The organism is Kitasatospora sp. NPDC056181 (genome assembly GCF_042266225.1).
In the GTDB taxonomy this organism is placed as follows: Bacteria; Actinomycetota; Actinomycetes; order Streptomycetales; family Streptomycetaceae; genus Kitasatospora.
On the sequence record NZ_JBHJUK010000013.1, the window covers coordinates 54,108 to 105,322 of the forward strand.

Genomic DNA, 51,215 nt, shown 5'->3' on the forward strand with positions numbered 1-51,215 from the left:
GGTTGTTTTTTTTTTAACAGACCCCGGCGGGGCCGGGGGGGGGGCCCGGGGGGGGGGGGGGCGCCCGGGGCCCCGGGCCGCGGGGGGGCGGCCGGGGACGCCCGGAGGGGAGGTGGAGCCGGTCAGCCGATGCCGAGCTCGTTGTCGAGGAAGTCGAACAGCTCGTCGTCGGTGGCCTCGTCGAACCGCTGGGCCGTCCCGTCCCCGTCGGGCTGCTGCTCCGTCCACCGGCGCAGCAGGCCCTTGAGCCGGGCGGTGACGGCGGCATGGTCCTCGTCCGGACCGGCCTGCGCCAGCGCGACCTCCAGCAGTTCGAGCTGCGCGTCCAGCGACTTGGGGGCGGCGTCGGCCGGGGCCAGCGCGGCGCCCAGGTGCTGGACCAGGGTGGCCGGCGTGGGGAAGTCGAACACCAGGGTGGTCGGCAGCCGCAGGCCGGTGGCCTTGTTCAGCAGGTTGCGCAGCTCGACCGCGGCGAGCGAGTCGAAGCCCATGTCCTTGAACGCCCGGTCCGGGTCCACCGAGTCGGCGGACGCGTGGCCCAGCACCCCGGCGACGTGCTCGCGCACCAGCGCCGAGATCTGGCGGGCCCGGTCGGCCTCGGAGAGCTCGGCCAGCCGTGCGGCGAAGCCCCGGTCGGGGGCGGCCACCGCGGCGGCGGCCCGCCGGTTGCGGCGGCGCGTCGGGGCCCGGCCCATGCCGCGCAGGGCGGTGGGCAGGTCGTCGGTCCGGTTGGCGAGGGTCGCGAAGTCCAGCCGGATCGGGACCAGGACCGGGTCGCCGGAGGCGATCGCCGCGTCGAACAGGCGCAGCGCGTCCTCGGTCTCCAGGGGCGGCATGCCCAGCCGGTTCATCCGCTGGAGGTCGGCGTCGCCCATCTGGCCGGCCATGCCGTCCGTGGACGCCCACAGCCCCCAGGCCAGTGACACGGCGGGCAGTCCGGCCGCCCGCCGGTGCTCGGCGAGCGCGTCCAGGAAGACGTTCGCCGTGGCGTAGTTGGCCTGCCCGCCGCCGACCAGCAGCCCGGCCGAGGAGGAGAACAGGACGAACGCGCTCAGCCCGAGGTCCCGGGTCAGCTCGTGCAGGTGCCACGCGGCGTCGGCCTTCGGCCGCAGCACCCCGTCGAACCGCTCGGGGGTCTGGGTGCCGATCGTCCCGTTGTCCGCGATGCCCGCGGTGTGGACGACCCCGCTGAGCGGCGGCCGGCCGGCCGGGGCCGCGGCGAGCACCGCCGCCAGGGCGTCCCGGTCCGAGACGTCGCAGGCCTCGATGGCGACGGTCTCGGCGCCCGCCTCGGTCAGGGCCGCCCGTAGCTCCTCCGCGCCGGGGGCGGCGGCGCCGCGCCGGCTGAGCAGCAGCAGGTGCCGCACCCCGTGCCGCACCACGAGGTGACGGGCCACCAGGGCGCCGAGCCCGCCGGTGCCGCCGGTGACCAGCACCGTGCCGTCGGGCCCGAAGATGCCGGTCCCGGCGTCCTCGGCCGGCACCGGGGTGCGTCCGAGCCGCGGCAGCAGGACCGCCCCGGCCCGCACGGCCGCCTCGGGCTCGCCCGACTCGACGGCGGACCGCAGCGCGGCCAGCGTGCCGCGCCGGCCGTCCCAGTCGATGAGCGTCAGCCGGTCCGGGCTCTCCGCCTGGACGGACCGGACCAGGCCCCAGACCGGCCCGGTCACCACGTCCACCGCGGTGTCGCCCGCGCTCACCGCGCCCGAGGTCACCACGACCAGGCGGGAGGAGGTGAAGCGCTCCTCGGCCAGCCAGGCCTGCACCTCGGCCAGGACCCGCCCGGCCACGGCCCGCAGCTCGGCCGGCACGTCCCCGGCCTCGGCGGCCGGGTCGGGCAGGCAGGGCAGCAGCACCACGTCCGGGACGGGCGCGCCGTCCTCGACGGCGGCGGCCAGCGCGGCCACCGACGGGTAGCCGGTGGCGGCCCGCCCGGCCACCGCCGCCCAGGCGTCGCCGACCTGGCCGGCGACCGCCCAGTTCTGCACGGCGCCGGTGGCGGGGGTGCCGAACACGGCCGACTGCCAGCCCAGCCGGAAGAGGTTCTCCACGTTCTCGGCCTGGGCGACGCGCAGCTGCTCGTCCGAGATCGGCGGCGCGAGCAGGTGGTGCACCGCGGCGATCGGGGCACCGGTCGCGTCGGCGATGTCGACCTGGGCGGTGTCCGGGCCGTTGGAGTCGCAGCGCACCCGGATCGTGGTGACCCCGGGGGCGAACAGCCGGATGCCGTGCCAGGAGAACGGCAGCCGGGGCACGCTCGGACCGCCCGGCTCGATGAACAGCGAGGCGTGGAACGAGGCGTCCAGCAGCGCCGGGTGGAGCCCGAACACCTCGCCGTCCGCACGGGACTGGCGCGGCAGGGTGATCTCGGCGAAGACCTCCCGGCCGTTGCGCATCCAGGCGCGCCGCAGCCCCTGGAAGACCGGTCCGTAGCCGTAGCCCCGGCCGACCAGGCCCTCGTAGGCGCCCTCGACGGGCACCTCCTCGGCGCCCTCCGGCGGCCAGGCCGTCAGGTCGTAGAGCTCGCCCTCCTCGACCTCGTCCCCGACGATGCCCTCGGCGTGCCGGGTCCACGCGGAGTCGGGCCCGGCGTCCTCGGACTGCGAGTACACCGACAGCGTGTGCTTGCCGGCCTCGTCCGACCCGCCGATGACCACCCGGACCCGCATCCCGCCGCGCTCCGGGATCACCAGCGGCGCGCCGATCGTCAGCTCCTCGACCACCCCGCGGCCGACCTCCTGGGCACCCCGCAGGGCCATCTCCACGAAGGCCGAGCCGGGCAGCAGGACGGTGCCGAACACCGCGTGGTCGGCCAGCCAGGGGTGGCTGTCCAGTCCGAGCCGGCCGGTGAGCACCACGCCGTCGGAGTCCGGGAGTTCGACCACGGCGCTGAGCAGCGGGTGCGTGGTCGCCGCCAGACCGTGGGCCGCCGCGTCCCCGGCGGTCGCGGGGCCGGCGTCGAGCCAGAAGCGCTCGTGCTGGAAGGCGTAGGTGGGCAGGTCGACGCGGCGGGCGCCGGTGCCGGTGAAAAGCGCCGTCCAGTCGACGTCCGCGCCGGCCTCGAACACGCCTGCCAGGGCGGCCAGCAGGGCCGGGACCTCGTCGCGGCCCTTGCGCAGGGCGGGCACGAGCAGGGCGTCGTCGGGCTCGGTCAGGGAGCCCAGCGCCATGCCGGTGAGGATTCCGTCCGGGCCCAGCTCCAGGAAGCGGGTCACGCCGGCCTCTTCGAGGGCGCGGACGCCGTCGGCGAAACGCACCGCCTGGCGGACGTGACGCACCCAGTACTCCGGGTCGCGCAGCTCCTCCCCGGCCGCGATCCGGCCGGTCACGTTGGAGACGACCGCCAGCCTGGGCTCGGCGAAGGACAGACCGGTGACGACCGCCCGGAACTCCTCCAGCATCGGCTCCATCAACGGCGAGTGGAACGCGTGCGAGACGGTCAGCTGCACGGAGGCGATGCCGCGCTCCGTGAGCTGCGCGACCACCTCGCCGACCGCCTTCTCGGCGCCCGAAATCACCACGGAGGCGGGGCCGTTGACGGCTGCGATGCCCGCCTCGGCCTCGTGGCCCTTCAGCAGCGGCAGCACGTCGGCCTCGGAGGCGCGGACGGCGACCATCACACCGCCGGCCGGCAGCGCCTGCATCAGCCGGCCACGCGCCGCCACCAACTTGCACGCGTCGGCCAGCGACAGCACCCCGGCCACGTGCGCGGCCGCGATCTCACCGACCGAGTGCCCGGCCAGGAAGTCCGCCCGCACCCCCAGCGACTCCACCAGGCGGTACAGCGCCACCTCGACGGCGAACAGCGCCGACTGCGTGTACACCGTGTCGTCCAGCGACCCGCCGTCACCGGCGATCACCCCGCGCAGCGAAACACCCAACTCGGCGTCCAGCAGCCCGCACACCTCGTCCAGCGCGGACGCGAACACCGGGAACGCCGACGCCAACCCTGCGCCCATCCCCACCCGCTGGCTGCCCTGCCCGGTGAACAGGAACGCCGTCCTGCCCTCGGAGCGCCCGGTGCCGACCTCGGCGCCGTCACGCGCGGCGAGCTTCTCCAGCCCCACCATCAGCTCGGTCCGGTTGCCGCCGAGGACGACGGCCCGCCGGTCGAGGACGGCGCGCGAGGAGGCCAGCGAGAAGCCGAGATCGAGCGGCGACTCGTCGGTGCCGGCCGCGAACTCCCGCAGCCGTCCGGCCTGTTCCCGCAGCGCGGCCTCCGTCCGGCCCGACACCACCCACGGCACCGGCACACCGGCCGGCCAGCCCGTACCCGGCTCCTCGACGACGTCCTCCGCCGCCGGGGCCTCCTCCAGGATCACGTGGGCGTTGGTGCCGGAGATGCCGAACGAGGAGACGCCGGCCCGGCGAAGCCCGCCGTCCGCCTTCTCCCAGGCCCGGGCCTCGGCCAGCAGCTCGACGTCGCCCGCCGTCCAGTCCACGTGCGAGGACGGCGCGTCCACGTGCAGGGTCTTCGGCAGCACGCCGTGGCGCATCGCCTGGACCATCTTGATGATCCCGGCGACGCCGGCCGCGGCCTGGGTGTGACCGAGGTTCGACTTCACCGAGCCCAGCCAGAGCGGGCTGCCCTCGGGACGGTCCTGGCCGTACGTGGCGAGCAGCGCCTGCGCCTCGATCGGGTCGCCCAGTGTGGTGCCCGTGCCGTGCGCCTCGACGGCGTCCACGTCCGCGGTGGACAGGCCCGCGTTGGCCAGCGCTGCCCGGATCACCCGCTGCTGCGACGGGCCGTTCGGCGCCGTCAGGCCGTTGCTCGCACCGTCCTGGTTCACCGCCGAACCCCGCACCACGGCCAGCACCTCGTGCCCGAGCCGGCGCGCGTCCGACAGCCGCTCGACGAGCAGCATGCCGACGCCCTCGCCCCAACCGGTGCCGTCCGCGGCCTCCGCGAACGCCTTGATCCGGCCGTCCGGGGCCAGCCCGCGCTGCTGGCTGAACTCCACGAAGGTCTCGGGCGTGGGCATCACGGTGACGCCGCCCGCGAGGGCCATCGTGCACTCGCCCTTGCGCAGCGCCTGGATCGCCCAGTGCAGCGCGACCAGCGAGGAGGAGCACGCGGTGTCGACGGAGACCGCCGGACCCTCCAGGCCCAGGCTGTAGGCGACCCGGCCGGAGACGACACTGCCGGTGTTGCCGTTGCCGATGTAGCCCTGGAGCTCGTCGGGGATGGTGCTGAGGCGCGAGGCGTAGTCGTGGTACATCACGCCGGCGAAGACACCGGTCTGGCTGCCCTTGAGCGAGGACGGGTCGATGCCGGCCCGCTCGATCGCCTCCCAGGAGACCTCCAGCAGCAGTCGCTGCTGCGGGTCGGTGGCCAGTGCCTCGCGCGGGCCCATGCTGAAGAACTCGGCGTCGAAGTCGGCCGCGTCGTGCAGGAAGCCGCCGGTCTTCGCGTAGGTGTGGCCGGGCTTGCCGGGCTCGGGGTCGTAGATGCCCTGGGTGTCCCACCCGCGGTCGGACGGGAAGCCGGTGACGCCGTCCGCGCCCGCGTCGACCAGCCGCCAGAGGTCGTCGGGCGAACGGACGTCCCCCGGGAAGCGGCAGCTCATCCCGACGATCGCAATCGGCTCATTCTCCCGGCGCTCGTTCTCGCGCAGGCGCCGTCGAGCTTCACGAAGATCGGCTGTCGCTCGCTTGAGGTAGTCGAGAAGCTTCTCCTCGTTGTCCACCCAACGTCTCCTCACTGGTCCGGCCAGGAATTCGCGTGCTGGAAATGTCGATTCGGCTTGCGGCGCCGGAATCGGGACATGACGAATAACACCCAGCGGCGCATATATTCGTACGCTACGCAGGCGGCCCCTGGCCCGCCCACCCCTAACCCGCCCCTACCCGCCCCTATGGCGGGGGACTTCCGGGGCCGCGCGAACCGGGCCGACCACTGTGGATTCCCAAGTCCCTTGCCGCGCACGGGTGACGCCAATAGCCTGCAACGGAAGACGGTCACCGGGACCGCCGGCCGCAGCGTAATTCACAGCTCGGCTTCTCGGGAACACCCGACCCCAGGAAAGGACGCAGGAATCATGGGAGAGGCAGCGGGAGTGGCCAGTCCGTGGATTCGCAGGTTCCACCCGTCGGCCGACGCCCCCGTTCGGCTGGCCTGTTTTCCGCACGCAGGCGGTTCGGCCTCGTTCTATTTCCCGCTGTCACAGGCACTGGCGCCGGCCGTCGACGTGATCACCCTGCAGTACCCGGGCCGCCAGGACCGGCGCCACGAACCCGGCATCGGCGACCTGCACGATCTGGCCGACGTCCTGGTGGACGAGCTCCGCCCGTGGACTGACCTGCCGCTGGTCCTCTTCGGGCACAGCATGGGCGCCTCGCTGGCCTTCGAGGTCGGCCGCCGGCTGGAGCGGGAGGGGATCACCCCCGTCGCCCTGGTCGCCTCCGGCCGCCGCGCGCCGTCCCGGCACCGCGACGAGTACGTGCACCAGCGTGACGACGAGGGCCTGGTGCGGGAGTTGAAGGAGCTCAGCGGCACGGAACCGGGGGTGCTCGGGGACGAGGAACTGCTCCGGATGATCCTCCCGGCGATCCGCAGCGACTACCGGGCCGCGGAGACCTACAAGTACCGCCCGGGCTCCGACCTGAGCTGCCCGGTCCACGCCCTGGTCGGGAACAAGGACCCGAAGGTCACCGTGGACGAGAGCCGTTCCTGGGCCGACCACACCACCGGGCCGTTCGAGCTGACCGTCTTCGACGGCGGCCACTTCTTCCTCGCCCCGCACGCCGCCGAGGTCAACCGCATCCTCGCCGATCGTGCCCGCGCCCACGTGCGCAGCACGGCCGGCGCCTGACGGCGGCCCGCCCTCCCGGCCGCTTCCCCCGCGCCGGGACGGGCACCGCTCTCCGTGCCGGGGCCGCCACCGTCAGGCGGCCACCGGCACGGCCCTCCCCCTCACGCCTCCCGCTCCGCCAGACCGTTCGGCCCCAGGGCGCCGTCCCGGCCGTCGAGCAGCTCGTCCGGCTCCCGCCGCAGCTGGAGGCCTTCCAGGAGTTCGTCCCGCCGGCTCACCTGGAGCTTGCGGTAGATCCTGGTGAGGTGCTGCTCCACCGTGCTCACGGTGATGTAGAGCTTGCGGGCGATCTCCCGGTTGCTGTGGCCGACGGCGGCCAGCGTGGCGACCCGGCGCTCGGCGTCGCTCAGCGCGGTGGACCCCGCGTCCTTGACGCCCTCCGGCTCCTCCTTCTCCGCCGCGAAGTTCTCGCCCGGCAGGTCCCCGAGGAGCTGCGGCGGCACGGCGTCGACGTGGCAGAGCTTGGCCTCCTGGACGGCGCGCCGCCCGGTGGCCCGGGCCCGGCCGAAGTCGCCGAGGCGGTGGTAGGCCGAGCTCAGGTCGGCGAGCGCCCGGACCAGTTCGAGCCGGTTGCCGGAGCTCTGGAGCAGCTCGACCGCCTTCTTCAGGAGCCTCGGCCGCTGGCTGATGTCCTCGGCGGCGGCCTTGACCCGCAGCGAGGTGCCGCGGATCGCCGCCCCCTGGGCGTCGGGCAGTTCGAGCTGGCGCTCGATCAGTTCACGGGCCACCTCGGGGCGGGCCAGCCGCAGGTAGGCCTCGGCGAGGTCGCTGCGCCAGGGCAGCAGCGACGGCACGTCGGCCTTCCACTGCTGCATCTTCTCCCCGCAGGTCTGGAAGTCGCTGAGCGCGGCGAGCGCCCGGTCGACCGCGAGGTGGTGGTGGCCGCGGGCCCTGAGGTAGAGCATCCCGAAGGCGGTGTCGAACATGGCGTCGGGGACGAGCTGGTTGAGCAGCTCCGCCGCCTTCTCGTGACGGTTCAGCGCCGTGTTGACCATGACCAGCGTGGAGACCGGCAGCCCGATGAGGACGCCCCAGCCCTTGGGCTGGAGCCGGCCGAACGCCGCCTCGGCCTTCGCCTCGGCGATCGCCAGGTCCCCCTGCCGGAAGGCGATCTCGGCCCGGACGCTGCCGAGCACGGCCTGCCAGGTGTTGGCCCGGCGGCGCACCGCCTCGTCGATCAGCCCGTCGCACCAGACGGTGGCGAGGTCGGGGCGCCCGGCGAACTGCAGCGCGAGCAGCGCGAAGGCGATGATCTCCAGGGTGCTGTCGCTGAGCAGGCAGCTCTGCAGGATGTACTCGGCGCTGACGACGGCCGCGTCGGACGACTCCTGCTGGAGCACGTCGGTGAGGGTCGAGGTGGCGCGCGACCAGGGGTTGCCGAAGGAGCCGCCGACCTCGGGGCCGCCGGTGACCTCGGTCCGCTCCTCCATCGGGCTGCCCTGCGAGGGGCCGCACATCGCCATGAAGATGAGGCTGAGCTCGGCGGCGAGCTGGGCGTCGTCCAGGTCGCCGACGGCGCTGAGGGTCTGGAACACCTCGCCCGCGCCCTCGATGTCGCCCTGCCAGAGCAGGTACCTGATCACGTTGACGGCGTCGCGCCCGGTGAGGAAGCCGGCCCGCACCGCGCTGCGGAGCGTGTCGAGGTGCGGGAGGATCGTCGCCGGGTTGATCCGCCAGGCGGCCCGGGCGAGCATCGCCGTGATGGCGAGCCGCTCGTCGTCGTTGACGCAGGCCTCCAGGGCGAGTTCGAGGCAGGCCGTGGCGTGTTCGGCGTCGTTGCCGGCGAGGGCCTGGGCGGCGGCGTCCCGCAGGACCTCCATCGCCCAGCGGCCGGAGGCGCGGTCGGCGGCGAGCAGGTGCCGGGCGATCTCCGCCGTGGTGGAGCCCAGCTTGTGGAGCAGTTCGGCGCAGAGCGCGTGGAGCTGGGAGCGGTCCTCCGCCTCCAGGCTGCCGAGCACGGCCGCGGCCACCGGGGCGGGGAAACCCGAAGGGCCGAGCAGTCCCGCGCTGCCGAGGATGTCCAGCATCTCGGCGGCGCGCTCCGGCATCACCCCGAGCAGCCGGGCGATCAGCGCCGGCGACGCGTGGACGCCCAGCACCGCCTGGCCCTGGGCCACTTCGAGGAGCGCGGGCTCCCAGCGGTGCAGGATGGCGCGGACGGCCTGGTCGAAGCCGTAGCCGGGCGGGCCGTCCCGGAAGCCGTCGTCCTCCAGCTCGTCCTGGCGCTCGCGGCACTCCTCGACCAGCGCACCGGCCAGCATCGGGTTGCCGCCGCTCAGCCCGTAGACCCAGCCGGCGACGCGGTCCGCGGTCTCCCGGCCCAGCCAGTGGGCGGCGAGTTCGCGGACACCGTCCCGGGAGAGCGGGTCGAGGCGGATGCGGTGGTGCGGCTGCCTGGTCGTCTCGGCGTGGAAGAACGGACGGGTGGGCCTGGGCCGCGACCACTCGTTCAGCACCAGCAGGACGCGGGCGGAGTGGATGCGGCGCCGGAGGTAGAGCACGACCTGGAGGGAGGCCGCGTCGACGAAGTGGACGTCGTCGATGCCGATGACCACCGGACGGTCGGCGGCCAGCTCCAGGATCAGCGCGCACAACTCGCGCGTCCCCGGGACCGGGCGGCGGTTCAGGTCGTCCGCCTGGTCGTCGGCACCGGTGGGCCTGCCCGCCAGCTGGAGCAGGTCGGCCGCCCGGTCGGCCACCTCGTCGGGCAGCGACGGGTCCTGGAGGAGCTGGCTCATCGCGCCCATCGGGAGGGCCTGTTCCGCCTTGGCACCGGTCGCCCGCAGAACCAGGGCGCCGCGGTCGGCGGCGCGGTCCGCGAATTCGTTCAGCAGCTCGGTCTTCCCGCTGCCGAGCGCCCCGCTGACCAACGCCACCGTCCCGTTGCCCTCGGCGCATTCGGCGAGAAGGGTGTCCAGGGTGTCCAGGGCTTTTAAGCGATCGGCCAGAAACATTGCTTTCCCCCTAAGCGAATCAAGCATTCCCCGCAGGTTTACGGCCAGGAGCACGGCATGGCGCAACGCACCCGCCAAGCCCACCCGGTCACCGCCCCACCGGGCCGCTCCCGGCAGGCATCACCTGAAACCCACTCCCCCGCCACGCTCAGTGATTGTTTCTACACCGATCAGCGGGGGGATGCCGTGACCCGCATCACAAACCGGCCTAGACCATAACGCGTCCCTGACGAGGGATCGGCTCGGCCCGCCGGCGGGCCGCCGGCCCCCATTGGCCGCCATCCCCCCACGGGCCCGGTGCTGGGCCGGCCGGTACCGCGGCGCTCCGCCGACGCCTTGGTCCGGGTCACTGTCGCGTCCGGCACGCCGGACGTCGCTCTGCTCTTCTGTTCTTCCGACACTTCCGACGCCACCGGTGCGAGTGCGCCGGTGGTCCCGTTCCCCCCGCCCGCCACCACCCGGGCCACCCGGAACCGGGCGGCGGGAGGAATGACGGGGCCGACGCCCGCGCGCCGGAACCGGGGACGGGCATCCGGGGCTGGACAGTCACCGGAAACCGGCAACTGCGCTGCGTCGCCATCAGATTGCCTCCCGCCGCGACGCCCTGGCAAGTCGTGCCGGACCGGAAGCGCCGAGGGTCCCGGCCCGACGTCCGGCGGTATGTCCGGATTGGCCACCGGATGCCCCGAGCCGCGAACGCCCCGGGCTCCGCACCCGCAACGGGAACGCACCGACGGGCCCCAGGGGGCCCTAGGGGTGCCGGCGCGGGCCCGCGCCGCCGCACCGCCCGCCCGGCGCCACCCGTTCCGGCCCGCCGCCACCGGCGGACGGGCATGCCGGTGGGTCGGATTCCGGACTACTCACCGTCAGCGATTCGGCCATTGCCGACTCCGCTTCCGCAACACCGGGCCGGCCGGGAACACCGCCGCCCGCGGGCCCGTTTCCCCCGTCGACCGGCCGTCCTCACCGACGGCCCTCCCGTCCGCCCCCTCGCGCCCTCGTCCCCTCGCTCCCGCAACGGAACCCCTCGTGCCGACAGACTCCTCCTGCCGACGGAAAGCGCGGTCCGCCCGCCGCCGCCGGGCACCCCGACCACCGTCCGACACGGGGTCGGACCCCGGTACGGCCACCGGGGGACGGCGCCGTGCCCCCCGCACCGGACGTACCGGCCGCGCCGGCCGCTGTCAGGCGCCCACGCCCGCCTTCACGATCTGTCCGCCGTCGACCTTGAGCTGGAGCCCGGTGACGTAACGGGACTCGTCGGAGAGCAGGTAGACGACCGCGTGCGAGACGTCGGACGGCTCCACGCAGCCGACCGGCAGCGCGGTGAGGCTCTCGTACACCGGGACGGCGTCCTCCGGGCCCGGCGCGTCGAGGTCCGGGCGGAACACCTGGTGCATCCGCTCGTTCAGGATCATCGGCGTGGACACCAGGGACGAGTGCACCGCGTTGATCCGGCGGCCCGACGGACCGAGCTGCACGGCGAGCGTGTGCACGTAGTCCACCAGACAGCGCTTGGCGAACATGTAGCCCGCCATCCCCGGGCCGCCCGGGTTCTCGCCCTGCCCGGGCAGCAGCCCCGCCACCGAGCCGATCACGACCACCGAGCCGCCGGCGCCGAGGTGCGGCAGCGCCGCGTGCACCGTGTTGAGCGCCCCGGACAGGTCGATGTCCACGCTCTCCGTGAAGGCGTCCACCCCGCGGTCGGCGCCGATCGCGATGATGCCCGCGTTGGCGACCACGGCGTCCAGCCGGCCGAGCTGCGCCACGCCGTCGGCGAACGCCGCCCGGACCGCGGCACCGTCACGCACGTCGGCCCGGCGGGCGAAGGCCCGGCGGCCCGCCTTCTCCACCAGCCGGACCGTCTCCGCCAGGTCCTCCGGCGTCGCACCCGGATAGCCGGTGGCCGCCACGTCCGCGCAGAGGTCGACGGCGATCACGTCGGCGCCCTCCTCGGCGCAGCGCACCGCGTGACTGCGACCCTGCCCCCGGGCCGCCCCCGTGATGGCAACCACCTTGTCCTGCAAGCGACTCACGCCGACTCCTCCGCTTCGCGATCCCCCCGTTCCGCGAGCCTAGGCAGGGCCCCCCGGCCCCCCAACCCCTATTCGCGGGCGGCGCCGACAGTGGGGTCCTCCCTACCCCGAATAGGGGCGTTAACGGGATTACGGCAGCTCCGCCGGATGAGCAGACTGGCGTTCATGACGTTCGAAGCCCTGGTCACGCCAGCGTCGCCCGTGCCGGACACCCGGGAGACGGGCAGCGATTTCGCCGCCCTGTCCCGCCGGATCTCGGAGGCCGGCCTGCTGGACCGGCGACCGCTCTACTACACGGTGCGGTTCACGCTGGTGGGCCTCTCCCTCGTGGGTGGCGTCGCCGCGGTGGTCGCCCTCGGCGACTCCTGGGCGCAGCTGCTGGTCGCCGCGGCCATGTCCGTGGTCTTCGGCCAGATCGCCCTGGTGGCCCACGACCTGGCGCACAAGCAGGTCTTCACTTCCCGCCGGGCGAGCGAGGGCTGGGGCATCTTCGTCGCCGACCTCCTGCTGGGCATGAGCTACGGCTGGTGGATGAACAAGCACAACCGCCACCACGCCAACCCCAACCACGAGGAGAAGGACCCGGACGTCTCGCCCGACATCCTGGTCTGGTCGAAGCGCCAGGCCAGCGCCGCCAAGGGGCTCCCCAGGTTCGTCGGAAAGCACCAGTCCCGGCTGTTCTTCCCGCTGCTCATGCTGGAAGGCCCCAACCTCAGCTTCAACAGCTTCCGCGCCCTCAACAAGCCGACCATGAAGCGCCCCGTCGTCGAGGGCACCCTGCTCGTCGCCCACTTCGTGCTCTACCTGGGCGGGCTCTTCCTGCTCCTGCCGCCGGGCCTCGCCGTCGCCTTCATCGTCGTCCACCAGGCCCTGTTCGGCCTCTACCTCGGCAGCGTCTTCGCCCCCAACCACAAGGGCATGACGATGGTCACCAGTGAGGACCAGCTCGACTTCCTCCGCCGCCAGGTGCTGACCTCCCGCAACGTGACGGGCGGCGCGTTCATCGACGCCCTCATGGGCGGGCTCAACTACCAGATCGAGCACCACCTCTTCCCCAGCATGCCGACCCCCGCCCTCCGCAAGGCGCAGCTCATCACCGAGCAGTACTGCGCCGAACTCGGAGTCTCCTACCACCAGACCGGGCTCATCGCGTCCCACCGGGAGGCGCTGCGCCACATGCGCGCCATCGGCGAGCCCATCCGGCTGGAGTTCTGACCGGGGCGACACACAGAGACTCCGGCCCGGTGCCTCCGCTCATCATCCCCCGTATGAACGAAGGCGCCGGGCCGGTAACAACCCGCCCGCTCCCCCCGGACACCCCCGACCGGCCCCCTCCCCCCGGCCCCTCCCCCGCCCCCCGCACGACTTCCCCGAAGCACGAAGCCGCCGGCGCAACGCCGCCGCGCGGCCGCAGCACGGCAACGAACACGGAGAACACCGCAACGACGTTCCCAGCGATGGGCCATCGGTCAGGAGGCCGTCATGACGTCACCACACCCCCCGGCCCTGCCCGAGGACGCGTTCGTCTGGGACGCCCTCATCGGTTCCGGATTCGCCGACGCCCTCCAGGAGGGCCTCGCCCGCGCCGCCCACCGCACCCGCCTCCAGGACTTCGCCACCGATCCGCCCGCCCCCGGCGGAGGTGACGCCGGACACCGGCTCCGCGCCCGTCTCCCGGCTCCCGCCGACCAGCCCGCGCTGCGCAAGCCCCGCTCCGCAGCCGCCCGCCGGCACCACTGAACCGCCGGCCCCCTGAACCCCCACGGCCCTCTGCGGCCCCGGCCTTCCCCCCGTGAGGCCCGGGCTGCGGGGGGTCGTGGGCTGCCCCGTCAGCTCCCGGCCCCATGGAGCCCCTCCCCCGGCCCCTCCCGTGCTCGTCCCCCGTGCTCGTCCCGGAATCCTGCCCCGGGACCTCTCCCGAAGTCCTGTCCCGGAGGTCTCAGAGGTTGAGGTGGGCGAGCACCGCCAGCACCCGCCGGTTGTCGTCGCCCGACTGCGCCAGCCCCAGCTTCCCGAAGATGTTGTTGGTGTGCTTGCTCACGGACTTCTCCGTGATGCAGAGCTGCCGCGCCACCGCGGCGTTGCTGCGCCCCTCCGCCATCAGCGCCAGCACCTCCCGCTCCCGCGTGGTGAGGGACTGCATCGACCCCTTCGCCGAGCTCCGCTCCAGCAGCTGGGAGATGACCGAGGTGTCCATCGCCGTCCCGCCCGCGGCCACCCGCCGCACCGCGTCGACGAACTCGCTCACCTCGAAGACCCGGTCCTTGAGCAGGTACCCGATGCCGCCCCGGTGGTCGGTGAGCAGCTCCTTGGCGTAGAGGTGCTCCACGTGCTGCGACAGGACCAGCACCGGCAGCCCGGGCAGCTCCCGGCGGGCCTCGGCCACCGCCTGCAGGCCCTCGTCCGTGAAGGTCGGCGGCAGCCGCACGTCGACCACCGCCACGTCGGGACGGTGCTCCAGCAGGGCCTGCAACAGGCCGGGGCCGTTGTCCACGGCCGCGACCACCTCGAAGTCGTTGAGGGTGAGCAGTTGGGTGATCCCCTCCCGCAGCAGCGCCAGGTCCTCGGCGATCACAACACGCATGGCAACTCCATCGTCACTGTGGTGGGGCCCCCCACCGGGCTCTCCAGGTCGAGCGTCCCGTCGAAGGGGGCGAGACGCCGGCGCAGGCCGTGCAGCCCACCGCCCTCGCGGACGGTCGCGCCCCCGCCCCCGTCGTCGCCGACGACCAGCCGCAGCCGGCCCTCGACGTAGCCGAGCCGCACCCACGCCGAGGTGGCGGCACTGTGCTTCGCCACGTTGGCGAGCGCCTCGGCGAGCGCGAAGTAGCCGGCCGACTCGACCGGCGGCTCCGGCCGCGCGGGGAGGTCGATGTCGACCCGGACGGGAATGGGCAGGTCGAGGGCGAGCGCCCGGACGGCGCCGTCGAGGCCGCGCTCGGCCAGCACCGGCGGGTGGATGCCGCGGACGAGGTTGCGCAGGTCGGCCAGGGCCTGGGCGCTGGCCTCGCGGGCGTCGCCCAGCAACCGGTACGCGGTGTCGGGGTTCTTGCGGAACATCTGCTCCGCCAGCCCGAGTTTGAGCCCGATCGCGACCAGCCGGGCCTGGGCGCCGTCGTGCAGGTCGCGCTCGATCCGCCGCAGCTCGGCGGCCTGGGCGTCCACCGCCGCGGACCGGGTCTCGGTCAGCTCCGCCACCCGGCGGGAGAGATAGGCCTTGGCCGTCGGGGAGAGCAGCTTCTGGGTGATCCGGGTGTGCACCCTCAACAGGCGTCCCGCGCACCAGAACCCCAGGTACATGATCCCCAGGCCCTGGAAGAACGAGAGCACCGCCGTCGTGGTGCTGTGCACGGGCCAGATCAGCCCGTAGCCGTAGGTGGGGTCCATCAGCGGCCAGAACAGCGGGGTGGCCACCACCCCGTGGAGCCCGTAGATCATCAGCCAGCCGGGCAGCAGCCCGAAGAGCAGCCCGACCGGGGCGTCGATCAGGAGCCAGAGCAGGTCCCGCCAGGTCGACAGGTCGGTCAGCAGCAGCCGGCAGTACCGCACGCTGCTGGGCACGTCCAGCGGTTCGAAGTCCTCCCCCTCCTGCGGCCGGTAGGGGCTGGGTATGTCCACCCCCCACCAGGAGCTGAGGAGCCGCCGGTGCAGGTCGGCCACGCCCCGGACGGCGAACAGCGCTATCGGCAGGGTGAGGACGCCGACGCCCAGCGGGAGCGCCAGGATCGAGACCACCGAGAGCGCGAGCATCGGGACGGCCCCAAGCTGGGAGAGCACGGCGACCGCCACACCGCGCCGTGCGGAGACCAGGGCCGCGCACAACCAGGGAACGAGTTCGGAGCGCAGCCACGACCGTCGGGCACTGCTCACGGGCACATCGGCTCCCCGCCCCCGTCTCGTCGGTGCACGTCTCCTGCTACGCAGCGTACTTGAGCCGAGGCGTTCCGGATGGGGGAGGGGGAGTTTTCTCCACCTTGAGAAGTGGGGTTTCACCGGTTCTCCCCGGGCGTCCCGACGACAAGACTCGTCGTCATGAGCACTGAGTCCGCGACGATGCCGGATGCCCCCGACCTCCGGCGGAACGCGCCCCGGTCCGAAACCGGCGGCAGCGATTTCGCCCAGCTGAGCCGCCGCATAGCCGCCGAGGGACTGCTCGACCGGCGCCCGGTCTACTACACCGTGCGCTTCGGCCTCGTCCTGACCGCGTTCTTCGCCGGTTGGTGGGCCCTGTTCGCCCTCGGCGACACCTGGCTGCAGCTGCTCCTCGCCGCCGCGATGTCCCTCGTGTTCGCCCAGATCGGTCTCGTCTCGCACGACCTGGCCCACCGCCAGGTGTTCAACCAGCGGCTCCACAGCGAGATCGGCGGCCGGATCGCCGCCAACCTCCTGATGGGGATGAGCTACGGCTGGTGGATGAACAAGCACACCCGCCACCACGCCAACCCCAACCACGAGGAGCGCGACCCGGACGTCGCCCCCGACATCGTGGTCTGGTCCAAGCGGCAGGCCAGCCAGGCGAGCGGGGTCGCCAGGTTCATCGGCCGGCGGCAGGCGTACCTCTTCTTCCCGCTGCTCCTGCTGGAGGGCATGAACCTCAGCTACAACAGCTTCCGCGCCCTCAACAAGCCGACCATGAAGCGCCCCGTCATCGAGGGCACCCTGCTCGTCGCCCACTTCGCGGCCTACTTCGGGCTCGTCTTCGCCGCCCTCCCGGCCGGCAAGGCGCTCGCCTTCATCGGCGTCCACCAGGCGCTGCTCGGCGTCTGCCTCGGCTGCGTCTTCGCCCCCAACCACAAGGGCATGCTGATGGTGACGCCCGAGATGAAGCTCGACTTCCTCCGCCGCCAGGTGCTGACCTCCCGGAACGTGCGGGGCGGCGTGCTCATCGACGTCCTCATGGGCGGGCTCAACTACCAGATCGAGCACCACCTCTTCCCCAACATGCCGACCCCCGCGCTCGGCCGCGCAGCGCAGATCACCAAGGAGTTCTGCGAGGAGAAGGACATCCCGTACTACGAGACCGGCATCGTCCGCTCGTACCGCGAGATCCTCACCCACCTGCACCGCACCGGCGAGCCCATCCGCGCCGCCGGCTGACAGACTCCCGGTGCGCGACCCGCCCCCGTGGTCGCGCGCCGGGCCCCCCGCCGATGCCCGAGCGGGAAGCGCAGAAGGCCCGGCCGGATCCCCCCGGCCGGGCCTTCCGGCGTGCCGGACGTTGCCCGAACACGACATGGGCCCGAACACGACAGCACCCCGGCCGGAGAACCCGGCCGGGGTGCTGCGTCACGAACCGAGGGGGCGTGGCCCCCTCATCCCTTGTGGGCCGCCAGGGGCTCGAACCCTGAACCTACGGATTAAAAGATCAAGTCGGATCGTGATCCAGCCGGTTGCGACCGGTTACTTGGTGTTATCCCGGCAGGTTGGCGTGCCGTGTAATCGCCCTGGGTCCGGCTTCAAGTGGATGCTGTCGCAGAGTCCGCTCACGCATCGCTCACGCATCGCTCACGCATTTGACCCAGCCGAACCGCCCGCCCGGCCCACTATTGCATCAGCATGACCCCTTGCCAGCTGAATTGAGTGGCGCTGCCGCCAGTTGGCAAAGGTGTGGGCTGTACGCCGTGGAGTCGACATGGGGTATCGAAGGCTGGCAGCCGCGGTCGCACAGCGGCCAACCAAGTAGTCACCCTGGCCAACACAGCCAAGTGGGCACGTCCATCCTTTCCCTTACCAGGGCCGCCATGGACGTGCCCTTCTCCGCTGCGATCCGCTCAGCTGCTATCGCGCGGACACCGCCGTCGGCGCGGTCGGCACCGCCGGCGTGGCTGTGCTCTGGCCGAAGCCCGGCGCGAGCAGCACGGCCAAAGCAGCCGCGACCGCCGCGCCGCACCCGATCGACGCGGTGAGGTCACCTTGACCGTAGCGGCAGGCCGACCGGCCGGTGGACTTGTAGACCAGGACGCCCACCACGAATCCAACGCCGATGATCAGGGCGGCCAGCGGCGCGATCTCGATTACCACGGAACACTCCTACCTATCGCCGGAACACGGCACCACGGTGGCGCCGCTCGGCATGACGCCATAGGACCAGGGACGGCCGCAGCGGGCCCACTCAGGAACCTTGCGAGGTTCTAGAATCGCTCCCATGCCACGGACGACGAGCCCTGCAATGCGGGAGCTGATGGAGCGCACCGGAGCGACCCAGACGCAGATCGAACGGTGGCAGCAGCACGGGTACTTGCCGCGCTTCCCCCGGTCGTACGCCGGCGGTGGCGGTAGCATGTCGGTGCTTACCGCCGAGATCATCGAGCGCGCCCAACTTCTGGCGGACTACGCGCGGCCCGGAGCGTTGGACCACAAGCCGATCTCGCTCATCGCCAGCCTGGCCGAGCCCGATGTCGGTCTCCTACGCGAAGCCGTGGTTGGGCATCTGACGGCAGCCCACCAGCGCCTCGGGATGGACGTCACCACGACCGTGCCAGCCGAGGCATCGGCCAGCCGCCTCGGCGCGGCGGACCGGCTTGGTGGAAGCTCGTCCCGGTTCGCCGAGCTGCTGGCGCTCAGCCACCGTGACAGCGATCAGGAAGTCGACTCTGGTGACGTCGAGGCTGTCGTGGACGAGCTCATTGAGGGCTTGAAGGTGCGAGGGCCCGGCATGGCTAGAGGTGTCCCTATCACACAGCTGTCCCCAACGAGACCGAGCAGCTGCGAGCTCTGATTCGTGATCAAGTACTGACCGCCCCGACGTACAGGCGGCAGTGCGAACTGGTACTGACAGCACCTCCGGACCAACTAATTCGGGCGTGCCGCGTGATTCCGACAAGCCGTCGACTTCAGGCCACCGCCCGGGCCTCTGCGCAGATCGCCCTCATGAGGCACGCCGGCACCCTGACCGACGACACGTTCAAGGGGTGGCACGACCTCGGCATGTCCTACGCGGACTCCCAGCGGATGATCGCCCATCCGATGTGGGTCTCCTGGGGGTACCGGATCGTGAACGGGGCAATGCAAGATGTCGCGGACGGCGAAGAGATCGCGCTCGGCCTCCACCGGCCGGCGCTCCTCGACCAGCGGGAGGCGTACATGAACTTCCTCGCCTCGCTGGTCCCCGTGCAGGCTCTCCACCGACTGGCCTTTTACCAGTCACAGCCAGGTGACCAGCGGACGATCATCTGATCGTCCGCTGGTCACCTGGGCTTCGCCTACTCCGCCTTGGCAACTGCGTCCCACGCGACCTTCAGAGCGAGCCGCCTGACCTCGCCGTGGGGCGGGTACATGGAGTCGGTCGTGATCCCCACGCTGGCCAGGCGGCCCAGCAGGTCCGTCTTCCAGCTGGCGTCGACCCGGATTGTCCAGCCGGTAGCTGGCCAGTGGGTGTTCGCCTTGCTGGTGGTGCTCTTCAGGAAGTTGACTCCCAGCGTAGAGATATCCGGGAAGTCCTCTGCCGGGCGGTTCAGACCGTCCACCATGTAGGACCGACCACCGTACCGCTTATTGAGTCCGCCGACGAGGAAGCGGCCGCGCTGGGCGTGCATCCGCGGGTCCAGGGGGGCCTGGTCGACGAGCGCGACGCGCTCCGTCCACTCGCTCTTGGTCTTCGTCTTGCCGTACGCGGCCCCTTGCCAGGGCAGCACAGTCTCTGCCGGGGCCTGGCCATCATGGGCGGCGAAGTTCTCCATGTCCATCGGCTTGCCCTCGGCGCAGTGCAGGTGGATGGCGAAGAGGCGCCCGTCTACGCCGTGCTCTTGGTCGACGGCGAAGAAGAGGGCTTCGAGCGGGGCGGTGGAGACGTCGATCAGGCGAGTGGGGATTCCGTGGTGCTGGAGGACGGCGAGGAGTTCGCCGTCGGTCATTAGCCGGCCGAGGCCCTGTTCGCGCATGGAGTCGAGGATCGCCTGTTCGGCTCGCGCGATCGTCTGCTCGTCGACCCTGACCGTGTTGCCGGTCATCGGGTCGGTGCGGCCCTTACAGATCCGGTACAGGCTCGACGACAAGCCGTACTCGACGTTCGGCTGCCCGCGGAAGAAGAGGTCCTCTCCGGGGTGCAGTGTCCAGGCGGATGAGGTGAATCCCTTTGCCCCGCCGTCCGATACCCATTTCCACAGTGCGTCTGCGGAGTTGATCCCTAGCCGGGAATTGCAGTCGTGCTCTCCGAAGAACTGTCCCGCCACCGTTGCCATGGTGCACGACGCTACCGCTGGCGGAGCTGCTCGCGGAGCGGTTCCGGCGGATCGAGAGCCCCAACTTCCGCTTGACCGCTGCCTCATCCACGCCGCCCGTGCCCTGACTCCGTCCGACGTCCCGTGACACCTACCGGATACTAGCGCCGCCCACCCCCAAGCAGCGGCGCGATGCCAGGGGTACCCGAGTGCTGCCGGGCAACCCCTGGCAAGGTCTTGCCGTTCTTGGGGAACCCAGTGTCGTTAACAGCCCCCACCTCTGGGCGCACCGCCCACGCGGCCGGCCGCGCCATGCGGAGCCGCACGTTCTCGACCGGCCAAGTCTGTTGGCCTCGGGGCCTTCCAATCTGTCTTCTACGGCAGCTGGCGCGTCTTATGGCGCTTCGGTCGCTTCTCGACAGGAACCAAACCTCGGCGGACCTTCATCAGATGCTCGTCTTTCGTGTTCTCACGCACTGCGAGACGACTCAGAATTCGATGCTGTGTTTCTGGAGTCCAGAACACTTCGAGACGCTCCCGAGCGCGGGTGATAGCGGTGTAGAAGATACTGTGGGAGATGCTTTCCTCGTTGGCATCCGTGATAACAACCTTGACCGACTTGTACTCAACGCCCTGTGCTTTGTGGATCGATACGGCGTAAGCGATCTGAAACGGCACCATGGTGGTGACCGAGTCGTCGTCATCGTCACTGTTGCCGCGTTCGAATACATCGAACTGGACCGTCGAGCCTTCCACCCAACGCAGGCCCGAGAAAATCGCGTCGGATTCACTGAAATCCCGCTCGATGGTCACATCAAAAGTGATGCGGCCGGGCACGCGATCGATCTTGACGATCCTGCCTTTAAGGTTATTGAAGATGACCGGGCTGAATCGATCTGATTCGTTGAAAAGTACGGGATCGCCAACCTTATACGTAGACTCCCCCCAGGCCACAGCTGGATTGGGGTTACCAGCCTGCAGGAACCGATTAACATTGTTGATCCCGTATAGGCCATCATAGTTAAGGCAAAGCACGATCTCATCGTCGCTTCGACGCCGAAATAGCGAGTCTCCCAGAATCGTCGAGTAGCCATTCTTGGAGAGAGACTCTTCGATGCGGTCGTCCAGGTTCCGAACCCTGTCCCACAGCGTGAGAAGACTCTGGTCGGTCGTCCTGAAGGGCTGTGTGAGTTCGAAGACGGACTCGCTTGGGATGTATGACCGGATGATGCTGAACCAGTTGCCAAATTCGATCGACTCGATCTGATAGACATCGCCAACAAGAACGAGCAGATCGAAGGATGTCTTCTCAAGTACATCGAGCAGGCTTGCATTGCTTACCGTGCTGCACTCGTCGATTACCAACACGTCGTACTTTGCTCCGAATGACGTACCGCTACGCACATGCTTGTTGATCGTGCTGAACTCGACGTTCGGCGCTTGCACTCGCCTCTTCAGGTTATCGACGGCCGGATTGGTATGCGCCAAGAAAAGCTTCCGTGCACCAGCAAAGTAGTTTGCGATGTGGTTCACCATCGTCGACTTTCCCGTACCGGCTGCGCCGTAAACGAGGGCGACCTTCGAGTGCTCAAACAATTCCGTCAGCGCATCAGCCTTCAAAGGGTCATCGATGGCACCTGGGTTCGCACCAATCCATGCCTGCACATTACTGCTGTGTTGGGAGACGCCACTGGCAGAGATATTTCGGAGTCTGTTGATGATCGAGACTGTATCGTCCTCGTACCCGACAACGAACACGTGCCCATTTTCATGAGCCAGCTTCCGCCGCGCGTGCCGTTCAGTGGGTGGCAGCATCCGATTATGGCGCGCGATCAGCTCATCGACGTCACCAAGGTCCTCCAACTCGCTTGTCGGCGTATAGATCACACCGTGCTGCTCGACATTGCTCCTGACTCGTCTGGCCAGCAGCTCATGAGGCCGGGTCCTCGCGTCCAGACTCTCGGCAAGGTCCCCAAAGGGCGGATTGTGTCCGCGCGGTGATGTACAGAACGGCATCGTGTCGAAGGGCCTGCAACTCCAGGAAACGCGAAGCCCGGAGAGGAAAGAACACCCGGCGGCATCGAACTGTGCCTTGATTACACGATTGTTCATCCGCAGCATGAGGTACCGCAGCAGACGAGAACCTGGCTGGTCGTGGCGAATGAGTGACCGCGCGCGGTCTAGAACAGGAAAGATAACCGCATCTCGCTGGGCTCCGCTCAGCGCCCAAGAGCGGAACGCCCCGTATGCGGCGTCGGTCATATCCACAAGCTCAAGCAGACTTGACCGTGTTATCGTAAGATACTGCATCAGATTTCGGTACTCGGAATTCGACGCCCTGACCTTTCCATACGAGGCGTCGAAGAGGCGCGCGAAATTGTCGAACTCACACGGCCGGATTGACACCTCCCATGAGCGGATCAGCGTGATCGGCATTTTCTGTCCGAGGACCTCAATCTCGTCAGTCGCCAACTCTAGACTGGCTGCGTATTTATCGGTGACGTCGATGTCGGTAAAGCCAATAATTCGATCAAACTTACTCGTCCGGTTGTGGGCGAGGTAAAACGTCACCTCGTAATAGATGCGACCGGACACGAAGAAGGGGCGCGAGCTGTGAATGTAATATCGCTCGCGACGTGCATTTGAGCGCACCGCCGCTTGGGGCCGCTCGATGCGGGCGGCAATCTTCTCGTAGTAATCGCGCAACGAGGGATCGAGATCGACCGGAAACCGTTCGAGATTGTGCAGGATTTTGATTCCGAGGAGATCCTGTGCCAGGTCACGTGTACGGAGAAGATACTCGTAGTACTTCAGCATCAATCGCTCAGACGGATCGCGATCCAGCGTGTAGTGCGAGACGCTGGCCTGTAGCAAGCCGTGGAATCTGCTCAACAGTCTGAACTTGGCGATCCCCCTGACAGCATCCAAGGCCGGCCCGACCTGATTGTAGTGAAACTCAGTCGAGTGATCCTTGACGTGTGCCCAGACGGCAAGTCCCTCGACGAGATTCCGGAGCTGCCCCAGCACGTTCTGCGAGAGGAAGCCCCGGTCGCCTACTGGATTGGCGAGGTTCTGGCAGATCACGCTGTCGGCGCTCTTCACTTGCTGTTCTACTGATGCCATCGCTCTCGCTCTACTTCCCCGAAGGCTCGCATGTCACCTTCGATCGGGGCGAGAACGCCTGCTCACGCCCCGAACGCTGCCGAGGCGGACAGGGCAGCATCCACGAAGGCTCTCTGGCTGCTGCCGAACAACGGACCTGGCCCCGGTCTGCATTCCAGGTAACCATGTAACCATTCAAGTAGGCCACAAGCAGGCCTTTTTTCGAGATTGTCCGGCCTGCCGTGCCGGCTCCCGGCCTGTCCTACACGTTCCCTGGTGCACACGAAGCTGTGGCCGCCCCCTCCGGGAGCGGATCACGGGTCCTTCACTCCACTGGCGCGTAGCAGAGTCCGGTGCGATTCGGGTGGGCAGTCAGGCTACGGTCGGTAGCACTCCGCGTGACCAGTGGCCAAGCCAGAATGACCGGGCCGTCGGTGTCGCCGGTCAGTCCATCAAGAGTGACCGGGACACTGACCGGCTGGTCGGTGGTCACATCGGTCAGCCCGGTCATTTCGGCCGGCCCCCGGTCAGCATCGTCGGTCAGTTCGGCGTTCTGACCGATTGCCGGGTGGTACTGACCGGGCTGACCGGGGATCGCGGTCGCGGGCCAGCCCTGCCTCGGGCCTCCCGGTATGGGCTGCGGAGAAGTAGAGTCCATGGTGAAGCTCCTCGCTGGGGCGCGTGACGGGGTAGTCGGGCGCCGCCGGTTCGAAGGTTTTGACTGATCTGGGGTGGCTTCGTGGGCCCTCGGTGTTCGCAGCACGGGGGCCTTTCGCATGGCTGGGGACGAGCGGGTCCTCGTCGATGCCTGCCTCAACTTGCAGATGCTCTTGGATGGTTGCTGTTCAGTGGTCCCCGGCATTCGGCTCGCTGGGGGACCACGAAGGTATGTCCAGAGGACCGGAAGATCCACTCCATCCGGGCGAGTACGCCGATGGCAGACAGGCTTGTGGACCGGGCTCTCTCGACGTCAAGCTGCAACAGCCGCCACGCCTTCTGCATCTGGCTCCTCGATTCCGAGCAGGCGCAGGAGGTCCGCCGTGATGACGCGGTACTTCTTGCCCAGCCGGAGCACCCGGCACGGGTAGGCGTCACGGCGCCCGAGCTCGTAGCCCTTGCTGCGGCCCAGCCCGATGGCCCGGTTGGCCGTGTCCAGGTCGATGGCAGCCGGCAGGGCCAGTAGCTCAGCCCGACCCATTCCCGTCAGGGCGATCGACGTCATCTCAGTTCGCATAGGTATCTCCAAATTAGGCAGCAGAAAGAGGGGGGTTCGGCGCGTCCCCGAACCCAGTAACAGAGTGCACGAACCTAAAGTGTCGATATGACACACGACGACGTGGAACCGTGGGCAACCCAGATCACCAAGGCAGTAATCGCCGAGGTCCAGAAACTCAGAAAGGAGCTGGGCATGACCGCACGGGACCTCGCAGACGCCTGCGAGGAGCTCGGGCACCCGATCCCGCGCAACGTCATCGCCAACTGGGAGTCCGGGCGGCGGCTGACCCTCACCGTTCCCGAGGTCCTCGTCCTCGCGCAGGCCCTCGACACACCGCCGGCCGCCCTGGTCTTTCCACTCGCCGGGACCAGCAACGTCGCTTACCTCCCCTTCGAGAGCGCATCCCGCGCCGAGGCGTTCGCCTGGTTCACCGGCGATGGATCGATCGCCCTCCACGAAGACCTACAGCTCCTCCGGCATCACTCCTCTCGGGAGAGAAGGATTCGCGCAACGCACCGTGACGCCTGGCAGCTGCAATTCCTGCCCGGTCGGGAAGCGTGGCCGCCCGGATCCGACGAGAAGTTCGCGCAGCTGGTTGAAGCCGTCCGGTCGGATCTTCTCCCGCTCCGCGCCGAAATGCGTGAGTGGGAGGTCGCTCTACCCCCACTACCGAAACACCTCGCGTTCCTCGATGAGGAACTCGGTTCCATCAGCAGCACCCAGGAAGGACCGCTTTGAAGGGCTCCACGTACCACCGCTGTTACTGCCGCGACACCGAAACCGGCAAGCCCCTCGGCAAGGCCTGCCCGAAGCTCGGCAGCCGCAAGCACGGCTCCTACTCCATACGCCAGGAGCTGCCCAACCGGGCCGACGGCACTCGCCGCGCCTTCAATCGCGCCGGGTACGAGACCCACAAGGAGGCACAGGCCGACCTCGACCACGTCCGCTCCCTGCTCGCGCTCGCCAAGGACGAGCCGGAGGACCTCGCACTCATCGCTGGGCTGCTGGAGAAGGTCGCCGACGGCAAGTCGGCCCTGCCCGACATCGAGGAGACCCGCCGACGGCTGAGGAGCGGCGTCGACCTGGCGGGCCGGATCACCGTCGGTGAGTGGCTGGACAGTTGGCTGGAGAACAAGCGCGCCCGGAAGTCCACCGTCAGTCGGTACGAGGTCGACATCCGCCTTCACCTCAAGCCGCGCATCGGGCACCTCCGCCTCGACCGAATCCGGGTGAGCCACCTGGCCGAGATGTTCAACGGCATCTGTGAGACCAACGAGGAGATCCTGGAGGCGAACGCCCTTCGGCGCGCGGCAACGGACGAACTCCGGACGTCCTCCTGGAAGGGCGAGGAGAATCGCGCCCGCCGAGCGGCGCTGAAGGCCACCATCGACGAGCTGCCGCCGTTCAGGCGCGTCACCGGGCCGACCATGCGCCAGCACATCCGACGCACCCTTCGTGTCTCGCTCAACGACGCGATCGCCGATGGTCTCATTACCTTCAACCCGGCCTCCCACGTGAAGATCGACCCAGCGAGTAAGCCCAAGGCCCTCCTCTGGACGCCGGAGCGCGTCGCCGAGTGGCGCGAGACCGGCGGCAAGCCGTCGCCCGTCATGGTGTGGACACCTGCTCAGACCGGCGAGTTCCTCGACTTCGTGGCGGACCACCGCCTGTACGCGATGTGGCATCTCATGGCCTTCCGTGGTCCTCGCCGCGGCGAAGCCTGCGGCCTCGGCTGGTCGGAGACCAACCTTGTTGCCTCCTCCCTCACCGTCACCACCCAGCTCGTTCAGGACGGTTGGGACGTCGAGGAGTCCATGCCGAAGTCGGACGCGGGCTTCCGGGTCGTACCGCTCGACGAGCAGACCGTCCTCGCCCTCAGTGCCCACCGCGACCGCCAGCAGGCGGAGCGTGAACAGTGGGGATCGGCCTGGCAGGACACCGGCCGGGTATTCACCGACGAGGACGGCGGCTGGCTGCACCCGGGCAAGGTCACCGACATGTTCGAGCGGCTCGTGGCCCTCTCCGGCCTTCCGCCGATCCGCCTGCACGACCTCCGCCACGTCGCGGCGACGCTTCTCCTCGCGGCCGGCGCCGATCTCAAGGTGGTCCAGGAGTTGCTTGGCCACTCCTCCATCACCATCACGGCGGACATCGACGCCAGCGTCCTGCCCGAGCTGGCCTTCGCCCAGGCCGAGGCCGCCGCCGCGCTCGTCCCCCGGGCGAGGTCGCCGAAGGACGCCCAGTCCGCCACCTGACCAAGCACTGATCTGCCGTCCGCTCACGCACCGCTCACGCAGACGGCCCGCAAACGCAGCAGCACCCCAGCTACTCGAATTAGCCGGGGTGCTGCGTTGCAGGTCAGAGGCGGTGTGACCGCCACATTCCAGGTGGGCCGCCAGGGGCTCGAACCCTGAACCTACGGATTAAAAGTCCGCAGCTCTGCCAATTGAGCTAGCGGCCCGTGGCCCGCCCGTGCGGAACCGGCCACCGCGATCCTACCCGGTGTGACCCAGAGCTCCGCCAGTGGATTGCAGGGGCGCGCCGGGTCTCAGGAGGCCCGTTCGGCGGGCGGGCGGTAGTGCGCCGCGCGGACCCGGCGGAGCCAGGCCTCGGCGGGGCGCGGGTCGGGGGCGGCGGGGAGGACACCCGGGCGGGAGAAGCGCTCGACGGCTTCCGCGAGCAGGGGTTCGGCGGTGGCGGGGCGGTCGGCGATGCGTTCGCCGAGCCGGCGGACGCGTTCGGGATCGGGGATGCGGACGACGTTCTCGCCGGTCTCGTGGAGCCGGACGCCCTGCTCGACCAGGCGGACCAGGTGGCGGGCGTGCTTGGCGGCCCGGCGGCGTGCTGCCGGGTCGGTGGTGTCGCGGGTGAGCAGCTTGCGGAACTGCTGGTCCGCGTAGCCGAGATAGGAGTTGCGGACGGCCTTCGCGCTCAGGAAGGACGTCCGGATCGCGATCAGCTCCTCCCCCAGCGGGCTGCGCGTCTCGTACAGGTCGTCCGGCAGCCAGGCGAGTTCGGAGGCGGTCGGGTTGCAGCCGAGCGCGAGCCAGCACCACTTGGCGGCCTCGTGCAGCGTCACGTCGGGGTCGGTGCTGACGTGCGACTCGGCCGGGCGGTGCAGCCCGTGGAACTCCTCGGTCGGGGCGGCGAAGAGACCGAGCCGGTCGATGTCGGAGCCGGCGTGGGCGAAGCCGTACGCGGTCGAGCCGACGACGCCCGAGAGCAGGACGGTGCCGGGTGCGGTGGTCATGGGCGGGCCTCCCTGCGGCCGGATCTCGGTGCGGTCAGAGGAGTCTGCCCTGCGGGGCCGCGCCGGGCGAACGAATTCCGGCCGGACGCCCGGTGGGCGGGCTCCGGACGGGCTCCGGCCGTCCGCCGGGGCTCGCTGTGCGCGGCGGCCTCCGGAGGCGTACCCGCCAGGCCCGCGGGTACCGTTCGGACCATGACCGACCCGGCCGCCACCGCCCGCCCCGAAGTCGTCCTCGTCACCGGCGGGGGGCGCGGCATCGGCGCCGCCACCGCCCTGCTGGCCGGGCGGCGCGGCTACCGCGTCTGCGTCAACTACCGTGCCGACGAGACCGCGGCGGCCGCCGTGGTCGCGGCGATCCGGGACGCCGGCGGCACGGCCGTCGCCGTCCGGGCGGACGTCACCCGCACCGCCGAGGTGGAGCGGCTGTTCGCCACCGTGGACGCCGAACTCGGCCCGCTCACCGCCCTGGTGAACAACGCGGGCACCCTGGAGCGGCAGTGCCGGCTGGAGGAGATCGACGAGGACCGGCTGAACCGGATCTGGGCCTCCAACATCACCTCCGCCTTCCTCTGCGCCGCCCAGGCCGTCCGGCGGATGTCCACCCGGTACGGCGGGGCGGGCGGGGCCATCGTCAACGTCTCCTCCGCCGCCTCCCGGCTCGGCTCGCCGAACGAGTACGTCGACTACGCGGCCGCCAAGGGCGCCGTCGACTCGATGACCCGCGGGCTGGCCCTGGAGGTCGCCGCCGAGGGGATCCGGGTCAACGCCGTCCGCCCCGGCCTGATCCACACCGGCATCCACGCCCTCGGCGGCGAGCCCGGCCGGGTCGACCGGGTCGCCCCCGACCTGCCGATGCGCCGCGGCGGCCGGCCGGAGGAGGTCGCCGAGTCGATCCTCTTCCTCCTCTCCCCGGCCTCCTCCTACATGACGGGCGCCTTCCTCGACATCGCCGGCGGCCGCTGACCCCCTCCCGCCGTCCGGTCCCGCCTCCCGCTCCGCCTGCCTGCCCCCGCCCCCTCTGCCTGCCCGCCCCTTCTGCTTCCCCCTCCGGTCCCCGTCCCGTCCCCCTCCCTTCCCTCCCCCTACCTTTTCCCTTCCTTCCCCCGGCAGGCCGTTTGTCCGTACGGTGGAACCCATGACCGACGACCTGCCGGACCGTGAACCCGACCTGCCGTCCGCCTTCCTCGACATCCCCGGTGTGCGCAACTTCCGTGACGCCGGCGGTGTCGGCGCCCTGCGCAAGGGCGTGCTCTACCGCTCCGGGTCCTTCCACAACCTCGCCCCGGAGGGCGCCCAGCGCCTCAAGGCGCTCGGCCTGCGCACGGTGATCGACCTGCGCAGCCCCGTCGAGCTGGAGGTCTGGCCGGACCTGCGCCACGGCCTCGACCACGAGACGCTGAACCTCCCCACCCTCCCGGCCAACCGCGAGGACACCGACCGCCCCTGGCCCGAGGACCAGGAGACGCTCTACCCCTTCATGGCCGAGACCGCCGGCCCGTCCCTGGTCGCCGCCATCCGCAGGCTCGGCACCCCGGGCGGCGTCCCGGCCGTCGTCCACTGCGCCGTCGGCAAGGACCGCACCGGCCTGACCATCGCCGTCGTGCAGTCCCTCCTGGGCGCCTCCGACGCCGACATCACCGCCGACTTCCTGCTCTCCAACGCCGGCCTCGGCCTCCTCGACGGCCCCACCCCCTACCTCGACGAGACCGGCACCGAGCGCGTCTCCCGCCCCGTCTCCGCGCCGCTCCTCGCCTCCTCCCTCGCCTGGATCCGCACCCACCACGGCTCCGTCCCCGCCTACCTCCGCTCCCACGGCACCACCGAGGCCGACCTCACCGCCCTCCGCACCAACCTCTCCGCCTGACCCGTCCCCCGGCCCGGCCGTTACTCCTGTCGTTCCAGGTGCCACCACTGGGTCGGGGAGTCGATGTCCTCGCGCTGTTCGACGGGGGCGCCGGGGGTGGGGGCGGCGGTGAGGGGCTTGCCGCTGATGAAGCTGGTGAGGGTGTAGGTGCCGGGGGCGTCCAGGTGGTGTTCGAGGAGCCACTCCTGGGCGCCGAAGGCGTTGGCGGACCACTGCTGGACGGGCACGCCGTCGTCCGTGGAGGCGCCGGTGACGTCCAGGCGCTTGCCGCTGCCGGCGTTCTCGAAGTGGTAGAGGGCGCCGCCGGGGTGGACGGCGGTGAGGTGCCAGAGCTGGGCGTCCGAGCCGTCGTCCGCGCCCAGCCGGACCTTGGCGCCGCTGCGGCGGCTCCCGTCGGCGACCTCCAGCAGCAGGCCGCTGCCGACGTTGCGTACCCGGTAGCTGCCGTCCGTGATCACGTGGTCAGTCACGGGTCGAGTCTGCCACCGGGCGCCGCCATGCCTCGTACCCGAAGGCCGCCGCGAGGACGCCCGCCGTCGCGGCCACCTCGGCCAGCGCCGAAACGCCGGTGCCCAGCGGGACCACCGCGACCAGCAGGGCGGCCGCGGCGAGCCGGGGCAGGTTGGGGCTGAGCGCGAAGGTGCGGCGGACGGCGGTGTTGACGGCGAGGAAGAGCGCGACGCCGCCCGCCAGTGCGGCGGCCTGGGCCATGGTGATCGGGGCGTCGGGGTGGGCGACGGCGGACTTCACGCCGGCGGCGAAGAGCAGGACGCCGAGCAGCAGCCCGTAGTGGCCGAGGTTGTAGACGGAGACCGCGAGCTGGTTGCGGCGGTACGACGGGAGCGCGGCCATGTGGTGCTCGGCGCGGGTGTCGTCGTCGCGGCCGAAGTACGCCCACCAGAGGCCCACGCAGACGGTGAGGCTGAGCACCGCGACGGCGGTCAGCGCGGGGGTGAGGTCGGCGGTGCCGGCGCCGACGCCGATGGCGATCACCGACTCGCCGAACGCGATGATCACGATCAGCCCGTGGCGTTCGACGAAGTGGTCGGCGCGGAGCTGGAACTGCGGCAGGTCGACCAGCCTGGGAATCGCGAACTGCAGGGCGAAGGCGGCGGCCCAGAGGGCGAGTTGGGGGGTGCCGGTGAGGTAGCCGCCGGCCACCACCAGCGCGGTGTTGACCAGGTTGAGCCCGCCCATCCGCAGGACCGGTCCGAGCGCCACCCCAGAGGCGGCGAACATGCCGGTGTGCACGGCGACCACCAGCAGGTACGCCCAGCCGAAGGCGACGCCGCTGCCCTCGAAGGCGTGCGGGACGGAGAGCGAGATCACCAGGAAGCCGGCCATCGCGAGCAGCAGCAGGCCCCGGCGGCCGTGGTTGCTGGGCGGCATCGCGTTGGTCAGCCAGATGAACGCGTCGTACATCCACCAGATCACCGCCAGCATCACCACGACCTGTGCGAGTCCCCCCAGGTCGAGGTGGTGGACCAGGCTTCCGGTGAGCTGGGTGACGGTGAAGACGAAGACGAGGTCGAGGAAGAGTTCGAGCGGGGACGCCCGCAGAGCGGGTTCCTCCGAGGCCACGGAGGGGGCCGACAGGGCACGAGTGACGGTCACCCGCGCGAGTATGCGGTACACCGCCCGGCCCGTGCGCGCGTTTTCCGACTATCGGACCGCCGTTGTTCACCACACCCGTCCACCCCACTCTTGGCACACCGCCGCATCTCACCCGTGCCCCACCCGCACCCCGGCCGTGCCCCACCCGCACTCCATCCGCGCCCCGGCCGGACGCCCCGTCAGGGCGGGCGCCTATGCTGCGGCGAATGGTGTCCGACCGAATTCCCCCGCACGGCGGGTCCGCCGACCCGTCAGACCGTCAGCAGCCGACCCTCGAACACGCGATCGCCGAACTTGAGGCGGCGGCCGACGCCGTCGACCCCGAGCGCTTCGACGCCGCCCTCCGTCTGGTGGGCGGGCTGCTCGGACCGGCCGGGGAGCGCGAGTCGGCGGCGGTCGGCCCGCGCCTGGCCGCCGTGCTGCCGTACGCCCCGCCGTTCGAACGGGCCCACCTGGCGATGATGGTGGGCGCCTGCGTGGAGCGCGGCGCCGATCCGGTGGCCTGCGCCGGCCAGGTGCTGTCCGGCCTGCGCGGGGCGCTGAGCGGCGCGCTGCTGCTGATCGAGCGGTGGAAGGAGACGGGCGGCGGCGACCTGCCCGACCCGGACGCGGACTCCCCGGGGCAGGCGCACGCCCGGATCGCCGACCCTGACGACCCGGACGCGTGGCCCGCCCACCAGGCGGTGATCGGCTGGTGGACGCTGCACCTGTGGCAGATGGCCTCGTTCGCGGTGTACACCCACGCCGCCGTCCGCACCTCCGCGTGGTCCTCCGGCGTGACGGAGGTGCTGGCCGAGCTGATCGAGCGCTACGGCGAGGAGCAGCACGACCTCAAGGGCCTGCTCTACCTGATGAGGACGCTGGACGACGAGCCGTTGCTGGTGCTGGACCGGCCGACCGGGACCGGTTACCTGGTCCGGATGGACGGCCTGACCGACAACTTCCAGCTGCACACGCTCCTCGCCGACCTGCTGATCGGCGGTGGCCACCTGCCCGGCGTCCGGCCGGACCCGGAGGTGGTCGCGCTCAGCCGGACCGAGGAGGTGGACGGCCGCCGGGTCACCGCGCTGGGCGCGTTCAACCTGGTCGCGCCGGACGGGTCGTGGATCTGGAACGAGGGCACGCCCAGCGACATCCCGGTGGTGGACGGCGTCCGCACCCTGGTGCTGGACCCGCAGCCGTACGAGCGGAGCTGGGCGGCTGGCCGGTTCATCCAGCAGGTCCCGGGCGGCCTCCGGCTGGAGCGGGTGCTGCCCCCGGCCGAGGCGGCCGAGCGGCTCGCCCGGGCCGCCGCGGCCCACCCCTTCGAGGAGGCGTTCGGCTAGACCGGGGAGGCGTTCAGCTAGACCGGGAGGCGTTCGGGTAGCCGGACCGCAGGACCGGCCGGCGGTCGGGCTATGGTCGGGACGTCCGGAAGATTCGAGAAGTACCGGTCCGAGCGCCCTCGGGAGCCGAGCGGAGCGCCGAGGTGTCCGGGGCCGCGGGAGTTCCGGGGCCCGAGGACTCCCGGGAGCCCGGAAGCGTCCTGAGGAGCCTCGGGGAGTGGAGTCGACGATGGCGAGGATCCCGAACGTTCTCCCGGCCGCGGCACCCGCCGCGCTCACCGCGGCGGGCGGCCTGGTCGGCGGCTACGGCGTGGCCCGCTGGACGGGCCGGCGCGAGCTGGGCGGCGCGGTGCTGGCGGTGGCCGGGGCCGGCGCGGCCGCACAGTGGCGGCGCCAGTCGGGCACGGCGACCGCGGCAGCGCTGACCGGGCTGTACGTGGCGGCGTTCGGCGGCTCGCACCCGCTGGCGAAGAAGATCGGCGCCTGGCCGTCCGTCTTCGCCGTCACCGCAGTGGTCGCCGCCGCCTCGACCGTCGCGACCGCCCTGACGGGCCGCAAGGCCTGACAGCGCGGAAGGCCGACGGCACCCGACCCCGACGGCGCGCGGAAGCCGACGATGCGAGCCCGCGCCGCCCCCGTCGGTTTCGGCGCGGCCGTCGTCGGCTGCCCCCGCGTCAGCCGACGGCCGCGCCGAACCGGGCCTCGAAGGCGGCCCGGTTCGCCGAGACGGGCGTGCGGTCCCAGACCGCGAACACCACCCGCTCGAAGGCCGCGCCGTACTGCGCCAGCGCCCCGTCGAACGCCTCGGCCACCTGGGCCGGGTCGTTGCGGAAGACCCCGCAGCCCCAGGCCCCCAGCACCAGGGTGCGTATCTCGTGCCGGGCCGCCGCCGCGAGCACCCGGACGGCCCGCTCGGCGAGCACGCCACGGACGTCCGAACCGGCCGAACGACGTTCGAGCTGCCCGGCGTTGGGCGCCGGCGAGGTCAGGAACGTCACCGGGTAGGGCTTCGCCAGCAGCTCCCCCTGCGCGCCCCGGATCACCGGCACGTCGGGCGAGACGATCACCCGGTGGCTGTACCGCAGGTCGCTGGAGGCGCGGTGCGCCTCGTAGTAGTCCGGCGCCTCCAGCAGGCAGGAGTACAGCAGGGCGCTGCGGCAGAGGTCCTCCTCCTGGGCGCGGGCGCCTCGCAGGTAGCCCCCGCCCGGGTTCCGCGCGGAGGCGAAGTTGAGCACCCCCACCCGGCCTCCGCCGGCCCCCACCAGCCGCCGGGCCGCTTCGATGCTGCCCTCGGCCGTCACCTCGACCGCCCCCGCGCCCGGCCCCGGTGCCCCGGCTGCCACCAGCGCGTCCAGCGCCTCCGGCGTGTACGACACCGTCCCCTCCCTGGCCACCGCCAGTCGCTCCGACACCTGTACGAGCTCGCCCCCGGACGCCCGGTAGCTCCCCCGCTCGGCGATCTCCTCGTTCACCGCTGCCACGTGATGCAGTCTGCTGCTCATGTCCGTGACCGTACGGGACCGGGCCGCCCGCGCGCCACAGGTTATTCTCACCACCAGAACAACCGGTCGCGCGACGGCGGTCCGCGGCGGGTCCCGCGCCGGACGGTGGCCCGTGCGGGAACGACGACGGGCCCGCCCCACCGAAGTGGAGCGGGCCCGTGGTCAGTACGTCCTACGCGCTACTCGCGCGCTTGCGGCGTCAGTTCTTCCAGCGCGGCTTGCGGTCGTCGCGGTTGAAGCCGCCGCCACGGTTGTCACGGTCGCCGAAGCCACCGGAACGGGCACCGCGGTCGTCACGGTCGCGGTTGAAGCCGCCGGAGGCCTGCGGGCGGCCACCGGAGCGGTGGTCGTCGCGGCGGGAGAACGGACGGCTGGAGCCACCGCGCTCGTCGCGGTCACGGCCGAACGCCGGACGGTCGCCGAAGGAGCGGGCCGGACGGTCGCCGAAGCCGCCGGAGCGGCCGCCGCGGTCGTCGCGGTCGCGGTTGAAGCCGCCGCCACGGTTGTCACGGTCGCCGAAGCCACCGGAACGGCTGCCACGGTCGTCACGGTCGCGGTTGAAGCCGCCGCCACGGTTGTCACGGTCGCCGAAGCCACCGGAACGGCCGCCACGGTCGTCACGGTTGAAGCCGCCGGAGCGGGCACCGCGGTCGTCGCGGTCGCGGTTGAAGCCGCCACCACGGTTGTCACGGTCACCGAAGCCACCGGAACGGCCACCGCGGTCGTCACGGTTGAAGCCGCCGGAGCGGCCGCCGCGGTCGTCACGGTCGCGGTTGAAGCCGCCACCACGGTTGTCACGGTCACCGAAGCCACCGGAACGGCCACCGCGGTCGTCACGGTCACGGCCGAAGCCACCGGAACGGCCACCGCGGTCGCCGCGGTCGTCACGGTCGCGGCCGAACGCCGGACGCTCGTTGCGCGCCTCGCGGTACGCCGGGGTGCGCTCCTCGGCCACCGGGGCGGCGGTCTCGACGACGGTCTCCGAAGCCTCGGCGGAGTCGGCCTCGGCGGCCGGCGCCTCGTCCTCGATGCCGAGCTCGGCCCGCTCGCGCGCGGCACGGGCGGCCAGGCGGTCGGCCTCCTCGCGCAGCTCGGTGGCGCGGCGCTGCGCGCGCTCCAGCTGGCGGGTCATGTCGGCGAGCTCGCGCTCGGCGGCACCGGCGATGCCGGCGGCGCTCTCGGCCTGGACCTCGATCAGCGAGCGGGCGCCGGTGATCTTGGCGACCTCGGCGTCGAAGGCGTGGTCGAGGATGTGACGCGAGGCGTCCACGCCCGCGTCCTCCATCAGGCGGAACACGCCGCGGCGCTGGTGCGGCAGCACCAGGGTGACGACGGCGCCGGAGCGGCCGGCACGGGCGGTGCGGCCGGAGCGGTGCAGGTAGTCCTTGTGGTCGCCGGCCGGGTCCACGTTGAGGACCAGGTCGATGCCGTCGACGTGGATGCCGCGGGCGGCCACGTCGGTGGCGACGACGACGTTGACGTAGCCGTCCTTGAAGTCGCCGAGGACGCGGGTACGGGCGCCCTGGGTCATGCCGCCGTGCAGCGCGTCGGCCTTCACGCCGGCCTCGATGAGCTGCTCGGCGACGCGGTCGGCGCCCATCTGGGTGCGGACGAAGATGATCGTGCGGCCCTTGCGGGCGGCGATCGCGTTGGTGATCGGCGCCTTGTCCTTGGGCTTCACCACGAGGATGTGGTGGGTCATGGTGGTGACCGCGCCGGCCGACGGGTCGACCTCGTGGGTGACCGGGCTCTTCAGGTAGCGCTTGACCAGGGTGTCGATCTCGTTCTCCAGGGTGGCGGAGAACAGCAGGCGCTGGCCGCCGGCCGGCACCTGGTCGAGGATCTCGGTGACCTCGGGCAGGAAGCCCATGTCGGCCATCTGGTCGGCCTCGTCGAGCACGACGGTCCGGACGTCGGCCAGCTTGGCGCTGCCGCGGTTCAGCAGGTCGCGCAGACGGCCGGGGGTGGCGACGAGGATGTCGACGCCGCGCTCCAGCGCGTAGATCTGGTTCGACATCGAGGTGCCGCCGCAGACGACCTTGAGCTTGAGGCCGAGCACCGAGCCGAACGGCTCCAGGGCGTCGGCCACCTGCATGGCCAGCTCACGGGTCGGGACGAGGATCAGGCCGCGCGGGTGCTTCGGCTTGGTGCGCTCGCCGTCGGCGAGGCGGGTCAGCAGCGGCAGGCCGAAGCTGAGGGTCTTGCCGGAGCCGGTGCGGCCGCGGCCCAGCACGTCCTTGCCGGCCAGGGCGTCCGGGATGGTCGCGGCCTGGATCGGGAACGGGGTGGTGACGCCGCGCTTGGCGAGGGCGCGCACGACGTCGTCGTGCAGGCCCAGGTCGCCGAAGGTGATGGTGGGCTCGGCGTCCTCGGCGGACTCCTCGTCCGCGAGGGCCTCGTCGACGGCGGTCTCGGCGTCGGAGGAGTCGGCGACGGCCTCGGCGGCGTCGGCGGTGACGTCGATCAGCTCGGCGTCGGGGGTGGTGACATCGGCGGCGGACTCGCTCGCGGGCATGGCGAAGCGGGCGTCGTCAACGAGAGACATGCAAAACCTTCCGGAAGTGGCACGCGCCAAAGTCCGGGTTCTGTTTCACAACCGCCTCTATGCGGTCAGCCACGGATCGCCGGAACGCGCCAAGGGCGCCAGATGGGAATAGGGCGCCAATCAAATGAATCAAACGAACGATCTACCACCATAGACGACCCTCGGGATCAGAGGCAAATGCGCTGGCCAGACTGCTAATGCCCGCCCGGGCCGGGGCTCGGGGCCGAAGATCCGGAGCTTCCGGAGGAGGGTTCGGTGGTCGGCGGGACGGTGGCGGCGGGCGTGGTGTGGCCGGGATCGGGAGTGGCGGACGGCCGTCCGGTCGGACTCGCCGCCGCGGTGCTGGCCGTGGAGCCGCCGGAGCGCCCGTCACCGGTCCCGCCGCCCGGGCCCGCGGTGCCCCCGGACCCGCTCGCACCGCCCGTGGCGCCGGTGCCGGCGCTCGCCCCGCCGCCCGACGAGCCCGCGCCCGGCTGGGGTGCGGTGCCGGCGCTCGCGCCCCCGGCCGAACCGTTCGCGCCGGGAGCAACCTCATCGGATGCGGCGCCGGGAACCGCGCCCGCGCCGTCGGTCGTACCGTTCGCGCCGGGGGACGCCGCCCCCGGCGCGGGGGTCAGGCCCGTTCCCGGCGCGCTCTCCGCCTGCACGCCCCCGACGTGCTCCGACCGCCCGGACACGCCACCCTGGTGACCGCCGCCGCTCGGCGCGGCCGATCCGCCGCCCGCGGCCCTGCCCGGCGTCCCGGCCTGGCCGACCGGCACCGCGCCGTGCTTCTCGTCCACCGCCGGCCCCACCGACATGCAGCCGGTCAGGCCCAGTCCGGCCACCGCCAGCACCGCCGCCGCCCGCACCACGCCGTTCCGCACCGCCACCGCCCTAGGCTCGGCCTCCCGGACCGCCACCGCCCGCACCACCGCCGGACGGTCCTCCCGGGCGCCCGCCCCGCGCGCCGAAGTCACCGCACGCACCGCACGCATTGCCGCCACCGCGCTCCCTCTCCCGCCGCCCCGTCCGGGGCCGCCCGGGCCGACCACCGGCCGCCCACCGCGCCCGGCACTACCGGTGCCCAACGCGCGCCCGGGGTGACGGGACACGGGCAGCCCGGCAGGAAGCCCCCCGGTGCCATCCGCCCGGCGCAACCCCGGGGGCCCCGGCCTCCCGAGGGCCCGAACCTCCCGAGGGGCCCAACCTCCCGGGGGCCCGAACCTCCCGGGGACCCGCGCCCCGGGGCCTCTCCGGCCCCGCTCAGCCCCAGAGCGCCGAGGCCAGACCCGCCCCCGCGTACACCGCCGCCAGCCCCACCACCAGGCTGCCCGCCACGTTGGCCACCGCGTACCGCCCGGCGCCGCTCTCGGCCAGCCGCAGGGTCTCGTACGAGAAGGTCGAGTACGTGGTCAGCGCCCCGCAGAACCCCGTCCCGAGCAGCAGTTGGAGCTGCGAGGACGCCGCACCCGCCGCCACCGCCCCGGTCAGCAGGCCGAGCACCAGGCAGCCGGACGCGTTCACGGCGAAGGTCCCCCACGGGAAGACCGAGTCGTGCCGGGACTGCACCGCCCGGTCGGTCAGGTACCGCAGCGGCGCGCCGACCACCGCCCCGGCCAGCACCAGCAGCCAGTTCACCCCGCCACCCCCGTCCCGGGGCCCGCGCCGGACCCGCCCGTACCGGGGCCCGTTCCCGTGTCGGACCGGCCCCGTCCCACGTACCTGATCACCTCGCACGGGTCGAGCACCACCAGCCCCTCCGCCACCAGCTCGTCCAGCTGCGGCAGGAAGGCCCGCACCCGCTCCTCGGCGTCCACGATCACCACCGCCACCGGCAGGTCCTCGCTCATCGACAGCAGCCGCGCCGTGTGCACCAGCGACGAGGCGCCGAAGCCCTCGATCCCCCGGAACACGCTCGCCCCGGCCAGCCCGGCGGCCCGCGCCCGGTGCACGATCTCGCTGTAGAGCGGGCGGTGGTGCCAGCGGTCGTTCTCGCCGACCAGCACGGTGAGCCGCAGCGCGGGCCCGGTCAGCCCGGTCATCGCCCCTCCCTTGCGCCCCGGTGGATCAGACGCCGCGTCAACCCCGCCGCCGCCCAAACCGCGGCCAGCGCCGCCAGCAGCGTCAGCCCCAGGTAGGCCAGCCCGGCGCCCAGCCTGCCCTCCTCCAGCAGCCGCCGGATGTCCACCGCGTACGTCGAGAACGTGGTGAACCCGCCCAGCACGCCGGTCCCGAAGAACGGCCGCAGCAGCGGGTGCGCCGGGCGGCCCTCGGTGATCGCCACCAGGAACACGCCGATCACCGCGCAGCCGACCACGTTCACCACCAGCGTGGTCCAGGGGAAGTCCGCAGGCCCGTTCGGCCAGAGCAGCGCCGCCCCGTAGCGGGCCGACGCCCCGACCGCCCCGCCCAGCGCCACCACCGCGACGGCCGGCCCCTGCCCGCGCAGCACCGGCGGCCGCCGCGGCACGGCCGCCCCGGGCCCCACCCGCGGCGGCCCGTCCACCGCGCTGCCCGCGGCACCGCCCGCCGGGCCGCCTGCTGAGCCGTTCGAGGTCGCCATAGGCCCATGAAACACCGGCCACGACCGTCTGGCACGCCGTCACCCCAGACCCGACAATGATCCGGTGGAGATGACCCGGGAAGAGTTCGAGACGCTGGTCAGTGACGCACTCGACCAGATTCCCCCGCAGCTCGCGGCCATGATGGACAACGTCGCCGTCTTCGTCGAGGACGAGCCCGACCCCGCCGACCCCGAACTCCTCGGCCTCTACGAGGGCACCCCCCTCACCGAACGCGGCGAGTGGTACGCCGGCGTCCTGCCCGACCGGATCATCGTCTACCTCGGTCCGACCCTGCGGCACTGCGAGACCCGCGAGCAGGTGGTGGACGAGGTCCGCACCACCGTGATCCACGAGGTCGCCCACCACTTCGGCTTCGACGACCACGAGCTCGACGAGCTCGGTTGGTCCTGAACCCCCGCCCCCACCGGCCCCGCCCGGTCGGTCGAAACCCGTTTTGGCGTTCGGCCCGACATCCCATATGCTTCTCGACGTCCCCGGGAACGCTGGAAACAGCCGGAACGGCCGCAAGCCCTCATCGTCTAGTGGCCCAGGACGCCGCCCTTTCAAGGCGGTAGCACGGGTTCGAATCCCGTTGGGGGCACGCAGTACCGTAGTAAAGTGCAGTGCGCAAGACCTCATGTGGAGAAATCCGCACTAGGTCCCGTGGAGCAGTTGGTTAGCTCGCCACCCTGTCAAGGTGGAGGTCGCGGGTTCAAGTCCCGTCGGGATCGCTCGTCTCGCAAGAGACGGTGCAGTACGGCCAGGTAGCTCAGTTGGTACGAGCGTCCGCCTGAAAAGCGGAAGGTCGCCGGTTCGACCCCGGCCCTGGCCACCGTACGAGGAAGGCCCCGGAGAGTTCGCTCTCCGGGGCCTTCTGCATGTCGCCTGCGCCATCCGGTACGCCAACCGGTACGCCAACGGCGCGGCGAACGATCGGCGGTCCGACCGGAGGACCCTGGCAGCGGTCCGGAAGGCGGAGCACCCGGCGAACGGCGCATTCGGGCGGTCGGCGGAACCTGCTGGTGGTCCGGCGCCGGTTCGACGCGCACGCCCCGCTGGTGCTACTTCCGGGCGAGAACACCGACCTGGTCCCACCAACCATGGGAGAAGCCGCCACCCCGGACCTGACGTACCTTCCGAGCCCTACCGGCCGCCGGCGAGCTGGGTGGTGAGCCAGTCCGCGGTGGCCGGGAGCCAGTCGGGGAGGGCGTTGCCGAGCAGGTGGTTGCCGTGCGGGACGAGGAGGAGCTCGGCCCGGGGGGCGTGGCGGGCCAGGGGTTCGGCGTTGGTGACGCCGGGGATCCGGTCCTCGCCGCCCTCGACGACCAGGAGGGGGCCGGTGACGGCCGGGGCCAGGGCGGAGAGGTCGACGCGGCGGGCGAAGGCGCGGGCGGCCTCCGGGCTGCCGCAGCGCTGGGTCAGGGTCGCGGTGACGAAGGGGACCAGCGCGTCCCAGTCCAGCCGGTACGGGCCGCTGACCACCGCGGTGGCGCGGACCCGTGGCTCGTGGGCGGCGGTGACCGCGGCGTAGTAGCCGCCGAGGCTGAGGCCGATCACCCCGACGCGGCCGGCGTCCACGCCGTCCCGGGCCGTGAGGGCGTCGATCACCCGGCCGACCACGTGGTGGTAGTCCGGGTCGGGGGCGCTGGTCGCGGCGAGGACGCCCTGGCCCGGGCCGTCCATGGCGAACACGGCCGTGCCCCGGGCGAGCAGCGCCTCGGCGACGGCGTGGAACTCCTCCTTCCCCGAGTCCATTCCGGGGACGACCACCACCACCGGTGACCGCCCGCCACCGGCGGGGCGGCGGAGCCAGCCGGCGAACGAGGCGCCCTCGACCCGCTCGGCCGACGGGTCGAGGTGGGCCAGCGCGCGGCCCATCGCCCGGTCCGCCTCGGTGGCGGCGAGGGCGGCCGCCTCGCGGTCGGGGTCCGGGAGCAGCCCGGCGAAGTGGAACCAGCGGGCGGCCGTCCGGTACGCCTCGCCGGCCGTGCGGTGGTGGCCCTGCGCGGCGGCGCGGTCGGCGGTGGCGAGGTGTCGTCGGCCGGCGGCCCGGCAGGCCTCGGGCCACGCGGTCAGGGACGGCAGTGCGGCGGTGACGCGGGTGTACTCGTGCGGGTCCAGTCCGGCGCCGGTGGCGCGCGGGCGGTTCTCCCCGACGAAGGCCGGCAGCAGGTCCGGGTGGTCGAGGAAGGAGAGGTCGGGGGGATTCGTCATCAGGTGTGGCTCTCTTCGACGGTGGGTCAGTTCCTCGGTGACTCGGCGCGCCTCGACGCGCCCCAGCGCGCCTCGGGGCGGGGTCAGGACAGGGTCAGCACGGCCTTGCCGCGGATCCGGCGCTCCCGCAGGTCGGTGAGGACGGCGGCGGTCTCCGCCCAGGGTGCGATCCGGCCGATCTCCGGGGTCAGCCGGCCCTCCCCGACCAGACGGACCAGGGTGGCGAGGTCGTCCCCGTCGGGAACGTCCGAGTCGGCGTAGTGGAAGTGCCGCAGCGTGGCGGACTCCGGGCCCGCGAAGAAACCGAAGAAGTCGAGCGTCGCGGGTGTCCGGGAGGCCTGGCCGAACCAGATCAGCGTGCCGCGCCGGGCCAGCCGGGCGAGTGCCAGGGGCAGGTTCGGACCGCCCGTCGACTCCAGCACCAGGTCGTACGGGCCGCGCGCCGCGCCGACCTCGTGGACGACCTCCGCCGCGCCCAGCTCGGCCAGCCGCCGGCCGCGTTCGGGCGAGGCCGTGACCACGGTGAGTTCGGCACCTGCGGCCGCGGCCAGCTCGGTGACGTAGTGGCCGACGCCCCCGGAGGCGCCGGTGAGCAGCACCCGACGGCCGGCCAGCGCGCCGGCGGTGCGGAGCAGGCGCAGCGCGGTCAGCCCGGCCAGCGGGAGGGCGGCCGCGCGGACGCTGTCCAGGTCGTCCGGGAGCTCGGCGAGCGAGGTGGTGGGCACGCAGACGTACTCGGCCCAGCCGCCGGCGGGCGGGTGGCCGACCACCCGGCGGCAGGCGGCCGGGCCGGAGCCGTCGGCGGCGGCCTGGACGACCAGGCCCGCGATGTCCTTGCCGGGGCGCCAGCCCGGCTCGGGCGCCTCCAGCTGGAAGGTCTCGCCGCGGTTCACCGAGAACGCCTCGACCTTCACCAGCGCCTCGCCGGGCCCGGGCCGCGGCTGCTCCACCTCCGCGAACCCGACCGCCGTGTCCGCCCGTCCGGTCGCCGTCAGCGCCCTCATGACCTTCGCCCTCCTCCGGCCCCTCGCCGGCCGGTCCGGCCGAGGTGGTGTCCCCAGCACACCGCGGGCCGCCGCACCCGGTCCAACAACCGCCCGGGTGCGACGACAACCGTCCGTTGTCACGCCGTCGGGGGGCCGGCGGCGCCCGGCCGCCCGGCAGGGCTCCGTCACACCGGGCCCGCACGGGCGCGAGGAGGCGGACCGGGCCCGCACGGGCGCGGGGGAGGCGGACCGGGAGCGCGGCCGGGCCCGTACGCTGGGCGGCCATGGATCTCGATCTCGCCCAGGTGCGGGCCTTCGCCGTGGCGGCCGAGGAGCTGCACTTCGGGCGCGCCGCCGCGCACCTGGCGATCAGTCAGCAGGCGCTGTCCAAGCGGGTGGCCCGGCTGGAGGCGGCGCTCGGGGCGCGGTTGCTGGACCGGGACGCTCGCGGGGTCGCCCTGACCGCGGCGGGGCGGCGGTTCCTGGAGCCCGCCCGACGGCTGCTCGTCCACGGGGACCACGCGGTGGCGGCGGTGGCCTGTGCGCGGCGCCCGCTGCGGATCGACGTCTGGGGGCACCTGTACGCGCCGATGCGGACGGTCGCCCAGGCCGTCGAGGGGGTCCCCGGGCTGGAGGTGGAGCCGGAGCCGGGGCGGGACCTGCCGTCGGTGGCGGCGGCCCTGCTGCGGGGCGAGTCCGACGCCGGGTTCGGCCGGGTGCACCCGCTGCCGGACGGCCGGGACACGGGACTGGCGCACCGTCTGGTGCGGCTGGAGCCGGTGGACGCGCTGCTGAGCACCGATCACCCGCTGGCCGGCCGTGACGTGCTCCGGCCGGCCGACCTGCGGGACAGCGTGCTGCGCTACCCGGCCGCGGTGGACCGGCTGGACTTCCTGACCCGGTTCGCCGACCAGTTCGGCATCGCGGGGCGGACCGGTTCGGCCAACCTGGGCCTGGAGCACTTCGTGGAACGGGTCCGCACCGACCCGGCCTGCTTCTCCCTCCTCCCCGCCGACTGCCCGCTCCCGGAGCCGCCGGCCGCGCCCGGCCGCCCCGGCGTGCGGACCGTGCCGCTCGCCGACCCGACCCCGCTGTACGCCTGGTCGCTGGTCTGGCGCGACGGGGACGGCTCCGGCGGTGAGCAGCGGCACCCCCAACTGGACCCTTTGCTGCGGGCGTTCGGTGAGGAGGCGCGGCGCAGCCGCTGGCTGGAGTACGACCCGGCCCGTGACTGGCTGCCCGGCCCCGACCAGGAGGCCCTGGAGGCGTGACGCAACGGGCCGCCGGAGCGAGGCCCGAACGCCCGGGCGGCCGGACACCCCGAACGCCCGAACACCGGAACGCCCGGACGCCGGACCCGCCCGGGCGGGAGGAGCCCTCAGTCGTCGACCGCCTGATACGCGAGCGTCTCGAAGTCGCGGGCGGCCTTCGGCGGGGCGGCGGTCTCGAACATCCGCTGGGTGAGCAGGATTCCGGTCAGCCGCTCCGCCGGGTCGTTGAACCACGTGGTGCCGAGGCCGCCGTCCCACCCGTAGCGGCCGGGGGCGGCGGGGCCGGTCCGGGTGGTGGCGACGGAGACCCCGAAGCCCCAGCCGGTGAGGTCCTCCCGGCCCAGCAGCGGGCCGGAACGGGCCAGCTGCGCGGGGGTGAGGTGGTTGGTGGTCATCAGCTCGACGAACGGGCGGGACAGCACCCGGACCCCGCCGTGGCTGCCGCCGCCGAGGAGCATCCGGGCGAAGGCCAGGTAGTCGTCCACGGTGGAGACCAGGTCCCCGCCGGCGTCGGGGAACGCCGGCTCCACGGCCCACGCGCTGTCGGTCGTCCCGTCGTACTGCACGAGCCGCCCGGTGCCGGGGTCGCGGAAGTACTCGGCCGGCAGCCGGTGGAGCCGGCCGGGCGGGACGGTCAGGCCGGTGTCCCGCATGCCCAGCGGTTCGAGGACCCGCTCGCGCAGCACCTCCCCGAGCGGCTTCCCGCAGGCCCGGGCAAGCAGCACGCCGAGCACGGCGGAACCCGTGTGGTAGAGCCACGCCGTGCCCGGCTGGTGCAGCAACGGCAGTTCGCCGAGCCGACGCAGGTACTCGTCGGGGGCGGGGTAGCCGGTCCGCGGCGGGCGGACGTCGACCCCGCGTTCGGCGAGCGCACGGACCACCGGAGCCGACTCGGGGAGCGTCGTGAAGCCGTGGCCGAGCCGGAAGGTGAGCAGGTCCCGCAGGGTGATCGGGCGCTCGGCCGGTTCGGTGTCGTCCAGCTCGGCGTCGGGCCGGCGCAGCACCCGGCGGCCGGCCAGCTCCGGCAGCAGTTCGTCCACCGGGTCGTCGAGGCGCAGGACGCACTCCTCGACCAGGGTGAGCGCCGCCACGGCGGTGACCGGCTTGGTCATGGACGCGATCCGGAAGAGCGAGTCCCGCCGCATCGGCTCGGCACCGCCGAGAGTGAGGCTTCCGAGCACCTCGACGTGCTCCGCCCCGCCGCGGGCGACCGCCGCGACGAGGCCGGGCAGCTCACCCCGATCGACGTGACCGGAGAGCACCGCGTGCATCCGGCCCAACCGGCCCCTGGACAACCCCGCCAACGCCGTCGTGCTCATCGGCCACCCCCTCCAGGCCGCTGACGGCCCGTCATGAATGCTGTCCGGGCCACTGTGCACCACGGCACCGACAATCGGGCGGCGGACCACCGGCGCCCGACGGAGCCGGCACCCGGCAGAGCCGGCACCTGGCAGGGCGGTCACCCGGCAGGGCAGGCACCCCTACAGAGCGGGTGACTGCCGGAGCCGTCACACGACGGTCAGCGCAGCCAGTCGCTGTTGGTGGCCAGCAGTGCGCCGTCCGCCCCGTAGACCTTGATGTTCCCTCCGGCCGAGGCGGCGGCCCGGGGGATGGCGACCCAGCGGACGGGCGAGTCGCCGACGGTGACCAGCGCCGGTTCGGTGGTGGTGCCGTCGGGGAGGGTCACGACCAGCTTCGCGGCGTCCGAGCCCACCTGGAGCAGCACCACGGTCGGTGCGTCCTTGATGGCCGGGTCCGGCGCGTCCTTGGCCCGCGGGCCGAGGGCGGAGCCCGTCAGGTTGCCGTAGGGGTCCGTGGCCCTCGGCGGCTCCCCACCCGGGGCCGGGGTCTCGTGCGTCGCGTCGACCGGGAGCCGCTTGCCGTCCAGCGTGACGTAGAGGTCCACCAGGTCCTGACCCTCGTGCCGGTACTGCTGCACGAAGTCCTCGGTGGGCTCGGGCAGGTCGGGGCGGGCCGTGCGCTGGTCCTGCCAGATCAACCGGGCCTGCTGGTAGGCCTGGTCCTTGCCGGTGGCGGGCCAGAGCGCCGCCCACGCCGTCCACGCCTTGCCGTTGGACGTGCCCTCCGCCAGCTTGACCCGGACCGGCGTGAACGGGTCCCGGGCCGCCGCCGAGACCGTGGCCGTCGGCCGGGCCGACGGAACCGCACCAGCACCAGCGCCCGACGCGCCCGACCCGGCCGCCGCCGTCACCACCGTGGCCGCACCGGCTCCGCCGCCGCCCGCGCCCAGCACGACGCCGCCCCCGGCCACCGCGACCACGGCCAGCGCCAGCGCCCCCACCGCGGCCGACCGCCGCCGCAGCCGCCTGCGGCGGCCGCCCGCCAGCACCCGGTCGTACGGCACCGGCCCGATCTCCACCCCCTCGGCCAACCCGGCCAGGCTCCGCGCCACGACGTTCTCGTCCTGCCCGCTCATACCGTTCCTCCGATGCTCGTCATCCCGATGAGTGAGGTGGCGGCCCGGAGCTTGGCGATCCCCTTGGACGCCTGGCTCTTGACCGTCCCGACCGAGCAGCCCATCGCCGTGGCCGTCTGGCCCTCGCTGAGGTCCTCCCAGTACCGCAGGACCACCGCCTGCCGCTGCCGCGCCGGCAGGGTGGCGAGCGCGGCCAGCAGGGCCACCCGCTCGTCCAGCCCGCCGAGCCCGTCCGGCCCGGCCTGTTCCGGCACGGCCGTGACCAGGTGCTCCGGCACTCTGCGGCGGAACCGCCGGGCGTGCTCGTTGACCAGGATCCGGCGCACGTACGCGTGCGGATCGCCGGTCCGGCGGACCCTGCCCCAGGCGACGTAGGCCCGCTCCAGGGCCTGCTGGACCAGGTCCTCCGCCGAGTACCGGTCCCCCGCCAGCAGGTACGCCGTGCGCAGCAGCCGCGGCCAGGCGGCACCGGTGAACGCGCGGAACTCGTCGTCCCGCTCGGTCTTCTGGGCTCCCATGAGCACCTCCTCATCCCCCCAGAGCCCACCGCCGCCCCGAACCGTTGCCCGCCGCCCCGCGCGGACCGTCACCGGCCGCTCCCCCACCCCGCGCACCACCCCGGAAACCGCCCCCTCACCGCCGTCCGAACGACGCCCCGGACGGGGTTCGCACATCCCCCGCGGCGGCTGTGACACTGGAGGGGCTCGAAAACCGAGGTGCGCGCCGCCGCATCTCCTTGCGAACCTAGAGGGATGCCCGCCGTGAGTTCTCCCGCAGTCCAGTCCGCCGACGCCCCCGCCCAGGGGCCCAGCATCGGCGAGCTGGCCGCCCGTCTCCCCGAGCTGACACTGCGCGACGAGGTGCGGATCGGGCGCCGGCTGGAGGGCGCCCGCCGGGTCCGCAAGCCCGACGCACGCCAGAAGATCGCCGACGAGATCGCCGGTGACATCGACCGCGCCGAGCTGCTGGTCGAGCAGCGCCGGGCCGCCGTCCCGAAGATCACGTATCCGGCCGAGCTGCCGGTCAGCCAGAAGAAGGACGAGATCCTCGCCGCGATCCGCGACCACCAGGTGGTGATCGTGGCGGGCGAGACCGGCTCCGGCAAGACCACCCAGATCCCCAAGATCTGCCTGGAGCTGGGCCGCGGGGTGCGCGGCCTGGTCGGCCACACCCAGCCCCGCCGGATCGCCGCCCGCACGGTGGCCGAGCGCGTCGCCGAGGAGATGAACACCCCGCTCGGCGAGGCGGTCGGCTGGAAGGTCCGGTTCACCGACCAGGTCGGCCAGGACACCCTGGTCAAGCTGATGACGGACGGCATCCTGCTCGCGGAGATCCAGACCGACCGCGAGCTGCGCCAGTACGACACCCTGATCATCGACGAGGCCCACGAGCGCAGCCTCAACATCGACTTCATCCTCGGGTACGTCAAGCAGCTGCTGCCCCGCCGCCCGGACCTCAAGGTCGTCATCACCTCGGCGACCATCGACCCCGAGCGGTTCGCCCGCCACTTCAACGACGCCCCGATCGTCGAGGTGTCCGGCCGCACGTACCCGGTCGAGGTGCGCTACCGCCCGGTCGTCGACGACGCCGACGCCGAGGACGACTCCACCGAGGCCGACCGGGACCGCGACCAGATCCAGGCGATCTGCGAGGCCGCCGAGGAGCTCCAGGCCGAGGGCCCCGGCGACATCCTGGTCTTCCTCTCCGGCGAGCGCGAGATCCGCGACACCGCCGACGCGCTCAACAAGCTGAAACTGAAGTTCACCGAGGTCCTCCCGCTCTACGCCCGGCTGAGCTCGGCCGAGCAGCACAAGGTCTTCCAGCGCTCCAACTCCCGCCGGATCGTCCTGGCCACCAACGTCGCCGAGACCAGCCTCACCGTCCCGGGCATCAAGTACGTGATCGACCCGGGCACCGCCCGCATCTCCCGCTACAGCCATCGCACCAAGGTGCAGCGGCTCCCGATCGAGGCGATCAGCCAGGCCAGCGCCAACCAGCGCAAGGGCCGCTGCGGCCGCACCTCGGACGGCATCTGCATCCGGCTGTACTCGGAGGAGGACTTCCTCTCCCGCCCCGAGTTCACCGACGCCGAGATCCTGCGCACCAACCTGGCCTCGGTCATCCTCCAGATGACCGCCGCCGGCCTCGGCGACATCGCCGCCTTCCCGTTCCTGGACCCGCCGGACTCCCGCAACATCAAGGACGGCGTCAGCCTCCTGCACGAGCTCGGCGCCCTCGACCCGGACGAGAAGGACGTCCGCAAGCGCCTCACCCCGCTCGGCCGCCGGCTGGCCCAGCTCCCGGTGGACCCGCGGATGGCCCGCATGGTGCTGGAGGCCGACAAGAACGGCTGCGTCCGCGACGTCATGGTGATCGCCGCCGCGCTCTCCATCCAGGACCCGCGCGAGCGCCCCACCGAGAAGCGCCAGGCCGCCGACGACCGGCACCGCCGCTTCCAGTCGGAGACCTCCGACTTCCTCTCCTACCTGGCCATGTGGCGCTACGTGCGGGAGCAGCAGAAGGAGCTCTCCTCCTCGGCCTTCCGCCGGATGTGCAAGGCCGAGTTCCTGAACTACCTGCGGATACGGGAGTGGCAGGACATCTACTCCCAGCTGCGCACGGTCGCCAAGCAGCTCGGCGTCACGATCGAGGAGCCGCATCCCGATGCCGAGCCGGACTCCGACCGGATCCACCAGTCGCTGCTGGCCGGCCTGCTCTCCCACATCGGCCTGTTCGACGTGGAGAAGCGCGAGTACGGCGGTGCGCGCGGTGCGCGGTTCGCGGTCTTCCCCGGCTCGGGCCTGTTCAAGAAGCCGCCGCGCTGGGTGATGTCCGCCGAGCTGGTCGAGACGTCCCGGCTCTGGGCCCGGATCAACGCCAAGATCGAGCCCGAGTGGGTGGAGCCGCTGGCCGGCCACCTGATCAAGCGCAGCTACAGCGAGCCGCACTGGGAGAAGAAGGCCGGCGCCGTGCTGGCGTACGAGAAGGTGACCCTCTACGGGATGCCGGTCGTCGCCCAGCGCAAGGTGAACTACGGCCGGATCGACCCGGAACTCTGCCGCGAGCTGTTCATCCGCAACGCCCTGGTCGAGGGCGACTGGGAGACCCACCACAAGTTCTTCGCCGAGAACCGCAAGCTGCTCAGCGAGGTCGAGGAGCTGGAGAACCGGGCCCGCCGCCGGGACATCCTGGTCGACGACCAGACCCTGTTCGAGTTCTACGACGGCCGCCTGCCGGACGACGTCGTCTCCACCCGGCACTTCGACTCCTGGTGGAAGAAGGCCCGGCACGACCAGCCGGACCTGCTCAACTTCGAGAAGTCGATGCTGATCAACGACGCCGCGGACGGCGTCACCGAGGCGGACTACCCGGACCACTGGCAGCAGGGCAAGCTCCGCTTCCAGCTGACCTACCAGTTCGAGCCGGGCAGCGACGCGGACGGCGTGACCGTCCACATCCCGCTGCCGGTGCTCAACCAGGTCACCGCGGAGGGCTTCGACTGGCAGATCCCGGGCCTGCGCGAGGAGCTGGTCACCGCCTGGATCAAGTCCCTCCCCAAGGCGGTCCGGCGCAACTTCGTCCCGGCACCGGACTTCGCCAAGGCGGCGCTGCGCCAGGTGAAGGACCGCCAGGAGCCCCTGCTGCCGACCCTGGAGCACGTCCTCAAGCGGCTGACGGCGGTCACCGTCCCGCCGGAGGCCTGGGACGACGACCGGGTGCCGGACCACCTCAAGGTGACCTTCCGGGTGGTGGACGGCCGCAAGAAGCTCGCCGAGTCCAAGGACCTGGAGGAGCTGCGGCTCCGGCTCAAGCCCAAGCTGAAGGAGACGCTCTCCTCGGCCGCGTCCGGCCAGGGCATCGAGCAGTCCGGGCTGACCGCCTGGCCCGCCTCGCTGCCCGTGCTCCAGCGCACCTTCGAACAGCGCTCGCGGGGCCACTCGCTGCGCGCCTACCCGGCGCTGGTGGACGAGCGGGACGCCGTCGGCATCAAGCTGTTCGACACCCCGCAGGCCCAGGCCAAGGCGATGTGGGAGGGCACCCGGCGGCTGCTGATGCTGACCACCAACTCGCCCGCCAAGTCGATCCAGGGCCGCCTGGGCAACCAGGCCAAGCTCGCCCTCTCGTACAACCCGCACGGCTCGGTCCCGGCGATGTTCGAGGACGTGGTGGCCTGCGCCACCGACCGGCTGATGACCCTGTCCGGCGGACCGGCCTGGGACGAGGCGGCCTTCGGCAAGCTGCACGAGAAGGTGCGGGCCGACCTCTACGACCTCTCGGCGGACACCACGCTCAAGACCGCCACCGCGCTGATCGCCTTCCACAAGGCGTCGACCCGGCTGAAGTCGGTGAGCAGCCCGGTCCTGCTGACGGCGGTGAACGACATCCGGCTGCACCTGGCCTCGCTGGTGCACCCGGGCTTCGTCACCGAGACCGGCTGGCAGCGGCTGACGGACCTCAAGCGCTACCTGCTGGCGGTGGACCGCCGGCTGGAGGCACTGCCCAACCACCCGCAGCGGGACGCCCAGCAGCTGCTGAAGGTCCAGCAGGTGCAGCAGGAGTACGGGGAGCTGCTGGCGGCCGTGCCGGCCGGGCAGGAGCCCTCCCCGGAGGTGCGGGCGATCCGCTGGATGATCGAGGAGCTGCGGGTCAGCTTCTTCGCGCAGTCGCTCGGCACGCCGACGCCCGTCTCGGAGAAGCGGATCGCCAAGGCGATGGAGGCCGCCAGGGCCACGCTCTGAGCCGCTTCCCGGCCGTTCCCCCCGCCCGGCCCGCGGGCCGGTCCCTGAGCTGGGCGGGGGCCCTCAGGAGCCAGTTCGACCTGGGGGCCCACCATGGGCTACGATCTGTCTTGTTCGCAGCGCAGCAAGCAAAGCGAACGGATCAGAAAACTCTGGTCCCGTGGAGCAGTTGGTTAGCTCGCCACCCTGTCAAGGTGGAGGTCGCGGGTTCAAGTCCCGTCGGGATCGCCGTAGTCGAGAGGCCCGGAACCGTTTGGTTCCGGGCCTCTCGCGTTTTGTCCGACCCCTCCCTTACCCCGAGCTAGGTCTAGACCACAAGTGACAGTCCGTGTGACTGTCGTCACTTCCCTTTTCCTGAGAGCGGCCGGGCGGGGCCCCTTCCAGGGGGGCACTAATTTAATATGTAAAATTGCACAGGTATTAACTGTAAATCCCCCCCGCCCCAGAAGCATCAAATCGTTATCCGGAGTTCAACATTCCGTACCGTCGGACGGGAACGCCGACGCGCTCCGGGCATGGCAAAGGGGCCGCGGGTGGGGCCCCGCCGGGGGGGGGGTAGGGCCCCCGTGTAATATCCGTGGGGGGGTATAGCCGAGGGGGGCGGGGGGGGGGTTCACGCCCCCAGAGCGCGCCCCGCCGCCCC

General features: G+C 72.0%; 40 protein-coding genes and 5 tRNA genes. 19 read left to right on the forward strand and 26 right to left on the reverse strand.

What is annotated here, in order from left to right; genetic code table 11:
• Window positions 1–122 precede the first annotated feature (122 nt).
• A complete protein-coding gene (locus ACFC1F_RS08195; RefSeq protein WP_376156513.1) occupies window positions 123–5,687 on the reverse strand; it encodes a type I polyketide synthase in 5,565 nt (1,854 codons plus the stop codon).
• 351 nt (window positions 5,688–6,038) lie between these two features.
• On the opposite strand from ACFC1F_RS08195, the gene ACFC1F_RS08200 reads away from it, so the two are divergent.
• Window positions 6,039–6,812, forward strand: coding sequence for a thioesterase II family protein (locus ACFC1F_RS08200; protein ID WP_209413543.1), 774 nt, complete (start codon window positions 6,039–6,041; stop codon window positions 6,810–6,812).
• Window positions 6,813–6,913: 101 nt separating this feature from the next.
• On the opposite strand, the gene ACFC1F_RS08205 is transcribed toward ACFC1F_RS08200, so the two are convergent.
• Together ACFC1F_RS08205 and ACFC1F_RS08210 are read right to left on the reverse strand one after the other, a co-directional pair.
• Complete coding sequence (locus tag ACFC1F_RS08205; protein WP_376156516.1) at window positions 6,914–9,766, reverse strand: AAA family ATPase; 2,853 nt, start codon at window positions 9,764–9,766, stop codon at window positions 6,914–6,916.
• 1,184 nt (window positions 9,767–10,950) lie between these two features.
• The gene (locus ACFC1F_RS08210) at window positions 10,951–11,802 is read right to left on the reverse strand and encodes a mycofactocin-coupled SDR family oxidoreductase (RefSeq protein WP_376156518.1); all 852 of its coding nucleotides are present in this window, start codon (window positions 11,800–11,802) and stop codon (window positions 10,951–10,953) included.
• Between the two features lie 165 nt (window positions 11,803–11,967).
• On the opposite strand from ACFC1F_RS08210, the gene ACFC1F_RS08215 reads away from it, so the two are divergent.
• Window positions 11,968–13,017 carry a fatty acid desaturase family protein gene (locus ACFC1F_RS08215; RefSeq protein ID WP_376156520.1) on the forward strand — a complete coding sequence of 350 codons (1,050 nt, stop codon included), beginning with the start codon at window positions 11,968–11,970 and terminating at the stop codon, window positions 13,015–13,017.
• 267 nt (window positions 13,018–13,284) lie between these two features.
• Window positions 13,285–13,542: a hypothetical protein gene (locus ACFC1F_RS08220; protein ID WP_209413547.1), complete on the forward strand. Its 258-nt coding sequence runs from the start codon at window positions 13,285–13,287 to the stop codon at window positions 13,540–13,542.
• 199 nt (window positions 13,543–13,741) lie between these two features.
• On the opposite strand, the gene ACFC1F_RS08225 is transcribed toward ACFC1F_RS08220, so the two are convergent.
• Window positions 13,742–14,386 (reverse strand): response regulator transcription factor, encoded by a 645-nt coding sequence (locus tag ACFC1F_RS08225; RefSeq protein WP_148643485.1) that lies wholly within the window; start codon window positions 14,384–14,386, stop codon window positions 13,742–13,744.
• Window positions 14,374–15,672, reverse strand: a complete 1,299-nt coding sequence (locus ACFC1F_RS08230) for a sensor domain-containing protein (protein ID WP_307853214.1) — start codon at window positions 15,670–15,672, stop codon at window positions 14,374–14,376. The genes ACFC1F_RS08225 and ACFC1F_RS08230 overlap by 13 nt, the downstream gene beginning before the upstream one ends.
• Window positions 15,673–15,834: 162 nt before the next feature.
• On the opposite strand from ACFC1F_RS08230, the gene ACFC1F_RS08235 reads away from it, so the two are divergent.
• Window positions 15,835–16,899, forward strand: a complete 1,065-nt coding sequence (locus tag ACFC1F_RS08235; protein WP_209413548.1) for an acyl-CoA desaturase — start codon at window positions 15,835–15,837, stop codon at window positions 16,897–16,899.
• Between the two features lie 681 nt (window positions 16,900–17,580).
• Here ACFC1F_RS08235 and ACFC1F_RS08240 read toward each other — a convergent pair.
• A complete protein-coding gene (locus tag ACFC1F_RS08240) occupies window positions 17,581–17,823 on the reverse strand; it encodes a hypothetical protein (RefSeq protein ID WP_376156523.1) in 243 nt (80 codons plus the stop codon).
• A 124-nt stretch (window positions 17,824–17,947) separates the two neighbouring features.
• Between ACFC1F_RS08240 and ACFC1F_RS08245 the strand changes: the two genes are divergently transcribed.
• Both ACFC1F_RS08245 and ACFC1F_RS08250 read left to right on the forward strand, forming a co-directional pair.
• Complete coding sequence (locus ACFC1F_RS08245; protein ID WP_376156524.1) at window positions 17,948–18,520, forward strand: hypothetical protein; 573 nt, start codon at window positions 17,948–17,950, stop codon at window positions 18,518–18,520.
• Window positions 18,521–18,672: 152 nt separating this feature from the next.
• Window positions 18,673–18,978: a hypothetical protein gene (locus ACFC1F_RS08250; protein ID WP_376156526.1), complete on the forward strand. Its 306-nt coding sequence runs from the start codon at window positions 18,673–18,675 to the stop codon at window positions 18,976–18,978.
• Between the two features lie 26 nt (window positions 18,979–19,004).
• Here ACFC1F_RS08250 and ACFC1F_RS08255 read toward each other — a convergent pair whose 3' ends face one another.
• The 5 genes from ACFC1F_RS08255 to ACFC1F_RS08275 all read right to left on the reverse strand — a co-directional run bounded on the left by ACFC1F_RS08255 (window position 19,005) and on the right by ACFC1F_RS08275 (window position 24,297).
• Window positions 19,005–19,982 carry an FRG domain-containing protein gene (locus tag ACFC1F_RS08255; protein WP_376156527.1) on the reverse strand — a complete coding sequence of 326 codons (978 nt, stop codon included), beginning with the start codon at window positions 19,980–19,982 and terminating at the stop codon, window positions 19,005–19,007.
• A 140-nt stretch (window positions 19,983–20,122) separates the two neighbouring features.
• Window positions 20,123–20,383, reverse strand: coding sequence for a transposase (locus ACFC1F_RS08260; RefSeq protein WP_376156568.1), 261 nt, complete (start codon window positions 20,381–20,383; stop codon window positions 20,123–20,125).
• On the reverse strand, window positions 20,337–23,084 hold the full coding sequence (locus tag ACFC1F_RS08265) for an ATP-dependent RecD-like DNA helicase (RefSeq protein ID WP_376156529.1): 2,748 nt from the start codon (window positions 23,082–23,084) through the stop codon (window positions 20,337–20,339). Before ACFC1F_RS08265 ends, ACFC1F_RS08260 begins: the two co-directional genes overlap by 47 nt.
• A 304-nt stretch (window positions 23,085–23,388) precedes the next feature.
• The gene (locus tag ACFC1F_RS08270; protein WP_376156531.1) at window positions 23,389–23,721 is read right to left on the reverse strand and encodes a hypothetical protein; all 333 of its coding nucleotides are present in this window, start codon (window positions 23,719–23,721) and stop codon (window positions 23,389–23,391) included.
• A 312-nt stretch (window positions 23,722–24,033) separates the two neighbouring features.
• A complete protein-coding gene (locus tag ACFC1F_RS08275) occupies window positions 24,034–24,297 on the reverse strand; it encodes a hypothetical protein (RefSeq protein WP_376156533.1) in 264 nt (87 codons plus the stop codon).
• 87 nt (window positions 24,298–24,384) lie between these two features.
• Between ACFC1F_RS08275 and ACFC1F_RS08280 the strand changes: the two genes are divergently transcribed.
• Window positions 24,385–25,017, forward strand: a complete 633-nt coding sequence (locus ACFC1F_RS08280) for a helix-turn-helix domain-containing protein (RefSeq protein ID WP_376156535.1) — start codon at window positions 24,385–24,387, stop codon at window positions 25,015–25,017.
• Entirely contained in the window at window positions 25,014–26,534 is a 1,521-nt protein-coding gene (gene xerC / locus ACFC1F_RS08285; protein ID WP_376156537.1) for a tyrosine recombinase XerC, read from the forward strand. Before ACFC1F_RS08280 ends, xerC begins: the two co-directional genes overlap by 4 nt.
• A 133-nt stretch (window positions 26,535–26,667) precedes the next feature.
• On the opposite strand, the gene ACFC1F_RS08290 is transcribed toward xerC, so the two are convergent.
• Both ACFC1F_RS08290 and ACFC1F_RS08295 read right to left on the reverse strand, forming a co-directional pair.
• Window positions 26,668–26,740, reverse strand: a tRNA-Lys gene (locus ACFC1F_RS08290).
• Window positions 26,741–26,827: 87 nt separating this feature from the next.
• The gene (locus ACFC1F_RS08295) at window positions 26,828–27,529 is read right to left on the reverse strand and encodes a DNA polymerase beta superfamily protein (protein WP_376156539.1); all 702 of its coding nucleotides are present in this window, start codon (window positions 27,527–27,529) and stop codon (window positions 26,828–26,830) included.
• A 192-nt stretch (window positions 27,530–27,721) separates the two neighbouring features.
• Between ACFC1F_RS08295 and ACFC1F_RS08300 the strand changes: the two genes are divergently transcribed.
• On the forward strand, window positions 27,722–28,492 hold the full coding sequence (locus tag ACFC1F_RS08300) for an SDR family oxidoreductase (RefSeq protein WP_376156540.1): 771 nt from the start codon (window positions 27,722–27,724) through the stop codon (window positions 28,490–28,492).
• Between the two features lie 172 nt (window positions 28,493–28,664).
• Window positions 28,665–29,393, forward strand: a complete 729-nt coding sequence (locus ACFC1F_RS08305; protein WP_376156542.1) for a tyrosine-protein phosphatase — start codon at window positions 28,665–28,667, stop codon at window positions 29,391–29,393.
• Window positions 29,394–29,413: 20 nt separating this feature from the next.
• On the opposite strand, the gene ACFC1F_RS08310 is transcribed toward ACFC1F_RS08305, so the two are convergent.
• Entirely contained in the window at window positions 29,414–29,863 is a 450-nt protein-coding gene (locus tag ACFC1F_RS08310; protein WP_307853217.1) for an RICIN domain-containing protein, read from the reverse strand.
• Window positions 29,856–31,007: a low temperature requirement protein A gene (locus tag ACFC1F_RS08315; protein ID WP_376156544.1), complete on the reverse strand. Its 1,152-nt coding sequence runs from the start codon at window positions 31,005–31,007 to the stop codon at window positions 29,856–29,858. Before ACFC1F_RS08315 ends, ACFC1F_RS08310 begins: the two co-directional genes overlap by 8 nt.
• A gap of 206 nt (window positions 31,008–31,213) precedes the next feature.
• Here ACFC1F_RS08315 and ACFC1F_RS08320 point away from each other — a divergent pair, with 206 nt between their 5' ends.
• Window positions 31,214–32,332 carry a hypothetical protein gene (locus ACFC1F_RS08320; protein WP_376156545.1) on the forward strand — a complete coding sequence of 373 codons (1,119 nt, stop codon included), beginning with the start codon at window positions 31,214–31,216 and terminating at the stop codon, window positions 32,330–32,332.
• Between the two features lie 229 nt (window positions 32,333–32,561).
• Window positions 32,562–32,897, forward strand: coding sequence for a hypothetical protein (locus ACFC1F_RS08325; RefSeq protein ID WP_376156547.1), 336 nt, complete (start codon window positions 32,562–32,564; stop codon window positions 32,895–32,897).
• A 109-nt stretch (window positions 32,898–33,006) separates the two neighbouring features.
• Here the strand turns inward: ACFC1F_RS08325 and ACFC1F_RS08330 are convergent, their stop codons facing one another.
• From ACFC1F_RS08330 to crcB (ACFC1F_RS08355), 6 genes are all read right to left on the reverse strand, one after another.
• Window positions 33,007–33,834 carry a TIGR02452 family protein gene (locus ACFC1F_RS08330; protein WP_376156548.1) on the reverse strand — a complete coding sequence of 276 codons (828 nt, stop codon included), beginning with the start codon at window positions 33,832–33,834 and terminating at the stop codon, window positions 33,007–33,009.
• Window positions 33,835–34,033: 199 nt separating this feature from the next.
• On the reverse strand, window positions 34,034–36,379 hold the full coding sequence (locus ACFC1F_RS08335) for a DEAD/DEAH box helicase (RefSeq protein WP_376156550.1): 2,346 nt from the start codon (window positions 36,377–36,379) through the stop codon (window positions 34,034–34,036).
• A gap of 194 nt (window positions 36,380–36,573) precedes the next feature.
• The gene (locus ACFC1F_RS08340; protein ID WP_376156551.1) at window positions 36,574–37,338 is read right to left on the reverse strand and encodes a hypothetical protein; all 765 of its coding nucleotides are present in this window, start codon (window positions 37,336–37,338) and stop codon (window positions 36,574–36,576) included.
• A 286-nt stretch (window positions 37,339–37,624) separates the two neighbouring features.
• Window positions 37,625–37,999, reverse strand: coding sequence for a fluoride efflux transporter CrcB (gene crcB / locus ACFC1F_RS08345; protein WP_209413564.1), 375 nt, complete (start codon window positions 37,997–37,999; stop codon window positions 37,625–37,627).
• The gene (locus ACFC1F_RS08350; protein WP_209413565.1) at window positions 37,996–38,403 is read right to left on the reverse strand and encodes a DUF190 domain-containing protein; all 408 of its coding nucleotides are present in this window, start codon (window positions 38,401–38,403) and stop codon (window positions 37,996–37,998) included. Before ACFC1F_RS08350 ends, crcB (ACFC1F_RS08345) begins: the two co-directional genes overlap by 4 nt.
• A complete protein-coding gene (gene crcB, locus ACFC1F_RS08355; RefSeq protein ID WP_376156554.1) occupies window positions 38,400–38,924 on the reverse strand; it encodes a fluoride efflux transporter CrcB in 525 nt (174 codons plus the stop codon). Before crcB (ACFC1F_RS08355) ends, ACFC1F_RS08350 begins: the two co-directional genes overlap by 4 nt.
• A 70-nt stretch (window positions 38,925–38,994) precedes the next feature.
• On the opposite strand from crcB (ACFC1F_RS08355), the gene ACFC1F_RS08360 reads away from it, so the two are divergent.
• The 4 genes from ACFC1F_RS08360 to ACFC1F_RS08375 all read left to right on the forward strand — a co-directional run bounded on the left by ACFC1F_RS08360 (window position 38,995) and on the right by ACFC1F_RS08375 (window position 39,757).
• The gene (locus tag ACFC1F_RS08360; protein WP_148644860.1) at window positions 38,995–39,336 is read left to right on the forward strand and encodes a metallopeptidase family protein; all 342 of its coding nucleotides are present in this window, start codon (window positions 38,995–38,997) and stop codon (window positions 39,334–39,336) included.
• A gap of 117 nt (window positions 39,337–39,453) precedes the next feature.
• A tRNA-Glu gene (locus ACFC1F_RS08365) sits at window positions 39,454–39,526 on the forward strand.
• Window positions 39,527–39,582: 56 nt separating this feature from the next.
• Window positions 39,583–39,656: transfer RNA gene (locus tag ACFC1F_RS08370), tRNA-Asp, on the forward strand.
• A 27-nt stretch (window positions 39,657–39,683) separates the two neighbouring features.
• Window positions 39,684–39,757: transfer RNA gene (locus ACFC1F_RS08375), tRNA-Phe, on the forward strand.
• 311 nt (window positions 39,758–40,068) lie between these two features.
• Here the strand turns inward: ACFC1F_RS08375 and ACFC1F_RS08380 are convergent.
• Together ACFC1F_RS08380 and ACFC1F_RS08385 are read right to left on the reverse strand one after the other, a co-directional pair.
• Window positions 40,069–41,139, reverse strand: a complete 1,071-nt coding sequence (locus tag ACFC1F_RS08380; RefSeq protein ID WP_376156556.1) for an alpha/beta hydrolase family protein — start codon at window positions 41,137–41,139, stop codon at window positions 40,069–40,071.
• A gap of 83 nt (window positions 41,140–41,222) precedes the next feature.
• Window positions 41,223–42,143 (reverse strand): zinc-binding dehydrogenase, encoded by a 921-nt coding sequence (locus tag ACFC1F_RS08385; RefSeq protein WP_209413568.1) that lies wholly within the window; start codon window positions 42,141–42,143, stop codon window positions 41,223–41,225.
• Between the two features lie 266 nt (window positions 42,144–42,409).
• Here ACFC1F_RS08385 and ACFC1F_RS08390 point away from each other — a divergent pair, with 266 nt between their 5' ends.
• Window positions 42,410–43,396 (forward strand): LysR family transcriptional regulator, encoded by a 987-nt coding sequence (locus ACFC1F_RS08390; protein WP_376156557.1) that lies wholly within the window; start codon window positions 42,410–42,412, stop codon window positions 43,394–43,396.
• Between the two features lie 107 nt (window positions 43,397–43,503).
• On the opposite strand, the gene ACFC1F_RS08395 is transcribed toward ACFC1F_RS08390, so the two are convergent.
• The 3 genes from ACFC1F_RS08395 to ACFC1F_RS08405 form a co-directional block, all read right to left on the reverse strand.
• On the reverse strand, window positions 43,504–44,715 hold the full coding sequence (locus ACFC1F_RS08395; protein WP_376156558.1) for a serine hydrolase domain-containing protein: 1,212 nt from the start codon (window positions 44,713–44,715) through the stop codon (window positions 43,504–43,506).
• A 200-nt stretch (window positions 44,716–44,915) separates the two neighbouring features.
• A complete protein-coding gene (locus tag ACFC1F_RS08400; protein WP_376156560.1) occupies window positions 44,916–45,833 on the reverse strand; it encodes a hypothetical protein in 918 nt (305 codons plus the stop codon).
• The gene (locus tag ACFC1F_RS08405) at window positions 45,830–46,351 is read right to left on the reverse strand and encodes a SigE family RNA polymerase sigma factor (protein WP_209413572.1); all 522 of its coding nucleotides are present in this window, start codon (window positions 46,349–46,351) and stop codon (window positions 45,830–45,832) included. Before ACFC1F_RS08405 ends, ACFC1F_RS08400 begins: the two co-directional genes overlap by 4 nt.
• Before the next feature lie 234 nt (window positions 46,352–46,585).
• On the opposite strand from ACFC1F_RS08405, the gene hrpA reads away from it, so the two are divergent.
• Together hrpA and ACFC1F_RS08415 are read left to right on the forward strand one after the other, a co-directional pair.
• On the forward strand, window positions 46,586–50,572 hold the full coding sequence (gene hrpA, locus ACFC1F_RS08410; RefSeq protein ID WP_209413573.1) for an ATP-dependent RNA helicase HrpA: 3,987 nt from the start codon (window positions 46,586–46,588) through the stop codon (window positions 50,570–50,572).
• A 154-nt stretch (window positions 50,573–50,726) separates the two neighbouring features.
• A tRNA-Asp gene (locus tag ACFC1F_RS08415) sits at window positions 50,727–50,800 on the forward strand.
• Window positions 50,801–51,215 lie beyond the last annotated feature (415 nt).

Bases quoted from the DNA above. Each gene is read 5' to 3' on its own strand.
- ACFC1F_RS08200 (WP_209413543.1), top strand. From the start codon at position 6,039: ATGGGAGAGGCAGCGGGAGTGGCCAGTCCGTGGATTCGCAGGTTCCAC.
- ACFC1F_RS08205 (WP_376156516.1), bottom strand. From the start codon at position 9,766: ATGTTTCTGGCCGATCGCTTAAAAGCCCTGGACACCCTGGACACCCTT.
- ACFC1F_RS08215 (WP_376156520.1), top strand. From the start codon at position 11,968: ATGACGTTCGAAGCCCTGGTCACGCCAGCGTCGCCCGTGCCGGACACC.
- ACFC1F_RS08220 (WP_209413547.1), top strand. From the start codon at position 13,285: ATGACGTCACCACACCCCCCGGCCCTGCCCGAGGACGCGTTCGTCTGG.
- ACFC1F_RS08225 (WP_148643485.1), bottom strand. From the start codon at position 14,386: ATGCGTGTTGTGATCGCCGAGGACCTGGCGCTGCTGCGGGAGGGGATC.
- ACFC1F_RS08235 (WP_209413548.1), top strand. From the start codon at position 15,835: ATGAGCACTGAGTCCGCGACGATGCCGGATGCCCCCGACCTCCGGCGG.
- ACFC1F_RS08245 (WP_376156524.1), top strand. From the start codon at position 17,948: ATGCCACGGACGACGAGCCCTGCAATGCGGGAGCTGATGGAGCGCACC.
- ACFC1F_RS08250 (WP_376156526.1), top strand. From the start codon at position 18,673: ATGAGGCACGCCGGCACCCTGACCGACGACACGTTCAAGGGGTGGCAC.
- ACFC1F_RS08255 (WP_376156527.1), bottom strand. From the start codon at position 19,982: ATGGCAACGGTGGCGGGACAGTTCTTCGGAGAGCACGACTGCAATTCC.
- ACFC1F_RS08265 (WP_376156529.1), bottom strand. From the start codon at position 23,084: ATGGCATCAGTAGAACAGCAAGTGAAGAGCGCCGACAGCGTGATCTGC.
- ACFC1F_RS08270 (WP_376156531.1), bottom strand. From the start codon at position 23,721: ATGGACTCTACTTCTCCGCAGCCCATACCGGGAGGCCCGAGGCAGGGC.
- ACFC1F_RS08275 (WP_376156533.1), bottom strand. From the start codon at position 24,297: ATGCGAACTGAGATGACGTCGATCGCCCTGACGGGAATGGGTCGGGCT.
- ACFC1F_RS08280 (WP_376156535.1), top strand. From the start codon at position 24,385: ATGACACACGACGACGTGGAACCGTGGGCAACCCAGATCACCAAGGCA.
- ACFC1F_RS08295 (WP_376156539.1), bottom strand. From the start codon at position 27,529: ATGACCACCGCACCCGGCACCGTCCTGCTCTCGGGCGTCGTCGGCTCG.
- ACFC1F_RS08300 (WP_376156540.1), top strand. From the start codon at position 27,722: ATGACCGACCCGGCCGCCACCGCCCGCCCCGAAGTCGTCCTCGTCACC.
- ACFC1F_RS08305 (WP_376156542.1), top strand. From the start codon at position 28,665: ATGACCGACGACCTGCCGGACCGTGAACCCGACCTGCCGTCCGCCTTC.
- ACFC1F_RS08320 (WP_376156545.1), top strand. From the start codon at position 31,214: ATGGTGTCCGACCGAATTCCCCCGCACGGCGGGTCCGCCGACCCGTCA.
- ACFC1F_RS08325 (WP_376156547.1), top strand. From the start codon at position 32,562: ATGGCGAGGATCCCGAACGTTCTCCCGGCCGCGGCACCCGCCGCGCTC.
- ACFC1F_RS08330 (WP_376156548.1), bottom strand. From the start codon at position 33,834: ATGAGCAGCAGACTGCATCACGTGGCAGCGGTGAACGAGGAGATCGCC.
- ACFC1F_RS08335 (WP_376156550.1), bottom strand. From the start codon at position 36,379: ATGTCTCTCGTTGACGACGCCCGCTTCGCCATGCCCGCGAGCGAGTCC.
- ACFC1F_RS08350 (WP_209413565.1), bottom strand. From the start codon at position 38,403: ATGACCGGGCTGACCGGGCCCGCGCTGCGGCTCACCGTGCTGGTCGGC.
- crcB (WP_376156554.1), bottom strand. From the start codon at position 38,924: ATGGCGACCTCGAACGGCTCAGCAGGCGGCCCGGCGGGCGGTGCCGCG.
- ACFC1F_RS08360 (WP_148644860.1), top strand. From the start codon at position 38,995: ATGACCCGGGAAGAGTTCGAGACGCTGGTCAGTGACGCACTCGACCAG.
- ACFC1F_RS08380 (WP_376156556.1), bottom strand. From the start codon at position 41,139: ATGACGAATCCCCCCGACCTCTCCTTCCTCGACCACCCGGACCTGCTG.
- ACFC1F_RS08385 (WP_209413568.1), bottom strand. From the start codon at position 42,143: ATGAGGGCGCTGACGGCGACCGGACGGGCGGACACGGCGGTCGGGTTC.
- ACFC1F_RS08390 (WP_376156557.1), top strand. From the start codon at position 42,410: ATGGATCTCGATCTCGCCCAGGTGCGGGCCTTCGCCGTGGCGGCCGAG.
- ACFC1F_RS08395 (WP_376156558.1), bottom strand. From the start codon at position 44,715: ATGAGCACGACGGCGTTGGCGGGGTTGTCCAGGGGCCGGTTGGGCCGG.
- ACFC1F_RS08400 (WP_376156560.1), bottom strand. From the start codon at position 45,833: ATGAGCGGGCAGGACGAGAACGTCGTGGCGCGGAGCCTGGCCGGGTTG.
- ACFC1F_RS08405 (WP_209413572.1), bottom strand. From the start codon at position 46,351: ATGGGAGCCCAGAAGACCGAGCGGGACGACGAGTTCCGCGCGTTCACC.
- hrpA (WP_209413573.1), top strand. From the start codon at position 46,586: ATGCCCGCCGTGAGTTCTCCCGCAGTCCAGTCCGCCGACGCCCCCGCC.